Here is a 55,942-nt window from a genome sequence, read left to right as displayed (position 1 = left end):
GTGGTGCGGCGCACCGGAATTGACGTGTCTTGGAACGACGACCGCGATCTGTGGTGGCACGACGTCGTCGACGCCGCGTCCGCCGAGCACACCCCGGAGCCCTTCGGCGCGGAGCAGCCGCTGTTCCTGCTGTACACCTCGGGAACCACCGGCAAGCCCAAGGGCATCGTGCACACCAGCGGCGGCTACCTGACGCACGCCGCCTACACCCACTACTACGTGTTCGACATCAAGCCCGAGACCGACATCTTCTGGTGCACCGCCGACATCGGCTGGGTCACCGGACACACCTACGGCGTGTACGGTCCGCTGGCCAACGGGGCCACCGAAGTCCTCTATGAGGGCACGCCCGATTCGCCCACCCAGCACCGGCATTTCGAGATCATCGAAAAGTACGGTGTGACAATCTATTACACCGCCCCCACGCTGATTCGCACGTTCATGAAGTGGGGGCGCGAGATCCCCGACGCGCACGACCTGTCCAGTCTGCGGCTGCTGGGTTCGGTGGGCGAACCGATCAACCCCGAAGCGTGGCGCTGGTACCGCAAGGTGATCGGCGCCGACCGTCTTCCCATCGTCGACACCTGGTGGCAGACCGAGACAGGCGGCACGATGATCTCTCCGCTGCCCGGAGTCGCTGCGGCCAAACCGGGTTCGGCGATGCGGCCGCTGCCGGGCATCTCGGCCAAAATCGTCGACGACCACGGCGAGCAGCTGGTGCCGGGCGTCCACCACGGCGAGCACGTCACCGGCTACCTGGTGCTGGACCAGCCGTGGCCGTCGATGCTGCGCGGCATCTGGGGCGATCCCGAGCGATACGTGGAGACCTACTGGTCCCGATTCGGCGAGCAGGGCTGGTATTTCGCCGGCGACAGCGCCTATTACGACCGCGATGGCGCCATCTGGGTGGTGGGCCGCATCGACGACGTGATGAATGTGTCAGGACACCGGCTCTCCACCGCCGAGGTGGAGTCGGCGCTGGTCGGGCACGAGTCGGTGGCCGAGGCGGCGGTAGTCGGAGCGACCGACGCGACCACCGGCCAGGCCATCTGCGCGTTCGTCGTGCTGTGTGCCGATTACCAAGTGCACGACGGGATCGTCGACGAGTTGCGCGCCGAGGTGGCCCGGGAGATCTCACCCATCGCCCGCCCGCGCGAGGTCCACGTGGTGCCCGAACTACCGAAGACGCGCAGCGGCAAGATCATGCGCCGGCTGTTACGCGACATCGCCGAAAACCGCGAATTGGGTGACACTTCGACGCTGCTGGATCCCGGCGTCTTCGACGCGATCAAGGCGGCGAAGTAGCCGCTGCCGCTCAGCCCGGCAACGGGCTGAACCCCGCGCCAGGCCGGTGTTTGGTGTTGATGTCGGCCAGGATCGCGTTGAACGACTGGACCACGGCCGGCGTGTGCAGCGGAATGTACTTGATGATGCAGGTCGGCAGGTTGTCGCTGAACGCTCCATGGATCATTCCGACCAACTGATTGTTGACGGTGACCGGGGCGCCCGAGTCGCCCGGTTGGCCACACACCTGCATGACGATGGTGCCCGGCGCCTGACCCTGCCCCCAGGTGACACCGCACGAATTACCGGTGGTGCGGCCCTGTTTGCAGGCGATCTCGCCGAACGCGGGGTCGGGCCCGATGCCGCTGATCAAGAAGCCGTTGAAGTTGGCCACCGGGGTCACCTTGGCCGGATCGAACTTGATCACCGCGTAGTCGAGGTTGTCGTTACCCGCCACCATGGTGCCCAAGACGCCCGCGTTTTCCGCCCCCTCGGCGCTGACCTGCGCTCCCGGGCCGCCGCAGTGCGCGGAGGTGAAGCCGATCAGCTCGCCGGCGGCATCGCCGCCGATGGTGGTCAGGGTGCACATGGTGTCGCCGTTGATGACGATGCCCGCTCCGCCACCGATCGGGATGCGGACGTCGGCGGCGGCGGCGCGGGCACACGAACACAGCGCGGCCACGAGCAGAGTGACCATAGCCACCAAGAAGCATCGGTGCGCCCTCCGCACAGCCTCACTCCTATCGGTAGGCCGGAGATCGGGACCGGCTTGGCCGAGTGTAATCGGCCAAGATGTGATGTTCGCCCCGAAGCAAGCGCGTCGGCCCGGCGACGCCGTCGACCGCCTTCTGGCCGAACCGATCTGGCCACTGGGCGCTCGGCTGGCCTCGTCTCGCTTCTCCTGTCCAGGCGTCACATGGCAACATGAACCGCGACGTACCGAGCAGGGCGACGACGAAAGAGGACGGTCTGTGAGCAAAGCCGATGGCAAGAACGGTGTGCCCAGCACCCTGACCACGATTCCGTTGACCGACCCGCACGCCAAACCCGCCGAACCGTCGATCGGTGATCTCATCAAGGAGGCGACCACCCAGGTCTCCACGCTGGTGCGCGCCGAAGTCGAACTGGCCCGCGCCGAAATTACCCGGGACGTCAAAAAGGGTCTCACCGGCAGCGTCTTCTTCATCGCCGCGCTGGTGGTGCTGTTTTACTCCACCTTCTTTTTCTTCTTCTTCGTCGCCGAACTGCTGGACACCTGGCTGTGGCGCTGGGTGGCGTACCTGATCGTGTTCGGGATCATGGTCGTGGTCGGCGCCGTGCTGGCCCTGCTCGGCTTCCTCAAGGTGCGCCGGATCCGCGGACCCCGCGAGACCATCGAGTCGGTCAAGGAGACGCGCAGCGCGCTCACGCCGGGCCACGACAAGGCCCCCGGTGCCAAACAACTCCCGGATCCCCACGGCAGGCACGCGAAGGCCGGAGACGGCGCTGCCGGCGATCCCTCGGGCTGGTAGATGGCGCCGCCGGATCCGTCGGTAACCCGCATCGAGGGGCCGTGGCGCCACTTCGATGTACACGCCAACGGCATCCGCTTCCACGTCGTCGAGGCCCTGCCCGGCGCGGACGGCCCGCCCGCGACGGCTCGCCCCCTGGTGATGCTGCTGCACGGGTTCGGATCGTTCTGGTGGTCCTGGCGTCATCAACTGCGCGGACTGCGCGGCGCGCGGGTGGTAGCCGTCGACCTGCGGGGCTACGGCGGCAGCGACAAGCCGCCCCGCGGCTACGACGGCTGGACGATGGCCGGCGACACCGCCGGACTCATCCGGGCGCTGGGGCACTCGTCGGCGACCTTGGTGGGCCACGCCGACGGTGGGCTGGCCTGCTGGGCCACCGCCCTGTTGCATCCGCGGCTGGTGTCGGCGATCGCGCTGATCAGTTCACCGCACCCGGCGGCGTTGCGGCGATCCACGTTGACACGACGAGACCAGGCTTATGCGCTTTTGCCGACGCTGCTGCAATACCAAATCCCGGTGTGGCCCGAGCGGGTGTTGACCCGGGACAACGCCGCGGAGATCGAGCGCCTGGTCCGAAATCGTAGCTGCGCCAAATGGGTTGCCTCCGAAGATTTTTCCGAAACCATCGGCCATCTGCGGACGGCGATTCAGATTCCGGCCGCCGCACACAGCGCGCTGGAATATCAGCGCTGGGCCGCGCGCAGCCAGCTGCGCGACGAAGGACGACGCTTCATGAAAGCGATGCGCCAGCAGCTCAGCGTGCCGCTGTTGCACCTGCGTGGCGAGGCGGATCCCTACGTGCTGGCCGATCCAGTCGACCGTACGCAGCGCTACGCGCCGCAGGGACGTTACGTATCTGTCGCGGGCGCAGGGCATTTCGGCCACGAAGAGGCGCCCGAGGAAATCAACCGGTACCTGACGAGATTCCTCGAGCAGGTGCACCTGACCCGAGCGAGGTAACTGCCGCGGCTCAGCCGACGCAGGAGCCGGTGCCCACCACTTGGGTGTCACCGATGCGGGACAGCTGACTGGCCACCTCGTCGGCGGTCAACACGAACCCGGTGTCGGGGTCGTCGACCGCCGCGCCGAAGACCACACCGAGCACGTGACCGTCCAGGTCGATCAACGGCCCACCCGAATTGCCTTGTTCCACACTGGCTCTGATGGTGTAGACGTCGCGGGTGACCGGGGCCGGGTCCCGGTAGATGTCGGGTCCGCTGAGCTTGATCAGCTCACGAATCCTGGCCGGGGTCGCGGTGAAATTCCCGCCTCCGGGATACCCGAGGACCACGACACTGGCACCGGTTTTCGCTTCGCCCTGGGCGAAAGCCAGTGGGGGCGGCGGCAAGTTGGGGACGGCCAGAATCGCGATGTCGACCGCCGGATCGTAGGACACCACGGTGGCGTCCAGCGGATTGCCGCTGGCGTAGATCTGGACGCTGTTGGACCCGGCCACCACGTGCGCATTGGTCATCACCCGGTCGGGTGCGATCACGAATCCGCTGCCCTCCAACACTTTCTGGCAGCTGGGGGCCAGGCTGCGCACCTTGACCACGCTGGGCGCGGTGGCCTGCACCACCGGGTTGCCGGCCAGCTCGGGATCGGGTGAGGCGACGGGAATGACCGGGGTGCGGCTGAACGGCTCCAGCACCGCGGGCAGACCGGAGGTGTTCAGCAACGCGGACAGCCGCTTGGGCACCGTCTTGAGCCAGGGCGGCGCTACGTCGTTGACCTGAGCCAACACTCGCGAACCGCGCACCGCGGCGGCCAGTTCCGGCTGATCCTTGGACTGGGTCAGCGGCGTCGCCAACAACCACGCCGCGGTCAGCACCACGACCAGCTGCACCGCCACCCCGATGACCGAGTCGACCGTCCGGATCAAACGACTGCGGATAGCGCCGCGCACGGCGCGTCCCAGCACCACACCGGCGACCTCGCCGATGACGACCAGCGCGAGGATCAAGAACAGCGCGGCAAACAATTTCGCGCGGGGGGCGGCGATGTGACTGACCAGGTGAGGCGCCAGCAGCACCCCCGCGATCGCGCCCAACAGCACGCCCACGAACGAGAGCAACGAGCCCAACGCCCCCGACCGCCAGCCCGAGATGGCCGCGATGAAGGCGACCGCGAGGACGGCGACATCCAGCCACTGCGACGGCGTCATGGAATTCATCGAGACCGACCCCCGTCGCCGACCAGCGCCATCGCCGCGTCCAACTCCCGCTCGTCGCTGGTGTCCCAGGGCTGGGCCCAGCCGGCCACGTCGAGCAGCGCAGAAATCACCTGGCCAGTGAATCCCCAGACCAGCATCTCGTTGAGCAGAAACGCCGGTCCGGCCCACCGGCGGCCGAGATCGCCGCGGTACACCATCAGCCGGTTCTCCGGGTTGACAAAGGCGCGCAACGGAACTCGCGCCACGATCGCCGTTTCGGCCTCGTTCACAACGGCCACCGGGCCCGGATCCGGCGAGTAGGCCAGCACGGGGACGACGTGGAACTGCGACGGCGCGATGAACATCTTTTCCATCGTGGCCAGGGGGTACAGCCTGTTGACGTCGATGCCGGTTTCCTCGTGGGCCTCGCGCAGGGCGGTGTGCACCGGACCGTCGTCGGTCGGATCGGAGGCGCCGCCGGGGAACGCCGCCTGGCCGGCGTGGTGGCGCAGGGTCGACGCCCGCACGGTGACCAGCAGGTCGGCGTCGTCGGGAAAACCGCCATCGGGCGGACCGGATTCCGGACCGGAGAACAGCACCAGGACAGCGGCTTCGCGGCTCGCACCGCGCAGCGTCGCCACCGCCGACGCGGCCTTGGAGGTGATCATCGCCAGCACGTCGGCCGGCAGGCGGCGCCGGGCCGCATCGGGAACGTCATCGACGTGGTCGACCAGCGGACGCAGCCAGGATGGGCAGGCGTCAGGCCTCAGCGAAACGGCTCCGCGCGCGGGGGCGGGGTCCCCATTCCGCAGGGGCGAACCCCCAGCACTCACGGCCCCTCCAGTCGGTTCAATTTTTCCGCTTATCCCCTGTCGTTGCCGATCGCAGCCGCGATCTCATCGGCAGTGTTGAACGCTCGTGGCAGCGTCTGGGCAACGCTACCGTCCGGCCGGAGGACCACCGTCGCGGGCATCACATTTACCACCCGCAGCGCGGCGGCGACCCGGCGCCGGCCGTCCTGCAGGGTCGGCAGCCGCACACCGAGCTCGGCCAGCCGCAGCAGTGCCGCCGTCTCGTTCTCGTCTTGATGCACCGTCACCACCGTCACGTCCGAACCGGCCCGACGTTGATACTCGGCCATCGCGGGCAGTTCGGCCGCGCACGGCGCGCACCAATATGCCCACAGGTTGAGGACCACCCGGCGCCCGGCCAGCGCGCGGGCAACGTCGACCAGGGAACCGTCGGCGGCGCAGTCGGCCGTCACACCGCGCAGCGCCTCCGGGCCGTCACCGGTTCCGGCGCCCGGGCACGGCGGCAGGTCGGCGCGCTGCCGGGGGCCCGACAACGCGGCGGGTGTGTCGGCGTCGCGGTGTTCCCGGTCGGCCACCGGCTGATCACCGGCGGGGGTCGATGTTGAGGCGGAGTCATCGCGCAGCTGGGCGACCAGCGCCGCGATCAGCGCCACCACCACCGCCAGAATTGCGATGTGCCAGCGGGCCTTCCGGGTCAGCGTCGGCATGCGGTCCCTGTGCGCGGCGGTCCGAAGACCGGCCTACAGCCCGGCCAGGGCGAGCAGGTGCTCGGTTTCCGGGCCCTTCACCAGGGGCGCGGCCAACGCCGCTTCGGTGGGGCCCAGGCCGAAGGAGGGGCAGTCTTTGGCGATCAGGCAGACACCGCATGCCGGTTTGCGCGCATGGCAGACCCGGCGGCCGTGGAAGATCACCCGGTGGCTCAGCATGGTCCACTCACTTCGGTCGATGAGCTCACCGACCGAGTGCTCGATCTTGACCGGATCCTTGTCCGAGGTCCAGCGCCACCTGTGCACCAGCCGGGCGAAATGGGTGTCGACCGTGATGCCCGGGATGCCGAAGGCGTTTCCCAGGATGACGTTGGCCGTCTTGCGTCCGACCCCCGGCAGGGTGACCAGTTCGGCCATGGTCGACGGCACCTCGCCGTCGAACCGTTCCACCAGGGCCTGCCCCAGGCCGATCAGCGAGGAGGCCTTGTTGCGGAAAAAACCGGTCGGCCGGATCAGGTTTTCCAATTCGGCGCGGTCGGCTTGCGCATAATCCAGCGCCGACGGATATCGCTTGAACAGCGCCGGCGTCGTCAGGTTGACGCGTTTATCGGTGCTCTGCGCCGAAAGAATGGTGGCGACCGTCAATTCCAGCGGCGTGGTGAAATCCAGCTCGCAGTGTGCGTCCGGAAATGCCTGTGCCAGCGTTCGATTCATCCGCCGCGCCCGGCGCACCAGGCCCACTCGGGTTTCCCCGGACGCCCGTCCGGCGTCGACGCCGCCGGGCGGGGCCTGAGTCGATTTCGAACGCCCGGACGACTTAGCCGCTGTCACCTACGACAGAGTACTGATTTCGTGATCTCGCCGAGACCCCGTGTTGATTCAAGGCGATGTTTACTCTTCGGTGTGTCGTGGTTGCTGGTGGCCGGTGTTCCGGCGCTGCTGATGCTGGCGGCGCTGGGTCTTGGGCGGCTCGAGTCCGAGCTCGCCCCGGATGCCTTGGCGGCGGCCGATGTCGGCGAGTTCCTCGAGCTTGCCGGCGGCGTGGATGTACACACGCTGGCGTCCGAGGGCATGCCGGAGGCCCTGGAATACCTGCATCGGCGCGAGCTTGCCCAGCTGGCCCAGGCCGCGGCCAACGGCCAGGGCAGCGGACCGCGGCACGCCGCGCCGTCGTTTGCCGTCGGATTCGTCGACCGCGATGAGATGACTTTGCCGACTCGAATACGCGGCCATTCGCCTGTCAATCCGCAGTTTAGGGCACCTCGACACGCCAATCGTGTGTAGCGTTGGCACGTTGGACACAATGGCGTTCCTCTAGACTCGTCACGCGAGCAAGGGGTTAGCCTGCCCGTATCACATTAAATTTTTTGGGAAAGTTGAAGAGGCAACGTGGACGAGATCCTGGCAAGGGCAGGAATCTTCCAGGGGGTTGAACCCGGCGCAGTCACAGCACTGACGAAGCAGCTGCAACCCGTCGACTTCCCCCGTGGACACACGGTCTTCGCTGAGGGAGAACCCGGCGATCGGCTGTACATCATTGTCTCGGGGAAGGTAAAGATCGGTCGCCGCTCGCCGGATGGCCGCGAGAACCTGCTGACGATCATGGGGCCGTCGGACATGTTCGGCGAATTGTCGATCTTCGACCCCGGCCCCCGGACGTCCAGCGCCACCACCATCACCGAGGTGCGTGCGGTGTCGATGGACCGCGACGCGCTGCGCGCGTGGATCGCCGATCGTCCCGAGATTGCCGAACAGTTGTTGCGGGTGCTGGCACGACGCCTGCGCCGCACCAACAACAACCTGGCCGACCTCATCTTCACCGACGTGCCCGGCCGAGTGGCCAAGCAGCTGCTGCAGCTCGCCCAGCGGTTCGGCACCCAAGAGGGCGGCGCCATGCGGGTCACCCACGACCTGACGCAGGAAGAGATCGCGCAGCTGGTCGGGGCTTCCCGGGAGACGGTGAACAAGGCGCTGGCCGACTTCGCCCACCGCGGCTGGATCCGCCTGGAGGGCAAGAGCGTGCTGATCTCGGACTCCGAGCGGCTCGCGCGCCGAGCGAGGTAAGCGCGCGCGAAGCGCGGGCGCAACCGAGCGAGCAATCAGACCGCGAGCGAGGTAAGCGCGCGCGAAGCGCGGGACTACGTTGATGACTCCGCGCGCAGGTGATTCAGCTGCACCTGCACCGACCACTCGGCGGCATCCCAGAGCTTCTCGTCGACATCGACATACACGTGTTCGACGATCCGGCGGGCGCTGGCGTCCTCGCCCAGCTGCCGCAGCGCCGAACGCACCTGATCCAGCCGCTCCCGCCGGTGCTCGAGGTACCCCTGCGCGACGCTCTCCAGATCGGTCAGGTCGGGGCCGTGCCCCGGCAACACCGCCCGTCGGCCCAGGCCACGCAGCCGGCGCAGCGATTCCAGGTAGTCGGTCAGGCTGCCGTCCTCCTTATCGAGGACCGCGGTGCCGCGGCCCAGGACGGTGTCGGCCGTCAACACGGCGTCGTCGAGCAGAAAAGAAAGCGAATCGGCAGTGTGGCCGGGGGTCGCCATGACCTTGATCTTGAGGCCGGCGGCATCGATCACCTCGCCGTCGGTCAGCTCGCCGCCAAGGCCGCGCAGAAACCCGCTGCCCGCCGAACGCACCGTCGCGCCGGTCAGCTCGACCAGCTTGTCGATGCCGTCGGTGTGGTCGCCGTGCCGGTGGCTGATCAGGACCAGGGCGATACGGCCCAGCGCGGCAACCCGGGCGATGTGCTCGTCGTCGTCGGGTCCGGGGTCCACGATGACCAACTCGTCGCTGCGCGGGCAGCGCAGCACCCAGGTGTTGGTGCCCTCGAGCGTCAGCAGGCCGGGGTTATCGGCCAGCAGGACCGACGCGGTCTCGGTGACCGCCCGCAACTTGGCGTACGCGGGATGGGTCAGCGACTCGGCAGCCTGGGTCACGGGCGTCACCCGACCTCGACGATCAGCTCCACTTCCACCGGGGCATCCAGTGGCAGCTCGGAGACGCCGACCGCCGACCGGGCATGCGCGCCCCGCTCGCCGAACACGTCGCCGAGCAACTCGGAGGCCCCGTTGATGACGCTCGGCTGGCCGTTGAAGCCGGGGGCCGAGGCGACGAATCCGACCACTTTGACCACCCGGGTCACCGCATCGATACCCACCAGCGAGTCGATGGCCGCCAGCGCGTTGAGCGCACAGGTCCGCGCCAACGCCTTACCCTCGTCCGGGCTGACGCGGGCCCCGACCTTGCCGGTGGCCAACAGCTTCCCGTCCTGCATGGGGAGCTGGCCCGCGGTGTAGATCAGGTTGCCGGTGCGCACCGCCGGTACATAGGACGCCAGCGGCGCAACCACCTCCGGAAGCGCGAGGCCGAGTTGGCCGAGCCGGTCCGAAGTACTCATCCGACCGATCCCGTTACTTGGGGCGCTTCAGGTACGCGACGTGCTGCTCGCCGGTCGGACCCTGCAGCACCGACACCAGCTCCCAGCCGTCGGCACCCCACTGGTCGAGAATCTGCTTGGTGGCATGCGTCAGCAGCGGAACCGTGACGTACTCCCATGCGGTCGGTTGGCTCATGCCGCGAGCTTATCGGTCGGAGGTGAACCGCTCCGGCCAGCCCAGCGGCCGGTCGGGCTAGCATGCGAAGGTGACCACATCGAGCGGCGGAGCTGCCGTCGGCTGGCCGGCGCGCTTGACCAAGGCGCGGTTACATTTTGTGACCGGCAAGGGCGGCACGGGTAAGTCGACGATCGCGGCCGCGCTGGCGCTGACCCTGGCCGCCGGAGGCCGCAAGGTCTTGCTCGTGGAAGTCGAGGGCCGCCAAGGGATTGCGCAACTCTTCGATGTGCCGCCCCTGCCCTATCAGGAGGTGAAGATCGCGACCGCCGAACGTGGCGGTCAGGTCAACGCGCTGGCCATCGACATCGAGGCCGCTTTCCTGGAATACCTCGACATGTTCTACAACCTGGGCATTGCGGGCCGCGCGATGCGCCGCATCGGGGCGATCGAGTTCGCGACGACGATCGCGCCGGGCCTGCGTGACGTGCTGCTGACCGGCAAGATCAAAGAGACGGTGATCCGCCTCGACAAGAATCGGCTGCCGGTTTATGACGCGATCGTCGTCGACGCCCCGCCGACCGGACGCATCGCGCGCTTCCTGGACGTCACCAAGGCGGTGTCCGATTTGGCCAAGGGCGGCCCGGTGCATTCGCAAGCCGAGGGCGTGGTGAAGTTACTGCACTCCGAGCAGACGGCCATTCACTTGGTCACCCTGCTGGAGGCGCTGCCGGTCCAGGAGACGCTGGAAGCCATCGAGGAGCTGGCGCAAATGCAGCTGCCGATCGGCAGTGTGATCGTGAACCGCAACATCCCCTCCTACCTGCAGCCGGCCGATCTGGCGAAGGCCGCCGAGGGAGACGTCGACGCGGACTCGGTGCGGGCCGGATTGGCACAGGCCGGAATCACCTTGGCCGACCAGGATTTCGCGGGACTGCTGACGGAGACCATCGAGCATGCCACCGTAGTGGCTACGCGCGCCGAGATCGCACAACAGCTCGACGCGTTGAAGGTGGCGCGACTGGAATTGCCGACCATTTCCGACGGGGTCGACCTGGGTAGCCTTTACGAGTTGTCGGAATCGCTTGCACAGCAGGGGGTCCGATGAGTACGACACCTAAACAGCTTGATATGGCGGCCATCCTGGCCGACACAACCAACCGCGTGGTGGTGTGCTGTGGCGCCGGTGGGGTGGGCAAGACCACCACCGCGGCCGCGATCGCACTGCGCGCCGCCGAATACGGGCGGAACGTCTGTGTTTTGACGATCGATCCGGCCAGGCGACTGGCCCAGGCGCTCGGTGTCAGCGACCTCGGTAACACGCCGCAACGCGTCCCCCTGGGGGCGGAGGTTCCCGGCGAGCTGCACGCGATGATGCTCGACATGCGTCGCACCTTCGACGAGATGGTGATGCAGTATTCCGATCCCGGTCGCGCACAAGCGATTTTGGACAACCAGTTCTATCAAACCGTCGCCAGTTCGCTTGCCGGCACGCAGGAGTACATGGCGATGGAGAAGCTCGGCCAGCTGCTGGCCGAGGATCGCTGGGACCTGGTGGTCGTCGACACGCCGCCGTCGCGCAACGCCCTGGACTTCCTGGACGCGCCGAAGCGGCTGGGCAGCTTCATGGACAGCCGGCTCTGGCGGCTGCTGCTCGCCCCGGGCCGAGGCATCGGTCGGTTGGTCACCGGCGCAATGGGTTTGGCGATGAAGGCGATGTCCACCATCCTGGGTTCGCAGATGCTCGGTGACGCCGCCGCGTTCGTCCAGTCGCTGGACGCCACATTCGGCGGCTTCCGCGAGAAGGCCGATCGCACCTACGCGCTGCTGAAAAGGCGTGGGACACAGTTCGTTGTGGTGTCGGCGGCCGAGCCGGACGCGCTGCGCGAGGCCGCCTTCTTCGTCGACCGGCTGTCGCAGGAGGGCATGCCGCTGGCCGGGCTGGTCTTGAACCGCACGCATCCGCCGTTGTGCTCCCTGCCGGCCGAGCGGGCGATCGACGGCAGCGAGATGCTGGACCACGACGGCGATTCCGAAGCCGCGTCGCTAGCCTCGGCGGTCTTGCGGATTCATGCCGACCGGGCGCAGACCGCCAAGCGGGAGATCAGATTGCTGTCCCGGTTCACCGGAGCCAATCCGCACGTGCCGGTCATCGGCGTTCCGTCACTGCCGTTTGACGTTTCGGATTTGGAGGCGCTGCGCGCGCTTGCCGATCAGATCACTTCGGTCGGTGACGATGCGGGCCGGGCAACGGCCCGCTGAGGAACCGGCCCATCTGGTTCGTCGGTGACGATGCGGGCCGGGCAACGGCCCGCTGAGGAACCGGCCCATCTGGTTCGTCGGTGACGATGCGGGCCGGGCAACGGCCCGCTGAGGAACCGGCCCATCTGGCCCAGGCCGTCGTAACAGAATCGTAATGACGAGCGGCGGGCCGTCAGCCCGTCCACCAATTGATGGCGCGGCGCATCAGCGGCCGGCGGAGGGTCAGCCGACGCTGCGGGTCCGCCTCTTGTCGAAGAAGTCCGCCCAGGAAACCACCTCGGGGTGCTGCTTGAGCAGGGCGCGGCGTTGCCGCTCGGTCATGCCGCCCCACACCCCGAACTCGACCTTGTTGTCCAGCGCGTCTGCCCCGCACTCCTGCATCACCGGGCAGTGCCGGCAGATCACTGCCGCCTTACGCTGGGCGGCTCCGCGGACAAACAGTTCGTCGGGATCGGTGGTCCGGCATAGCGCCTTCGAGACCCACGCGATCCGATCTTCGGCATCGACACTGCGGAGTACCCCTTGTGCGGCTGCAATGTTTGTCCTACGCGCCGCCGGCCGTATTGGTGACACGAACTGTTCCCTTCCCTACCGGCCGCCCGTCACGGCCGCCCTCCTTGGGTGCAGATCCAGTCTCGCGATCTACGCCACACTGTGTACTTCGGTGTTACCTGAATCTCACCGTGTGTCTAAGTTAGGTGGTCAGGTGGCAATTGCGCAACAGTCCGATAACGCTTTTTTTGGGACGGGCGTGCCGTCTCGTACCAAACGATCCGCGAAGAAGTGATCTTGCACACTCTGGTGCGGTCTGACCGCTGACGCAAGTGCAAATTCGCGTCCACCGCGCCTGCCCCCGAGATGACCCGATTTTTTGGTGAACTCGCAGCGTGGCGGCGTGACTGGGGGCCGCTACTGTAGTAGCCATGTCTGACCGCCCCCCGGCCGCGCTCACCATCCTCAAGCTCGCGGGGCTCTGTTTGTTGGCCAGCGTCGTCGCCACGGCTCTGCTGTTCCCCTTCGCCGGCGGAGTGGGACTGGTGTCCAATCGGGCCTCGGAAGTGGTGGCCAACGGCTCCGCTCAGCTGCTCGAGGGTGAGGTGCCGGCCGTCTCGACGATGGTCGACGCCAAGGGCAACACCATCGCGTGGCTGTATTCGCAGCGCCGGTTCGAGGTGCCCAGCGACAAAATCGCCAACACGATGAAGCTGGCGATCGTCTCCATCGAGGACAAACGGTTCGCCGAACACAACGGGGTGGACTGGAAAGGCACCCTGACGGGGCTGGCCGGCTACGCCCGCGGCGACGTCGACACCCGCGGCGGTTCGACTATCGAGCAGCAGTACATCAAGAACTACCAGCTGCTGGTCACCGCGAAAACCGACGCCGAGAAGCGCGCGGCGGTGGAGACCACGCCGGCCCGCAAGCTGCGCGAGATCCGCATGGCGCTGACGCTGGACAAGACCTTCACCAAGCCGGAGATTCTGACCCGCTATCTGAACCTGGTCTCGTTCGGCAACGGCTCGTTCGGCGTGCAGGACGCCGCCCAGACCTACTTCGGCATCAACGCCTCCGACCTGAACTGGCAGCAGGCGGCGCTGCTGGCGGGCATGGTGCAGTCGACCAGTGCGCTCAACCCCTACATCAACCCCGATGGGGCGCTGGCGCGGCGAAACCTGGTGCTGGACACCATGATCGAGAACATCCCGCAGGAGGCCGACGCGCTGCGCGCCGCCAAGGCCACGCCGCTGGGCATCCTGCCGCAGCCCAACGAGCTGCCCCGCGGCTGCATCGCGGCGGGCGATCGCGCCTTCTTCTGCGACTACGTGCAGGAATACCTCTCCCGGGCCGGCATCAGCAAGGAACAGGTGGCCCGGGGCGGCTACCTGATCAAGACGACGCTGGACCCGGACGTGCAGATCCCGGTCAAGTCGGCGATCGACAAGTTCGCCAGCCCGACACTGCCCGGCATCTCGAGCGTGATGAGCGTGATCCAGCCCGGCAAGACGTCGCACAAGGTGATGGCCATGGCCAGCAACCGCACCTACGGGCTCGACGTCGACGCCGGTCAAACCATGCGTCCGCAACCTTTCTCACTGGTCGGCGACGGCGCGGGATCCGTGTTCAAGATCTTCACCACGGCCGCGGCCCTGGATATGGGAATGGGCATCAACGCCACCCTTGAGGTGCCCGGCCGGTTCCAGGCCAAGGGCATGGGTAGCGGTGGCGCCAAGGGCTGCCCCAAGGACAACTGGTGCGTGGTCAACGCCGGCAATTACCGCGGGTCGATGAACGTCACCGACGCGCTGGCCACCTCGCCCAACACCGCATTCGCCAAGCTGATCCAGCAGGTCGGGGTGACGCGCACGGTGGACATGGCGATCAAACTGGGGCTTCGGTCCTACGCCGACCCGGGCACCGCGCGCGACTACAACCCGGACAGCAACGAGAGCCTGGCCGACTTCGTCAAGCGGCAGAACATCGGCTCGTTCACGCTGGGCCCGATCGAGGTGAACGCGCTGGAGCTGTCCAACGTCGCGGCCACCCTCGCCTCGGGCGGCACCTGGTGCCCGCCCAACCCGATCGACAAGCTGGTCGACCGCAAGGGCAACGAGGTCGCGGTGACGACCGAGACCTGCGATCAGGTGGTGCCCGAGGGGCTGGCGAACACGCTGGCCAACGCGATGAGCAAGGACGCCCTGGGCGGCGGCACCGCGGCCGGTTCGGCCAGTGCGGCGGGCTGGGACCTGCCGGTGTCCGGCAAGACGGGCACCACCGAGGCGCACCGCTCATCGGGCTTCGTGGGCTTCACCAACCACTACGCGGCGGCCAACTACATCTACGACGACTCCACCACCCCAACCGACCTGTGCTCCTCCCCGCTGCGCCACTGCAGCGAGGGCGACCTGTACGGCGGTAACGAACCGGCCCGCACGTGGTTCACCGCGATGAAGCCGATCGCCACCAACTTCGGGCCGGTGCAGTTGCCGCCCACCGACCCCCGCTACGTCGACGGGGCACCCGGATCCCGGGTGCCCAGCGTCGCGGGCCTGGATATCGACGCGGCACGCCAGCGCATCAAGGAGGCAGGCTTCCAGGTCGCCGACCAGAACAACTTCGTCAACAGCAGCGCAAAGCAGGGTGAGGTGGTCGGCACGACACCCAGCGGCGCAACGATTCCGGGCTCGATCGTCACCATCCAGGTCAGCAACGGCATCCCGCCCGCTCCGCCGCCGCCACCGGAAGGCGCGCCACCTCCGGTCGGCTCGCAGGTCGTCGAGATTCCGGGCCTGCCACCGATCACCATCCCGCTGCTGGCGCCACCGCCTCCGGCACCCGGTCAGCCGCCCCCGTAAGGCGTCGTGACACAAGAGATATGCTGCCCGTCCCCGACCGGCAGTAGGCTGCCAGCATGGCTGATGTTTTGCCCGTGCTGATACGTGCCGGCGCCGCCGCGCTCGGTTCCAGCGTCGCCGGCCTCGGTTATGCCGCGGTCATCGAACGCAACGCGTTCGTCCTGCGCGAGATCACCATGCCCGTGCTGACCCCGGGCTCGACTCCGTTGCGGGTGCTGCATATCAGTGACCTCCACATGACGCCCGGTCAGCGCCGCAAACAGGCGTGGCTGCGCGAACTGGCGGGCTGGGAACCGGATCTGGTGGTCAACACCGGCGACAACCTGGCCCACCCCAAGGCGGTGCCGTCGGTCATCCAGGCCCTGGGCGATTTGCTGTCGCGACCGGGCGTCTTCGTGTTCGGCAGCAACGACTACTTCGGCCCGCGGCTGAAGAACCCGCTGAACTACGTGACCAATCCGTCCCATCGGGTTCGCGGGGAACCGCTGCCCTGGCAGGACCTGCGGGCGGCGTTCACCGAGCGCGGCTGGCTCGACCTCACCCACACCCGGCGCGAGTTCGAGGTGGCCGGTCTGCACGTCGCCGCCGCGGGCGTGGACGACCCGCACATCGACCGCGACCGCTACGAAACCATTGCCGGTCCGGCCAGTCCGGCCGCGAATCTGCGGCTGGGACTGACCCATTCACCCGAACCGCGGGTGCTGGACCGGTTCGCCGCCGACGGCTATCAGCTGGTGATGGCCGGACACACCCACGGCGGTCAGGTGTGCCTGCCGTTCTACGGCGCGCTGGTGACCAACTGCGGTCTCGACCGCTCCCGCGCGAAGGGACCGTCCCGCTGGGGCGCGAACATGCAGTTGCACGTCTCCGCCGGGATGGGCACCTCGCCGTTCGCGCCGGTGCGATTCTGCTGCCGGCCGGAGGCCACCCTGCTGACGTTGATCGCCACCCCGATGGGCGACCGCGACGCGGCCAGCGACCTGAGCCGTTCGCAGCCAACAGCATCCGTGCGTTGACCGACCAGACCCGGATCGCGGTCCGCAGTCGCTCACGCTGCTGGACGGACAACGCAATCCGGCTGATCCAAGCCGACGCCCGGCGCAGCGCCGACACCCACCTGCTGCGCTACCCGCTGCCCTCGGCCTGGGGCACGGAGGCAGACGTCGCGCTCTACCTCAAAGACGAGACGACACACATCACCGGCAGCCTCAAGCACCGGTTGGCCCGGTCGTTGTTCCTCTACGCGCTGTGCAACGGCTGGATCGACGAGGGCACCACGGTGGTCGAGGCGTCGTCGGGTTCGACGGCGGTGTCGGAGGCCTATTTCGCGGCGCTGCTGGGCCTGCCGTTCGTCGCGGTGATGCCCGCGGCGACGAGCACGTCGAAGGTGGCGCTGATCGAAGCCCACGGCGGGCGTTGCCATTTCGTGCAGAGCTCCAGCGAGGTCTACGCCGAGGCCGAGCGGGTCGCGCGGGAGACCGGCGGGCACTACCTGGACCAGTTCACCAACGCCGAACGCGCCACCGACTGGCGGGGAAACAACAACATCGCCGAGTCGATCTTCGAGCAGATGCGCGACGAGCGATATCCCGTCCCGGACTGGATCGTGGTCGGGGCCGGCACCGGCGGAACCAGCGCCACGATCGGCCGCTACATCCGCTACCGGCGGCACGCCACCCGGTTGTGTGTCGTTGACCCGGAGAACTCCGCGTTCTTTCCCGCCTACGCCGGGGACCGCGACGACATCGTGATGGCCGCCTCGTCGCGCATCGAGGGCATCGGCCGGCCGCGGGTGGAGCCGTCGTTCCTGCCCGGCGTGGTCGACCGGATGGTGTCCGTCCCGGACGCGGCGTCGATCGCGGCCGCGCGGCATGCGAGCGCCGTGCTGGGCCGCCGGGTGGGGCCGTCGACGGGCACCAACCTGTGGGGTGCGTTCGGCCTACTCGCCGAGATGGTCGCCGAGGGCCGCAGCGGTTCGGTGGTCACGCTGCTCGCCGATAGCGGCGACCGCTATCGCGACACCTATTTCAGCGACGAGTGGGTGACGGCGCAGGGACTTGACCCGGCGGGACCGGCGGAGGCGCTGGTCGAGTTCGAGCGATCCTGCTCCTGGAAGTGACCTGCCCCACCGCGGTTTGGCCACCCGATGGCCCGGTGCGATAGGCTGTCGAGGCTTCAAGCGGGGTGTGGCGCAGCTTGGTAGCGCGCTTCGTTCGGGACGAAGAGGCCGTGGGTTCGAATCCCGCCACCCCGACCCAGGTTGCGGAAGTTCGCGGCGACGCCGGGCGTCAGCCCTCAAGGGGATGGCGCCGCGAACTCCCTCACTTCATCGTCGCCAGGTTATGCCAGAAGTTCTTCAGGCTGTCCGTCCCGCCGAACAGCGTGGTGAAGTTGGTGGAGTCGACGAGCACGATGTCACCGGACCGGCCGCCGGCCGGCGGCATCCAGATCAGTGCGTTGAACTCGCTGTTGCCCGCCGCGGTAAAGGGATGAGGCCGTTTCGGGTCCACGCGTTGCCTGCCAAGCACGCGCAGCAGGTCGCTTTCGGCAGCGGTGAGCTCGTAGTGCGGCAGGTGCGGGTGAAAGTTCAGCGTTGTGACGTCGTTCAGCAGGCCCAGCGCGTCCAGATCGCGGAAGGCGGTCAGCGGCGCGATCTCGTCGGTCCCCTCGACCAGGGCCGGACGCAACCCCCACGTGTTGTGCACGGGAATGTCGAGCCCCCTCATCAGTGAGCGCAGGTAGGCGGTGAACCGCTGCTGTCGTGGCACCAGCGGATCCCCGTGGTGCAGGTACTCGACCTGGCGCTGCGCCGGGTCGTCGGTGAAGCCGACGTCGTGGTGCGGCGCCAGCAGCAGGCACGTGCCCTCGCGTTTCAGCCAGTCGCGCAGCGCGGCGATCTCTTCGGGCCGCGCCTCGTCTTGGCCGACGAGATGGTCGAGCCCGAACACCATCAGGGTGTCGGCGTCGGCCAATATCCGTTCGTCGATCAACTGCTGGTATCCGGCCTGGTCGATGCGCTGGAACACCGCGACCGGATGGCCGGTGACGTCGGCCGCCAGCCGCTGGAATGCCAGCGTCGAGCGGTGGAACAGCTCCAGGGTGCCGGCGATCCCCTGCAAAAAGTGCGCCTCATCCCAGTCGGGCCCCTCATAGTTTGGCCACGCCGCGCGGCGCACTTCGGTCATGGTCGAAAACCGGTTGTCCAATGCGGCAATATCGCGCTGACATTCCCACGGATAGCTCCACGTCCAGTAGATGCTGATGCGTCGTCCGCCCGTACGCGGTCGCGCCACGTGGGTCTGGTTGTAGGTGCGTGCGGCGGGCAAGGCGCTCATGGTGGCTCCCGGGTTGTCAGTCGAGCGCCGCGAGGTATCGCATGGCGTTGATGCCCGGCAGGAAGAAGTACGCCCCACCGGTCAGCGTCGTGAACGCTGGCAGGCCTTTGAGAACTCGGCGGATCGGCCGCTTCGGTATTTTGAATTCCATTGTGCCGTCTTGTTTTCCGCAGATCGGGTCGTGCTCGTTGCCGAGTTCGTGGAAAGTGCGGTCGTTGATCCAGACGTTCTGCGCGAATTCGAACTGCCGGATCAGGCTCGCGCAGATGATGAATGCGGCGATGCCACGGTCCGCTCCGTCGTCGGGGGCGCCGTCGGGAAGCGCCGGACCGTAGGTGGCTCCGCGGCGGATCATCCTTCGCCGGTTCACGTTGTGCGCGGTGTCCCGCGGGTTGAGCCGCCGGGCATGGGCGCCCAGGGGACACGCGTAGCCGAGCGGATCCATCTCCTTGTAGTTGAAGTCGTTGTTGCGCATCGGGTCCGCGCCCAGCTCCGGATCATCGGCGTCCGGGGCGAGCACCAAGGGAGCGCCGCTGCGCCAGCGGCCCATGAATTTCGCGGCCAGCAGCTCCTCGTCGTCGGGCGTGCGGGCCTGTGAACGGATGTAGTCACGGAACAACGCCACGTGCTCGTGCAGTCGCCGGTACGCGGCATAGGTCCCGTTGCGCGAGAGCACATCCGGCTGGGGCGAATTGGCCACCGGGCCGACCTCGTCCGGATAGCCGAGGATGAACTCGCCGGCCTTCAGCGGAGCGCCCGAGCCGGGCGTGGGTTGCTCGCCTGATCCCTCGATCACCGGCTGCGACAACCGATCCCGAAAACCGAAATGGTCGTGGGCGTAGTTGAACGGGGGCGTCGCATTCAGATCCAGGTACGACAACCGGCGCACGCCGTCACACCGCTGCACCAGGTCGTCGTGGGCCCGGGTGGCGCGGGCGTGTTCGGCGTCGTCACGGGCGAACAGGATCGCGATCGCGTGCAGGTCGTCGCCCGCCAGTCCCCCGACCCAGTTGTCGGGGTGGTTTCGTCCGGTGTCGCCGAGGATGTCGGCCCGGGCGGCCATGCCCTGCCGGAACTCTTCCGGGAAGGTCGCGAGCGCCTCCGCCGGCACACCGAGCGCCCGAAGACCGTTCCAGGTGAAACCCAGGGTGACCCAGCGCCTGGCGTCGTCCATGGTGTCTCGCACCGACGCGGCGGACTGCACCACGTCGATCAGTTCGGACAGCCACGCCCGGCCGGCTGGCGCATCGTCGAACGCAAGGAACTCGTAGCGCCCGGTCAGTGCCGGGGTACGGGTCAGCAGGATGTGCTGGATGTCGTCGAGCTCAAGCATCTGCGCGCTCCGGTGGGCGCGTCACTGCATCTGATCGAGCATGGTGCCGAACGCGGCCTTCAGCCGCAGCGCCTTCTTGATCTCGTCGGCCGTGACATACGGGTACTCCCCGTATTCCAGAAAACTGGGGCACTGATGCTCGCGAACGAACTTGACGAAGGCCTCCGGGTTCTCTCGCCAGTCCTCGGGGAACCCCTCGAGGTTGGTGAAGACGGTGGTGATCCCGGTCTGGCTGAACAACTGCACCGCATCCTCGGTGTATTTGTCGAAGTCGGTGTCGAAGATGCCCTGGTACTGGAAGTGCAGCCCAGACCCGACGTCGAAGAGCTGCCAGCGCAGATAGTGCAGCCGCAGCGGTGCCAGCACCTCCGGGTTTGCCTTCACCGCTTCCTCGATCTGTTTGCCGTAGGTGCGAACGGCTTCCTCGCGGCCTTCCTTGACCTTGGCGATGATGGAAAAGCCGTAGCAGGCCGGCGTATGCGGATACAGCGGCCCGTACCGGCCGCGTTCGAGCTGGAAGTAGCCTTCCTTGGGGATGGCCAGGGCCGCGGGTTTGCTCCACACGTCTTCGGTTGCCACCATCGTCGCTCCAAAGTCAGCCGCTGAGCCGGACGCTACCACCTGACCCCGCCCACGCAAGCCGGATCGAGCGCTGCCGCTCACCCCCGCCGTCGGAACAGTTGTGCCGGAGGCGGTATCGGCCGCCACCCTCCGAAACCCGGCCGTTATAGTGGCTCTCACCGTAATGCTGAGCAAACAGCATTGACATTCGTCGCCGTCACAACCTCTAAGTGATCGCCTTGCGAGACCGCAGGCTTCTGAACGGTACGGGTTGATGCCTGCCACCGGTCTCGAAGCATGAGGGCGACACTCAGTGACCAATCTTGACGATCTCAGCCTGATCACCGACGTTTTGCGGGCCATCTACTCGGCGGACGCCGACGACTTTCCCCGGGTGCTGGATGACCTGACCAGCGCGGCCGCGCGCTGGGTGCCCGGCGCTGAGGAGGCCGGAATCACCGTCACCAGCCGGCAGAACGAGATCAGCACGCCGTCGGTCACCCACGACAGCGCCCGGTTGCTCGACGAGTTTCAGCAGCGCCACCTCGAAGGACCCTGCGTCCATGCCGCGTGGACCCGAAAGGTCGTCGCCATCGACGACCTCGAAGCCGACGCGCGCTGGCCGAAGTATCGGGCCGACGCGCTCGCGCACACACCGATTCGCAGCGTGCTGTCGCTGCCCATGTTCGCCGACGAGCTGAGCATGGGTGCGCTGAACTTCTACGCCAGACGCCCGCAGTCCTTCTCCGAAGACTCCCGCCGGATTGCCGCCATCTTCGCCACGCTGGGCGCCCTGGCGTGGAGCAACGCCGTGCGCACCCAGCAGTTCCGGGAAGCCCTGAGCACCCGCGACATGATCGGACAGGCCAAAGGCATTCTCATCGAACGCTACGACCTCGACGACCAGACGGCCTTCAACACCTTGACCAAACTGTCGCAAAGCACGAACACCCCGCTGCGCGACATCGCGCGTCGGGTCATCGAGGACGCTACCAGGCGGTGACGACACCGGGCCGAGCCGAACACGCTGCGGCCCAATACATCTCGCTATGCTTCCCGTTCCAGTTGCCTGGCCTGCGGTGCGACACCATGCGTGCGCCGCGGCCCCCGCACCGCGACGGGCTGAACCCGCGTCCAGCTCTGCAACTGGGAACGGCCCACCAGGCGGCAATGGTGGGTACCGGCCAATTGGCGGGCCGCCTTGGTGAAGGTCTGGTTGGTCACGACGAGCGTTCGGTTACAGCCGTGATGCCGCGCCCCGGCCACCACCTGCTGGACCGCGGCCACACCGACGGCCTTCGCGAGCCTCTTGCATTGGACGGCCATGCGCGCGCCGTCCTTCTTGGCGATCAGATCCACGCCGTAGTCGCCGCTGCCGGCGGTCGGGGTGACGCTATAGCCCGCGACGCGAAGCTGCGCCGCAACAAATTCCTCGAACTCCACCCCCGACATCCTGTCGATGACCCGCAGCCCGGATTTCGCCAATCGGATGTCGCGTCGACGGTGCGCGTCGGCCTGGTAGCGGTCCCGCTGTACTGACAGCCACCACAACAATGCCACCGCGACGGCCAGCCCACCGAGTCCGGCGAGGCATCCCGCCGGCAGGCTGCCGGTCGCCCGCTGCGTGAAATACCAAGGGAGCGCTAAGCCCAGCAGGAGGAGCGACCCGAGTATCTTCTCCATTTGTCCGATGAACCTAATGGATGCCACTGACAAACCAGCGCAATCCAGCGCGGGTTCACGACGGCACCGGCGCACGCCAGGCGCATCGCCCGGCCCGAGGTTGGCTGGGCCGAACCGGTATCAGGCGCAGTCGGCGCACACCGGAAGGCCGGAGCTGGAGGACCGCATCCGGCTGCGGTGCTGCACCAGAAAGCAGCTCGAGCAGGTGAACTCGTCGGCCCGCTGGGGAATCACCGTCACCGACAGCTCCTCCCCGGACAGATCGGCGCCCGGCAGCTCGAAGAAGTGCACATCGTTGGGATCCTCGTCGACCACGGCGATGGCAGGACCCTGCAGGGTCGGCGCCAGCTCGCGAAGCGAGGATTTCTCCTGGCTGTCGGCCTCGGATACACGGCGTGCGTCGTAGTCAGTGGTGGTCGCCATCGGTGTTCCTTCCCTGCTGTGGAACGGGTTGACGCACTTTCCTGTACCCACCCGTGGCGCAGGCAGTACCCCGTTCAGGGCGGCGCTACACCGGCGTGGCCGGAAAAAGTTGCGGGAACCGGGAAATGGCCGGCGGTAATGCCCCCGCCCGGTACCTACTCGCGGCAGCCCGCGCGCCCCGGCAGCCGGAAGGGTGTTTGCTGGTGGCGCCGGTTCAGCTGGTTGGCGGTGGCGCGGGCTGGTCGGAATGCGCGGCGTGCCAGCGCACTTCGGCATCGCGGACCTTGCGATGGGCGCGCAACAGCCAGGCGACACTGACGGCGCCCACAACGACGGCCACGATCAGGGCGATAGCGCCGGGCAGCAGATGACCGGCGGCCACCGCGAACAACCCCACGGTCAGGGCGAGCATTGCGACGCCCGAACCGGCCAGGCCCGGGGCGTTGGCGCCGTTCTTGAGGGATTCGCCGGCGTGCTGCCGAGTGGTGCGGGCGTGGTCAACTGGGGCGTTACTGCGGTATTCCAACGTCATTCCTCGTCGAGAACTATTGTGTGCCAGCGATCATCGTGGAAAAACAACTACGGTCGCCTCCCCTGACGGGCGCAGGGAACTCCGATGCCGCGGATCACTACCGCGGGTACCCGCGGCCTCGCCGACAAAACGACACCACGAACTGTGTCAGCCAGGTCAGACATGGGTATGCCGCGCAGATGACTTCACGACCGCACGTGGGCGCGCGCCCTCGTACCGATGCCGGGAGCCTGCCCTGACAGCGGGTGGCGGCACTCCTGCCGTCTTGTTCGACGTCGACGGAACCCTGGTGGATTCCAATTACCTGCACGTCCATGCCTGGCAGCGCGCGTTCAACGCCGAAGGCCTGGTGGTGCCATCCTGGCAAATCCATCGCTGCATCGGCATGGACGGTTCCCGGCTGGTGCGCAAGCTCTCCGATGACGCCCCGGCCGACGTGCGGGAGCGGCTCAGCGACAGGCACAGCGAGTACTACCGGGAGGTCACACCGCTGCTGCAACCTTTGCCTGGTGCCCGCGGGCTGCTGCACCGGGTCGCCGAGCTGGGCTTACAGGTGGTGCTGGCCAGTTCGGCTCCCGAAGACGAACTGGAGATCCTGCGCAAGGTGCTCGACTGCGACGACGTCATATCCGAGACGACGTCGTCCCGCGACGTCGACACCGCCAAGCCCGAACCCGGCATCGTGCAGGTGGCTCTGGACCGCGCCGGAGTGGACGCCGAACACGCCGTGTTCGTCGGCGACGCCGTGTGGGACGCGGAAGCCGCGGCCGGCGCGGGATTGCCCTGCATCGGGCTGTGCAGCGGTGGCATCGCCCGTGCGGAGCTGCGGGAGGCGGGCGCCGACCCCGTCTTTGCCGACCCACGGGACCTGCTCGAGCACCTGGACTCCACCCGAATCGCGGCGCTCGCGGACCGCTGACGACGAGTTTCGCGTCACTCGCCGTGCGTCCGCAGTACGAGCGGCAGCATCCACCAAAAGAAGGTGAACAGCGGCAGCGCACACGCCCCGGCGATGAGGCCCACGTTCCGCCCGGCCACCGCGGCGAAAATGATCGTGGTCAGGCCGATCAGCGCCAGCCCGAGCAGGCCCAGCCCGGCGAAGGCGCACCGGTGTGCGGCCGATACGAGGACTTGTAGCCGATGCCGCCTAAACAGGATCCGGTGCATGGCGACCGGGGCGATCAGCAAGACCGTCGCGCCCACCGCGCACACCACGGTGGCCAGATAGACGACGCGCATGTGCGGCCCCAACACGTCGAAGCGCTGTTGGAACGGCAGGGTCAGCAGGAACCCGGTCAGCAGCTGCACCCCGGTCTGGACCACCCGCAATTCCTGCAGCAGGCTGTTCCAATTGCGGTCCAGCCGTTGAACTTCGGTTTCGCCTCGGGCGTGGCGATCCCAGCGCTGGTCGTCTTGCGGATGGTCGACGTCCATGGTCCTGATCATCGCACCTGGACTGCCGGTGGACACCGCTTCGGACGCACGCGCCGCCGAGAAAGCCATTCGTTATTCGAATCCAGTGAATTCAATGGGCGGCGGCGTTCTTCGAAGAGTTCGGGATTGCCGCATGCGCGCCAAACATGTTGTCGCATAAGCGATGGGCACCAGGGCGCGGCCGTACGGTGCCGCAGGGTCGATCGCTAGCCGCTGAGCTTGCCGTCCCGCACCCCGTTCAACGCATCGTCGAGCGTCGGGTACAGCGGGAAGGTCTTGTCCAGACCGGTCAGGTGGATCGGCCGGCGGGTGGCCGGACCGCGTGCGACCACGCCGAAGCCGGTCTGGTTGCCCAGTTTCTCGTAGGTCGCCGCCAGGATCTTCAACCCCACCGAACCGAGAAACTCCACCGCGGAGAGATCTATGACCAGTGCAGTCGGGCCATCCGCGACGACCGCGCTGATGGCCTGTTCCAGGGCGGGAGCCGTGACCAAATCGATTTCGCCGCTGACACTGACCACGGACACCCCGTCGTGGTCCTCAACCAACGTGGTAATCGAATCAGGAGCTGACAATGGCAATCCTTTGTCCTGGGCCGTGGCGTGGTTCAACCCTAGCCTGCCGTTACGAACTGCGAGAAGAATATGCCCTCTACAGGTGCCCCGCGACAACCCAGGCTAGTCTCGCAAAGGGAACTGCAGACCGCAGGGCGCGACGTGGCACTCGGGAGGCCAGATGTCAGATTCGCCGTCGGATTTCAACAGTACCGGCACCGCAGCCCAGACCGTCGCCGTTTCCAGTGAGGGGCTCCTTCCCCAGCTAGTTCAGCATCTGCGGCAGAATAGAACCGTTCTGCGCGAGGAATGGGCCCGCCGCATCACCGAAGCCGAGCTGCTCACCGCGATGACCCCGGAGGAGCTGTTCTCCGAGGCCACGGCCGTCTATGACAACTACGTCGAGGTGCTCGAGACCGGTAGCGTGGAGGCGCTGCAGGCCTACGCGCGTGACCTGTCCGAACGCATCATTCCCCGAGGCGTCGAGACCGACGAGGTGCTTGGCATCGTCTTGCTGCTGCGTGACGTGCTGGCCCGCTCCCTGTTCGAGAAGTACCAGACCGAGTTCGAGATGCTCAACCGCGTCCTGGACGCCTACGAACCGGCGGCCAACCGCATCGCCAATACCGTAGGCGTCAGCTTCGTGCAGGAACGCGAGCGCATCATCCGCCAGCAGCAGGAGGCCATCCGCGAGCTGTCGACGCCGGTGCTGCAGGTGCGTGAGCAGCTTCTGATCCTGCCGATCATCGGCGTGTTGGACAGCCAGCGCGCCCGCCAGGTCACCGAACAGCTGCTGCGGGCCATCCGCGCAAACCGCGCCAAAGTGGTGGTCATCGACATCACCGGTGTGCCGACCATCGACTCGACCGTGGCCAATCACCTGGTGCAGACGGTCGACGCGTCGGGGTTGATGGGCGCCAGCGTGATCATCACCGGGCTGTCCTCCGAAATTGCGCTGACGCTGGTCACGATCGGGCTGGACCTGTCGAAGATGAACGCCGTCGGCGACCTGCAGGGCGGCATCGAGGAAGCCGAACGCCTGCTGGGTTACGAGGTAACGCGCACCGGCGAGCAGACCGGCTAACCACCATCGACACGAGCACCTCATGCCAGTACCGATCCTGAAGCAGGGCTCGATTCTCATCGCGTCGGTACAGGCCGCTCTCACCGACTCCGACGCCGAACGGCTGCGTTACGACCTGATGGAACGGGTCAGCCAGTTCCGCGCGCAGGGCATCATCGTCGACGTCACCGCCATCGATGTGATGGATTCCTTCGCCGCCCGCTCGCTGCGCACGATCGCGCACATGACCCGGCTGCGCGGCGCGGACACCGTGATCGTCGGATTGCAGCCGGAGGTGGCCTTCGCGATGGTCCAGCTTGGTCTGGCGTTCGACGACATGAACACCGCACTGGACCTTGAAGAGGGCATCGCGCTTCTGAATCGTCAAGGCGGAGTTGGGAAGTCAACGATCGGACTCGACGGTGGCGGCTGATATCGTCGTCGCCATCGACAACTCAGACGACATAGTCGAAGCGCGCAAAGCCGGCCACCAACTCGCACTTGACCTGGGATTCTCCCTCACGGATGTCACAATGATCGCCACCGCGATCTCCGAGGTCGCACGGAACATCACCAGCTACGCCGGCCGCGGCGCGGTTCGGGTCGCGATCGCCGACCGGGAAGGCCGTAAGGCCCTGGTGGTCCGCGCCGAGGACCAGGGTCCCGGCATCGCCGACATCGAACGGGCGATGGAAGACGGTTACACCACCGGGCGCGGGCTGGGCTTGGGGTTGCCGGGTGCCCGCCGCCTGATGGACAGGCTGGTCGTCGAGTCCACTCTCGGTCAGGGCACCGTCATCGAAATGTGGAAATGGGTCCCGCCCCGTGCATAAGAACGGTCGGTTCGGACCTATCGAGTGGGCAAGGGCGGGACGGCCTTTGCCCAGCGAGTACACCTCCGGTGACAGGGGTATCGCCGTCGATATCGACGGTCGGGCCGCGCTGTTCGGGGTGGTCGACGGCCTCGGTCACGGGCCGGCCGCGGCCGAGGCCGCGCTGCGCGCCGTCGATGCGGTCACGCGCGCCAGTTCCGAGCGGCTCGAGGTGTTGATCCAGCTCTGCCATCGTGTGCTGGTCGGCACCCGGGGGGTCGCAATTACGTTGGCGCGAGTGGATTTTGAGACCAACACGCTCACCTGGACCGGCGTCGGCAACGTCACCGCAGATCTGCTGACCAAGGTACCAACCGGCGTCCAGATCCGGTCCAGCGCCCGGCTGACCGGAGGCATCGTCGGCTACCGCATACCGGAAATCAAGCCGGCGCAAGTTGTTTCGATCCGACCCGGTGATCTGATCGTGATGAGTACCGACGGAATTGTCGAAGATTACCTGGACCACATCGACTTCTCCGCCACCGCTGTGGCGATCGCCGAAGGACTCCTGGGTAAGGACGCGAAGGAGACCGACGATGCGATGGTGCTGGCGGCGCGGCACAGGGGTGTAACGACTTGAACGACAACGACTTTTACGATCAGTACGAGGCCGCTTTACGCGGCTACCTGGATTCCCACGACGAGGCCAGCCTGTCGATCGGCAATGAGCTGGGCCGCAGGGCGCTGCAGGAACAAATCAGCCTCCTCGAGATCGTCGAGCACCACGTCCGGCTGGTGTTCGAGATTTCGCAGGATGTGCGCATCGACGCGCCGATCGCGCTGGAGTTCCTACTGCAGCTGCTGGTGCCACTTGACGTCGCGACGCGCGGCTTCATCGACGGCAACAGACGCTACGCGGAACAGCGCGCCCGCGCCGAGGGACTGGCCGACCGCGACAAATTCCGTACCGCACTGGTGAATTCGCTGCAGGAAGGCTTTTTCGTCGCCGATCACGAGGGTTCGGTGGTCGAGGTGAACGATGCCTTTGTCGAGATCCTCGGATTCTCCAGCGAGGGTCTGCCGTACAAGTGGCCGCACCCCTGGCTGGTCGACACGAAGACGGCGGCCGACCAGATATCGGTGGTGCTGACCCACGGCAGGGCCGACTACGAAACACCGATTCGCCACGCCGACGGGCACCTGGCATGGGTGAAGGTGAGCATCAACGAGGTCAAGGAAAGCGGCAGCGATCGAGACGCCTACGTCGGAACCATCCGCGACGTCACCGCCGAGCGTGCCTTCGCGGCCCGGGAAAGCGCGGTGCTGCGGCTGGCTACCGCCGTCGCGGTGGCCAAGAGCGTGGACGAGCTGCTGTCCATCACGCTCGACGAGTGCAGCGCGGCGATCGATATGCAACGGGTGATCGCGGTGTCGTGGCCCAGCGGCGACGGCGACCCGACGGTCCAAATGGCGGGCGAACCCTCGGCCTCGTCATGGCGGGAGCTGGACCCGTGGTTGCGCAACACCTTCCAAGACGCCCGCCACCAACTGCCGCTGACGGCGAAAACGGTTGAGGTACCTGGCAATCCGGGGAAGGCTCAGGGAATGGTCGCGGTGCTCTCCGGCACCGGGGACCTGGCGTTGTGGCTGGAACTGCGCACGCCTCGCTGGGTCAGTGGGGAGGATCGGCTGCTGGTCACCGTGTTGATCGGCCACCTGAGTCTGGCGATGCAGCATGTGCGCCAGTTCGAGAGCGCACGCGAGACCTCGCTGACGTTGCAGCGCGCCATGCTGCCACCGGTACAGCCGCCGCCGGGCTTCGCCGTCCGCTACGAACCCGCGGTGCCGCCCTTGGAGATCGGCGGTGACTGGTATGACGTGCTACCGATCGGTGAGCACCACATCGGCATAGTCGTCGGGGACTGCGTGGGCCGCGGCCTGCCGGCGGCAGCGATCATGGGGCAGCTGCGCAGCTCCGCGCGGGCACTGCTTATCAATGGCGCCGAGCCCGCGGTGCTGCTCGACCAACTCGACTCGGCCGCATCGCTCATTCCGAACGCGTACTGCACGACGGTCTTCCTGGCTATTCTGAACACCGAAACCGGTGTGCTGCAGTACAGCAACGCCGGCCACATGCCTGCCGTACTGGCCGGCCCGCAGCCCGGCGTCACGACCCTTTTGACGGATGCCGCATCGGTGCCACTGGCGGTCCGGCGCAACCATCCGCGCCCGCAAACCACCCAGGTGCTGCCGCCCGGCTCGACGCTGATGTTGTTCACCGACGGGCTGGTCGAACGTAAACGCGAGTCGATTGACGACGGAATCGCCCGTGCGGCAGATGTTCTGGCGCAGACCATGACGTTACCGCTGGATACCGTCGCCGACGTGGTGCTTCGCGAACTGGCCCCGGCGGGGTGGTATGACGACGACGTCGCGATGGTGATCTACCGGCATCAGCAGACGCCCTTGCGGATTGAAACCAGCGCCACCGCTGACCAACTGGTACTCATCCGGCATCGGCTGGCGGACTGGCTGCACGCCGCCGGTGTACCGGAGGACCGAGTCGCCGACATCGTGCTGGTCATCAACGAGGCGTGCACCAACTGCGTCGAACACGCTTACCGTGGATTCGCCGCCGGACGCATGTTGCTCGACGTCACGCTCACCGACCAGGAAGTGCGCACCAGGATCACCGATTACGGATCGTGGAAGACGCCGGCGAGCTTCCCGGGCAACGGCGGCCGCGGCTTGCCGCTGATGAAGCTGCTCAGCGACTCGATGGAGCTCGACACCACCGCCACCGGCACCACGGCCGACATCACCTTCCGGCTGCCCGCAACGGCCGGCTGAGGCGCGTTGACGGCCATCTGCAGTGCCGGGGTGCCGTTTGCCCGTCCCGCACAGCGGGTAGACATCGGCGTGACCCGCGCATCGACCTTGACCGAACCTGTCCTGCCCGCGGCGCACGGGCCGCTGTCGACGGCCGTACGTTGCGCGCTGGCCGGTCCACTTTCGGTTGACCACCTGACCCGCATCGGCGCCTCCGTGCGCGATTCCGATCCTTACGGACTGGATCTGCAACTGGCCCTGTCCATGTGCTACGAGCTGCACTATCGCGGCCTTGCCGGCGTCGACCCCGCATGGGAATGGAATCCCGCACTGCTGGGGCTGCGCGCCGAATTGGAACGGGTGTTTCTGGCCGGGGTGCGCCGCGACGTCGGGCACATCGACCCCGACCAGACGGCGGCGGCCGAAATGGAAGCGCTCACCGTGGAAGCCGTCGACGGCACCGGCCCGTCGTACTACCTGCGTGACACCGGAACGTGGCAGCAGATGTGCGAATACTTCGTGCATCGCTCCCTGTACCACCTCAAAGAGGGTGATCCGCACGCCTTTGCCATCCCACGCCTGACGGGTGCGGCCAAAGCGGCCTTCGTGGCAATCGAATTCGACGAGTACGGCGCCGGGCGGGGCCCGCGGCTGCACCAGCAGCTGTTCGCCGATCTGCTGGCGGCGGCCGGCCTGGATGCGACGTATTGGGGTTACATCGACGCGGTGCCCGGCGAGGCCCTGGCGGTGGTCAACCTCATGTCGCTGTTCGGGCTGCACCGGTCGTTGCGCGGCGCGGCGATCGGGCATTTCGCCTCGACGGAGATCACCTCACCGCCGGGGTCAAAACGCATGGTCAAGGCCCTGCGGCGGCTGCAGGCACCGGCGGCCTGCATCGAGTTCTACAGCGAGCACGTCGAGGCGGACGCGGTGCACGAACACGTCGTGCGCAACGATGTGGTGGGCGATCTCGTCGCCCGGGATCCGCGACTGGAGCGCGATATCGTTTTCGGCATCCGTGCCCACGCCGCGGTCGAAGACCGCTTGGCGGAACGGATTATGACGGCGTGGCAGCAGAATCGGACGTCGTTGCGGAGCCCGCTGGAGCAGACGAGCGTTCCGACGCCTTGAGGCGCCGGCACCGGCGGTGGCTGGTGTCACACAGCGGGTAGCGCTCGCTTCGGCGGCAGGTGCAGATCGCCACCATGAAGCGGTCCGACTCGACGACCTCGCCGCTGGGCATCTCGATCCGCACCGGCCCCGACACCAGCACCGGCCCGTTGGGTACCACCTGCACCCGGGTTGCGGTCATCGCTTCTCCGCACGGATCACGATCAGCTCCTCTTCGCGCCGTCCGCGCGGGATCAGGCCGACCTCCTCGAGCCACTTCGCCCGCGAGTTCATTACCGGGCCGAACGGTATCCATTTGGACGCAATCACTTTCGCGTCCATGCCAGCCCACTTCAGCGAGTCCAGCGACTGTTGAACGCCGGCGAGAGCCGAATGCACCAACAGCAGGGAACCACCGTCGCGCAGCAGCTTTGGCGCCGACTCGCACAGCGGATCGAGGATCATCCGGCCGTCGACGCCGGCGTTCCACGCCCACGACGGTCCGGCCGTCGGGCAGATCTCTTCCATCTCGGCACCGGGCGGTGTGGGCACATAGGGCGGGTTTGACACCACGACGTCAAACGGTGCGCAATCCGCTGCCGCGATCCACGATGCTTCGCGGACGTCGACCTCGACGCCGGCGACCGTCGCGTTCTCCCGGGCGCAACGCACCGCCTGCGGGCAGATGTCGAAGGCCGTAGCGGCGGCGCATCCCATCGCGGCGGCCGCGATCGCGACGAACCCGCTGCCCGTGCACAGATCGAGGACGCGTCGTCCCGGGATCAGGCCGGTGTCATGCATCACGTCTACCAGTAGTCTGGAGTCCTCTTGCGGCTGATACACGTTGAGAGCGGGCGTGACAGCGGGCTCGGGATACGTGGTTGTCACTGTTGGCCTTTCGAGAACCCTACATGGATGCCGCTCAACGCGGCTTGCGGGATAATGCCCGCAAACCGCCGCATTCAAACGGACCAGCCGAAAAGTGTTTGCGGCTAACCGGTCGTCGCGTGCGCGAATTGCTTGACGATGGTCGCGCAGAACGCCTTGAGATCCGACGGCGAGCGGCTGGAGATCAGATTGCCGTCGACGACGACCTCCTCGTCGACGACGTGGGCGCCGGCGTTGCGCAGATCGGTGCGGATACTGGGGTAGGACGTCAGCGTCCGGCCCGCTGCCACACCGGCTTCGACCAGCGTCCAGGGGCCATGACAAATGGCCGCTACCGGCTTGCCCGATTTGACGAAATCGCGCACGAAGGACACCGCGGAACTGTCGAGGCGCAGCTTGTCCGGGTTCACGGTGCCGCCCGGCAGCACCAGACCGTCGAACTCGCCCACCGACGCCTCGGATACCTTCCGATCGACGGCGAAAGTCCCGGCCGGTTCGAGATCGTGGTTGCGCGCCTGGATTTCGCCGTCCTTCAGGGACAGCAACTGCACCTGGGCGCCGGCTTCTTGCAGCGCCGAACGCGGCTGCTCGAGCTCCACCTTTTCCACGCCGTCCGCGGCGAGAATCGCTATTGTCTTGCCCTGCAATTCGTTTGACATCTACGCATCCCTTCTTCGGTCACCGATTTCGGTCGGATCAAAGAGCTCTCAGCTGCGGGGCGTCCCGTCGAGCCCCGGTGGTTCGCAACGCCGTGTAGAGGTCGAGTCCGGCGATGCCGGAAAGGAGTGCGGCCGAGATGACGCCCTGACGCCGCCGTCCCGGGCCGCGTGCGATGACGCCGGCGATCAGCAACGCCATGTCCAAGACGTCGCCGGCCACCCGGGTCCACACCAGCTTGGCCGGCCCAGCCAGCAGCGCCGCGCCGTGGCCGCATTCGCGCCCGCCGAGTGCACGGATCACCCGCCGAGATCGGCTGGTGTCGTCCACTCCTGCGAGGGCAGCAACCTTTCCCGGCGCTACCAGTTCGCTCACCCCCAGGCCGAAACTGGCACCGCTGAGCGCCTTGACGAGTGTGGTTGTGGTGTCACCGGATTGATCGCTGATCGTTCACTCCCCCGCTTTGCCGGATTGCGGATACCTGCGAGCCGGCTGCGCGGCAGCGTTTGCTGGGGTCAACACTCGCCGGGACACCCATTCACGTCCCAGCTCTACCGGGGTCCCGACGAGCGTTGACAGGCTGCACGCAACTGCGACCCGGATACCCGGGTGACAAGCGGTCAAACCCGCGATCAGTTTGCTGCCTTGCGCAGGGCCGCCAGCAAAGGCTCAGCGGCTTCGGCGAGGAACCTTTCCTGGGTCTCCCCGCCGATCTGCACGAGCGCTATATCGGTGAACCCGGCTTCCCAGTAGGGCCGCACGGCCTCGACGATCGCGTCGAGGTCAGGACCGCAGGGAATGGTCTCGGCGACGTCTTCGGGCCGTACGTACTGGGTGGCCCCGGCGAAGCCGGCCGGCGTCGGCAGGTCGGCGTTGACCTTCCAGCCGCCGGCAAACCAGCGGAACTGGTCGTGCGCACGTTGGACCGCGGTGTCGCGGTCGGGATCCCAGGACACCGGTATCTGGCCGACCACCCGTCCGCCGCCGGCGAGATTGGCGGCTTGGCGGGCGCCGTGCCAGGCGTCGACGAGTTCCTGCTCGGGTTCCGTCGCGATGAGGTGATCGGCCAGCTTGGCGAACTTGTCGACGGCCTTGGTGCCGCCGATGGCCACCCCGATGCCGACCGGAACGTCGGGCACGTCCCACAGTCGTGCCGAATCAACCTGGAAATATTCGCCGGTGAAGTCCACCAAGTGCCCACCGAACAGCTCGCGGATTATCTTGATCGCCTCGCGCAGCATGTCTTGGCGGCGCGAGACGGTCGGCCATCCTTTGCCGACGACATGTTCGTTCAGGTTCTCACCGCTACCCAGACCCAGGGTGAACCGGCCGTCGGACAGGATCTGCACGGTGGCGGCCTGCTGAGCGACGATCGCGGGGTGATACCGCATCGTCGGGCAGGTCACGTAGGTGTAGAGGTCGACCCGTTCGGTGGCCTGTGCCACCGCGCCCAGCACCGCCCACGCGTTCGGCGCATGCCCTTGTGAGGTGAGCCACGGCGAGAAGTGGTCGCTGCACACGTGAAAGTCGAAACCGCGTTCCTCGGCCGAAACCGCATACCGGACAAGGTCTTTGGGTCCACTCTGCTCGGTCATCAAAGTGTAGCCAAAATTCGTCATGCCTGACGGGTACCCGGCCGTCCAAGGCGCAAACGACAGGAGTGCATTCAGTCCGCGGTGGTGATCGAGTCCCCGGTGACGCCGGCCGCCCGGCGGGCGGCCAGCCTGCGCTTCTGCGGCTCGATCGTGTAACGGGGATCGCGGGTCGATTCCTGGCCGGCCTCGAAGAACCCGAACCTCAGCATCGCCGACGCGGTCAGCAAGGCCAGACCGGACAACACCGCCACGCCGCGGTGGCGCCCGCTCAGTAGCGCGCCCAAACCGCCTGCGGCCGCAAGCCATTCGCTGGCCGCCAGTAACCGGCCGGGTGTGCCGTGGTGCAGCGGTTCCCGCGTCACCGGGTCCATCCGATGCTCGGTGACCCGGGCGGAGATCAGGTCGCCGATCGCGCCGATGACCGCCAGCTTGCGGGCGGGCCCGGCCTCGTCGACTCCGGTGGTGATCATGGCCAACCCCGATGCGGCCAGGCCCGCCGAGCTGACGAACACGAACGGCAGGTCTCGATACGCCGCGTTCCACGTCGGGGTCGCGGTGTCGGTGAGCAGCACCGCGGTGTAGACGGCCAGCGGCGCCGCGAAGACGGCGGCTTCCAGTCCGGCCGGCCCCTCTACGGCGCGCAGGACGGGCCGCAACGGGCCCAACGGGATTCGCTCGCCGGTCATCCGGTCGACCTCGGCGGCCGCGGCCACCCCGATGCCGGCGGAAAAGAAGCTCAGAATCCACGAACCGATGCTCATCGGCGAGGTCAGCTTGACCGTCCGCAACATGTTGACGAAACGCTCGGGCCGGCCCAAATCCTTCACCAGGGCAACGGCACCCAGGCCCACCGCGATCAGAGCGGACAGCCGGGTGTTACGGCGCAACGTGTTTCGGCCGGTGAGTTGGGCACCGGCCGCCAACAGACCGGACCCACCGGCGACACCGCCGAGGAACAAATACGCCGCCACCTCGTGTCCCCACGGCGCGGGCTTGACCACCGGACGCCCGTAGTACGAGGTGAATTCGGCGTCGGGGACCATCGGCATCTCGCGGGAGCCGTCGCCGCCGCCGCGCCGGCCCGCGCGTTTGCCCTTCCGGCGCCTGCCGCCGTTGGGTTCCGGCGGTCGGAAGCTGTCGAATTCGGAGGTACTCATCGGCTACTCCAGAAAGCAAACGCGGCCGCGCCCACCATGCCGGCCGCGGCCATGCTCGCGCGCTTGAACATGGTCTTCAGGTCGGCCGTGCATACCCGCGGGTCGGGCGGCAGGCCGTAGACCTCCGGTTCGTCGAGCAACAGGAACACCGACCCCGTCCCACCGACGCCATCGTGCTCGTTGGCGCCGTAAAGCCTTGCCTCGGTACGCCCCTCGGCGTGCAACTGGGCGACCCGCTCGCGCGCTTCGGTCACCAGCTCGTCGTGATTGCCGAATTTGATCGACGTCGTCGGGCAGGTCTTGGCGCATGCCGGCACCTGGTCCTCGACCAGGCGGTCGTAGCACAGCGTGCACTTCTGGGCCACACCGGTGACGAATTCCTCTTTCGGCCGGCCGGGCCGTTCCACCGGCGTCGCGTATGTGCCGTCGCTGCGCCGTTCGACCACCCCGAACGGGCATCCCGCCACGCACGTCCCGCAGCCGTTGCAGACGTCGTCCTGCACCACCACGGTGCCGAACTCGGTGCGGAACAGCGCCCCGGTCGGGCAGACGTCCAGGCAGCCCGCGTGCGTGCAGTGCTTGCACACGTCCGACGACATCAGCCAGCGGAACTCCGGGGTATGTAGCGGTTGCGAAACAGGCTCTTTTTCAACGGGTTTCGCAGCGCCGGGGATGGCCGGCATACCGAGATCGATCAGCGCGCGGCCGGATTCGCGTGCCTCTTCGATGCGGTCACGACCCTGTTCGATGAAGGCCACGTGCCGCCAGGTACTGGCGCCCAGTGCCCCGGTGTTGTCGTACGACGACCCCAGCAGCTCGAGGTCGCCGTCGCGCGGGTTGCGGTTCCACTCCTTGCAGGCGACCTCGCAGGCCTTGCAGCCGATGCAGATCGAGGTGTCGGTGAAAAAACCCTTGCGCGGCTTGCGATCCGCCCAACCGGCATCGGCGGCCGGGTCAGTCGGTCCGATCAGCTGACCCATCGGCCCTCCTCGTGTCCTGCGGTCCGACGATGTCCCAGACCGCATCGTCGATGCGTACATTGTCGGTCTCGGTGGTGGCGCCGGAGCGGGACTGGTATTCCGCGATCAGGCGCAGCAGTTCCTCGCCCTGGGGACGGCGGCCCGGGCGGATGTCACACGACCCGGCCTTGGACTCCTGGATCTGCACGTTGGGATCGAGCGTCACGCCCAGCAGGTCGTTGGCCGCGTCCCCGCTGACCACCGCGTCGCTGCCGACGCCCCAGTGGTAGGGCAGGCCGATCTGATGCACGGTGTGGCCGTTGATGATCAGGGGGCTGACCCGTCGGGTGACCAGCACCCGGGCTTCGATCGCGGCGCGCGGCGAGATCAGGGTGGCCCACCCGTACGGCTCGAGGCCGCGTTCGGCGGCCAGTTCCGGGGACACCTCGCAGAACATCTCCGGCTGCAGCTCCGACAGGTAAGGCAGCCACCGGCTCATACCACCGGCGGTGTGGTGCTCGGTGAGCCGGTAGGTCGTGAAGACATACGGGTAGACCTCGGCGCCGGGATCACCGGCGCTCGGTGCGCCGAGATTGTCCTTGCGCGGGAAGGTGATTCGCGCCGGGTTGCGCTGCTGCGGGTAGAGCGCGTTGGTGACCGGCGACTCCTGCGGCTCGTAATGCGTGGGCAGCGGTCCGTCGACCAAGCCGGTGGGCGCGAACAGCCAGCCCTTGCCGTCGGCCTGCATGATGAACGGGTCGTCCCCGGCCAGCGCGTCGGGCCCGCCGAGGTCGGGGTCGGGCCGGCTGCCGGGCGCCCGGTCGGCCACGAAGTCCGGTACGTCATAGCCCACCCAGCGCTTTTCGTCCGAGTCCCACCAGACGTATTTCTTGCGTTCGCTCCACGGCTTGCCCTCGGGGTCGGCCGACGCCCGGTTGTAGAGCACCCGCCGGTCCGCCGGCCACGCCCAGCCCCATTCGAGTTGCGCCGGCGACTCGCCCCCGTGCGGCACCCGGCGGGCGGCCTGGTTGATGGCGTTGGCATACACCCCGGTGTAGATCCAGCAGCCGGCGGCGGTCGACCCGTCGGCGCGCAGCTCGGTGTAGGACGTCAATGGACCACCGTCGCCGACCCGATACCCGTTGACCTCGGCCAGCACCGCCTCGCCGTCGGGCTCGCCGTGCTCGTCGGTCGGGTAGTTCCATGTGAGGTCCAGCAGCGGGCGGTCGCGCTCGTCGGTCGAGCCGGCCAGCCGTTGCCGGATCCGCTTGCCCAGCTCGAAGAAGAACTGCAGTTCGCTCTGGCACTGGCCGGGCGGCTCGACGGCCTTGTGCCGCCATTGCACAAGTCGCTGGGTCTGGGTGAACGATCCCGCCTTCTCGACATGTGTCGCGGCGGGCAGGAAGAACACCTCGGTCTCGATGTCCTCGGTCTTGAGTTCGCCCGAGGCGATCTCCGGGCCGTCCTTCCACCAGGTGGCCGATTCGATGAGGTTGAGGTCACGGACCACCAGCCACTTGAGGTGCGACATGCCCAGGCGCTGCAGCCGGCCGTGGGCCGAGCCGACCGCGGGGTTCTGCCCGAGCAGGAAGTAGCCCTCCACCTCGTCGTCCAGCATGCCCATCACCGTCTGATGGGTGCCATGGGGGCCGGACAGCCGCGGCAGGTAGTCGTAGGCCCAGTCGTTGTCCGCGGTGGCCGCATCCCCCCACCACGCCTTGAGCAGGCTGATGGTGTAGGCATCGGCGTTGGCCCAGAAGCCTTTCTGCTTCTTGGATGCGACCTTGTCGAGGTAGTCGGCGAGGGTGTCGTGCATGCCCGCCTTGGCCATCGGCAGGTACCCGGGGAGCAGGTTGAACAGCGTGGGGATGTCGGTGGAGCCCTGGATGGTGGCGTGGCCGCGCAGCGCCATGATGCCGCTGCCGGGTCTGCCGACGTTGCCCATCAGCAGTTGCAGAATCGTTGCGGTGCGGATGAATTGGGAGCCCAGGGTGTGCTGGGTCCAGCCGACGGCATAGGCGAAGCAGGTGGTGCGCTCGCGCCCGGAGTTCTCCACGATGGATTGGGCCAGGTAGTCGAAATCCTCGCGGCTGATGCCGCAGACATCCTTGACCATCTCCGGGGTGTAGCGGGCGTAGTGGCGTTTGAGGATCTGGAAGACCGTCCGGGGGTGTTGCAGGGTTTCGTCGCGCTTCACCTTGGCGTGCGCCAGCGGCGGGCCGCCGCTGCCGTGTTCGTCTCCGGCTGCGCTTGCGGCGGCGGTGGCGCCGTGCGTGTGGCCCCCGCCTGGGGATTCGAGCTGGCCGTTCTCGTCGTAGGCCCAGCTCGACGTGTCGTACTGGCCGGTTTCGGGGTCGAACCCGGAGAACAGGCCGCCGAGATCCTCGGTGTCCCTGAACTTTTCGTTGATCAGGGTGGCTGCGTTGGTGTACGCGACGACGTACTCCTTGAACCACAGGTCATTGGACAGAATGTGGTTGATCAGGGCGCCGAGCAGTACCACGTCCGAACCCGCGCGGATCGGGATGTGCCGGTCGGAGACCGCCGAGGTACGGGTGAAGCGCGGGTCGACGTGGATCACCCGCGCGCCGCGGGCCCTGGCCTCTTCCACCCACTGGAAGCCGACCGGATGGCACTCGGCCATGTTCGAGCCCTGGATGACAATGCAGTCCGCATTGGCCATGTCTTGCAGTGATTGGGTGGCGCCGCCGCGCCCGAAGGAGGCTCCCAGACCGGGAACCGTGGCGCTGTGTCAAATACGAGCTTGGTTCTCGATCTGAATGGCGCCTGCGGCGGTGAAGAGTTTCTTGATGAGATAGTTCTCTTCGTTGTCCAGCGTGGCACCGCCGAGCGCGGCGATCCCCATGGTGCGCCGCAGCAGGTTGCCCTTCTTGTCGATGTCCTGCCAGCTGTTTCGGCGTGATTCCACGAAACGGTCCGCAATCATGTCGATCGCGGTGTCCAGCTCCAGCGGTTGCCATTCGGTCGCCCGGGGCGGCCGGTACAGCACCTGCAATTGCCGGCCGGGTGAATTCACCAGCTGCTCACTGGCAGAACCTTTGGGGCACAGCCGTCCTCGCGAGATCGGCGAATCGGGGTCACCCTCGATCGCGACGACCCGCTCGTCCTTGACGTACACCCGCTGCCCACAGCCGACGGCGCAGTAGGGGCAGATGCTCTGCACGACGCGGTCGGCCGTGGTGGTGCGCGGCGTGACGGCGCGGGTGTGCTTGGAGGTCACCGCCGAGCCGCGACCGAGCTTGTCTGTCGAGCGCAACTGGCGCAGGACGGGCCATTCCAGAAACACTTTGCGTAGGGCCATGTCTTCACCCTAATGGCGATCGCAAGCGCGGCGTAGCCGGGCGCTGCGGGTCGCCATGCCATGTCTCCAGTGGCGATCGCAAGCGCGGCGTAGCCGGGCGCTGCGGGTCGCCATGCCATGCCTCCTGGGCGATCGCAAGCGCGGCGCAGCCGGGCGCTGCGGGTCGCCCCGTGCATCCCTCTGGCGATCGCAAGGCTCAGCGCACGACAATGGTGTGCTCGCCGCGCGGCACCAGCTCGCCGATGACGGGCGCTCCCGGAATCTCCCCGGCGATCAGCAGCCCGCCGGAGGTCTGCGCGTCGGCGAGCAACAGGGCGTCATCGTCGCCCACGGCGGACAGGTCGATATGCGGCGCCACCCAGTCGAGGTTTCGCCGGGTGCCGCCGGACAGGTAGCCGGCCGCCAGCGCGTCGCGCGCGCCGTCCAGGTACGGCACCGCCGCCGAGTCGATCACCGCCGTCACGCCACTGGCCCGGGCCAGCTTGTGCAGATGCCCGAGCAGCCCGAAACCGGTGACGTCCGTGGCACATTCGACGCCGGCCGCCAGCGCCGCGGCGGCGGCGTCGGCGTTGAGGGTGGTCATCACGGCGACCGCCTCCTCGAAGCGCTCCCCGGTGACCTTGTGCCTGTTGTTCAGCACGCCGACCCCGAGCGGCTTGGTCAGTGACAGCGGCGTTCCCGGCTTACCGGAGTCGTTGCGCAGCAAGCGGTTCGGGTCGGCGACGCCGGTGACGGCCAGTCCGTACTTGGGTTCGGGGTCATCGACACTGTGCCCGCCGGCCAGGTGGCAGCCGGCCGCGCCACACACGTCCAGTCCGCCGCGCAGCGTCTCGGCGGCCAGCTCGAACGGCAACACCTCGCGCGGCCAGCCCAGCAGGTTCACCGCGACCACCGGACGCCCGCCCATCGCGTAGACGTCGGACAGCGCGTTGGTGGCCGCGATGCGGCCCCAGTCGTAGGCGTCGTCGACCACCGGGGTGAAGAAGTCCGTCGTCGCGATCAGCGCCGTACCGTTCTGGATGCGGACCACCGCCGCGTCGTCGCCGTTGTCCAGGCCCACCAGCAGCTCCCCGACCGCGTCGCGCGGCGGGTTGGAGCCCAGCCCCCGCACCACCTCCTCCAGCTCCCCCGGCGGGATTTTGCATGCGCAGCCGCCACCGTGGGCGTATTGAGTCAGTCGGTACGTCACGGCGTCCATGGTGCCCGCGCCGCGTGGGCTGCCACAATTGGCGCCATGGCTGAGGGAGGCGTGTCCGGTCTGGTGACCGGCGCGGTCTTCAAAACCGTCGAACGGCAGTCGCTGTCGTTGGCGGGTTCAATTCCCGTCCGCCTCCGCCATGTTCTTGCGGGCCCGGCATGAGCGATCCGCGCCGACGGGTGCCCGGCACCGACACGCTGCTCGCCGACCCGCGACTGGCCGCGGCGCAGCGGGTGCTGGGTCGCAGCCTGGTGAAGTCGGTGATCACCGCGGCCCAGCAGCGGGCGCGGGCCGGAGAAATCACCCCCGAGCAGGTCGCCGAGCACGCCGTCGCCGCCCTTCCCGCCACCGCATCGAGCCTGCGGCCAGTCATCAACGCCACCGGTGTGGTGGTGCACACCAATCTGGGCCGCGCCCCGCTGTCGCTAGCCGCGCTGGATGCGGTGGTCGCCGCCGGCGGCACCACCGATGTCGAGTTCGATTTGGCGACGGGCCGGCGCGCGCGCCGCGGCCGGGGCGCGCTGGCTGCGCTGGCGGGCGCGGTGCCCACCGCCGGCGGCGTGCACGTCGTCAACAACAACGCGGCCGCGCTGCTGTTGACCGCCATGACGCTGGCCCCCGGCAAGGAGATCGTGCTCAGCCGCGGCGAACTCGTCGAAATCGGTGATGGGTTTCGCATCCCCGAACTACTGGAATCCACCGGATCGCGGCTGCGTGAGGTCGGCACCACCAACCGCACCGGCCTGCGCGATTACACCGAGGCGCTGGGGCCGCAGACCGGCTTCGTGCTGAAGGTGCATCCGTCCAACTTCCAGGTCAGCGGGTTCACCTCGGCGGTCGACGTCGCCGCCCTGGCGCCGGAAGTGCGCGGGCTCGGCGTCCCGCTGGTGGTCGACATCGGGTCCGGCCTGTTGTCGCCGCATCCGGTGCTGCCCGTCGAGCCGGACGCGACGTCGATGCTGGCCGACGGCGCCGACCTGGTCACCGCGAGCGGGGACAAACTGCTGGGTGGGCCGCAGGCCGGGTTGCTGTTCGGCCACGCCGAGCTGATCGAGCGGATCCGCCGCCATCCGGCGGCGCGCGCCCTGCGGGTGGACAAGCTGACGCTGGCCGCGCTGGAGGCGACCCTGCTGGGGCCGCCCCCGCCGGTGGCGCAGGCGCTGGGCGCCGACGTCGAGCGGCTGCGCGCCCGGGCCGAGTCGCTGGCCGCCGCGCTGCCCGGGGCCGTGGTGGTGGACTGCGTCGCGGCCGTCGGCGGCGGCGGGGCGCCCGGCGTCGAACTGCCCAGCGCCGCGGTGAGCCTGCCCGAGTCCTACGCCGCCGCGCTGCGCCTCGGCAGCCCGCCCGTGGTGGGCCGGCTGGAGGGCGGCCGGTGCCTGCTGGACCTGCGCACGGTGCCGCCCGAGGACGACGAGCTGCTGGCCGCGGCGGTACGGGCGTGTTCGTCCTAGCCACCGCGGGGCACGTCGATCACGGCAAATCGACTCTGCTGCAACGGATTACCGGCATGTGGCCGGATCGGCTGGCCGAAGAACAGCGCCGCGGCCTGACCATCGATCTGGGCTTCGCGTGGACCGAGCTGGACGGACGTCAGCTCGCGTTCGTCGACGTGCCGGGCCACGAACGGTTCGTGGCCAACATGCTGGCCGGTGTGGGTGCGGTGCCCGCGGTGGTGTTCGTGGTGGCCGCCACCGAGGGCTGGATGCCGCAGTCGGAGGAACATCTGGCGGCGCTCGACGCGCTCGGCGTCCGCCACGGGCTGCTGGTGATCAGCAAGGCCGACCTCGCCGATCCGGGCCCGGCCGTCGCGCAGGCGTCGGAACGGCTTGCCGCCACGTCCCTCGCCGACATCCCGGTCGCGATCGGAACCGACCTCGACCGGGTGCGAGCCGAACTTGTCGCGCTGACCGATCGGCTGCCCGCGCCGGACCCCGACGCCGACGTGCGGCTCTGGGTCGACCGCAGCTTCACCGTCCGGGGTGCGGGCACCGTGGTCACCGGCACGCTGGCCGCCGGCACGGTGCGGGTGGGCGACGAGCTCGAGCACGCCGGGCGGCGGGTCAGCGTCCGCGGGCTGCAGTCGTTGGGGCGCGTCGCGGACGCGGTGGGCCCGGTGTCCCGGGTGGCGCTGAATCTGCGCGGCGTTGACCGGCACGACATTGCCCGCGGCGACACCGTGCGCACGCCGGGGGCGTGGCTGGACACCGCGGAGATCGACGTCGCCCTGCGAACGGCCGACACGCTGCACCGCCAGCTCGTGCTGCACATCGGGTCGGCGGCCGTGCCGGTGCAGGTGCGCCGCCTGGGGGCCGCCGCCGCGCGGCTGCGGCTGGCCAGGCCGCTGCCGCTGCGGGTGGGAGACATCGGGTTGCTCCGCGACCCCGGCCAGCACCGGATCGCGGCGGGAATCGAGGTGCTCGACGTCCGCCCGCCCGCATTGCGCCGGCGCGGCGCGGCGCGGGCGCGCGCCGACGAGCTGGCGACCGGCGAGGCCCGAGCGCCCGACTTCGCGCGCGCGGCGGACCTGCGCGCCATGGGTGTGCGCCCGCGCGGGCAGCCGGTCGGCGACTGGGTGGTGGACCCGCAATGGTGGGCGGTGCGGCGCGGGGACGCCGCAGCGGCGGTGCGGCGCTGGGCGGGCGATCACGACGTCGCCGCGGGCATGCCGCTGGAGACGCTGCGTCAGCAGGTCGGCCTGCCCGCCGCCGAACTGATGCCCAAGCTGCTGGAGGGCACGGGTCTGGAGGTGGTCGACGGGTTGGTCCGCCCGCCCGGTGCGGGGCTGCCGCCCCGCGTCGACAAGGCCGTGCGCGAGGTCGAGGAGTGGCTGGCCGCCGAGCCGTTCCGGGCGCCCGAGGCCGACGAGCTGACCGAGCTGAAGCTGGGCCCGCGTGAGTTGGCCGCTGCGGTGCGGGCCGGGCGGCTGACCCGGATCGCCGACGGGGTGGTGCTGGGACCCGACGCCCTGGACCGCGCCGCCGGCCTGCTGGCGGCGCTGCCGCAGCCGTTCACCGTCAGCGAGGCGCGCCGCGCGCTGGGCACCACCCGGCGGGTCGCGGTGCCGTTGCTGGAGCAGCTCGATGCCCGGCGTGTCACGCGCCGCGGCGACGACGGCACCCGGGTGGTTACAGCCGCTCTTTGACGGCGGCCGACAGGCGGGCACCGTCGGCCTTGCCCGCGGCGATCGCGGTGGCGGCCTTCATCACCAGGCCCATCTGCTTCATTCCCGGCCGCTCGCCGATTTCCTCGGCGACCTGCGCGATCGCGGTGTCGGCCACGTCGGCCACCTCGGCCTCGGTGAGCGGGGTGGGCAGGTATTCGTCGATGATCCGGCCCTCGGCGTGCTCGTTGGCGGCGAGCTCTCCGCGCCCGTTCTGGGTGTAGATCTCCGCGGATTCGCTCCGCTTGCGGGATTCTTTGGCCAGCACCTTGATGACTTCCTCGTCGGTGAGGTCTCTGGCCTCCTTACCGGAAACCTCCTCGGTCTGGATCGCCGCCAACAGCATGCGCAGCGTGGCAGTTCGCAACTTGTCCTGGGCCTTCATCGCCGCCGTCAGGTCCGTCCGGAGCCGGGATTTGAGTTCCGCCATGACTGAGACGCTACGCGCCGGGCGGGGGGTCAACGTTGTGCAATGCCCCGGTCGCCGACAGGATGGAGCCCATGACGAACGACGGGCCCGGCTGCAGGGCTGGTTTGACGGGCCGCTGCACTCGGTGAGCGCGCCGCCGCCTGGTTATCCGGCTGGTCCGCCACCGGCATACGGTCCACAACCTCAATACGGTCCACCCGCGGCGTATGGCCCGCCACCGGCCTACGGCCCAGCACCGGCCTACGGCCCGCCGCCCGGCTATGGTCCCCCGCCCGGTTACCGGCCCCCGGCGGGCTACGCGCCGCCACCCGGTTATGGGCCGCCATCCGGATATGGCCCGGGGCCTGGCTACGGGGCGCCGTCCTTCGGCGCTTCGCCGGGCTATGCCGCCGTCAAACCCGGGATCATCCCGCTACGGCCGCTGACCCTCGGCGACATCTTCAACGGCGCCGTCGGCTACGTCCGGGCGAACCCGAAAGCGACGCTCGGCCTGACCGCCATCGTCGTGGTGATCATGCAGATCCTCACCAAGGTCGCGTTCTTCGGCCCGCTGGCCGCGGCCGACAAGCTCGCCAGCGATCGGCCCGGCGAGCTGAGCTCCGGGGTACTGGGCGCCTGGTCGCTGTCGATCGGCGGCGGCATCCTGGTCGGCTGGCTGGGGGGCATGCTGCTCTCCGGGATGCTCACCGTGATCGTCGGGCGGGCGGTGTTCGGATCACCCATCACCATCGGGGAAACGTGGGCCAAGATCCGCGGGCGACTGCCGGCCCTACTCGGGCTGGCGCTACTGGAGGCCGTCGTGGTGGCGGCCCTTGCCGGGTTGGTCGCGGTGATCATCGGGGTGCTGGCCGCGATCGGTAGCGCCGCGGCGGCCGTGGTGTTGGGCATCCCGCTGCTGCTGGCCGTCCTCGCGCTGCTGGTGTTCCTGTACACGGTGGTGTTGTTCGCCCCGGTGCTGATCGTGCTGGAGCGGCTGCCGGTCACGGATGCGATCACCCGGTCGTTCAAGCTGGTGCGCAACGGCTTCTGGCGCGTGCTGGGTATCCGGGTGCTCGCGTTCCTCGTGACCTCCGTCGTGGCCAACGCCGTCGCGGTGCCGTTCAGCATCGCCGGCCAGTTCTTGCAGATCACCTCCTCCGGCACGGCGTTCCTGGTGAGCACCGCCATTCTCTCGGTGGGCGCCGCGATCGGCGAGATCATCACCGCACCCTTCAACGCGGGCGTCATCGTCCTGCTCTACACCGACCGCCGGATGCGCGCCGAGGCGTTCGACCTGGTGCTGCAGAGCGGAGCCGCCCAGGGGCCGTACGCTGCCGCGTCCACCGACAACCTCTGGCTGACCCGGCCCCTGTAGGGGCCGAGCGAGGACTCACTGCGGATGCCTTCCATCGACATCGACCGCGATGCCGCGCACCGGGCCGCGCAGGACGAGCTCAACAAACCGATCTATGCCAAGGGCTCCGCGCGGGAACAGTTCGTCGACTGGCTCAACGACCTGATCTACCGGCTGTTGCAGAAGACTTCCTCACTACCGGGCGGCTGGCTCACGGCGACAGTGCTTTTCATCCTGCTCGCCACCGCGGTGATCGTCGGCATCTACCTCGTGCGGCGCACCATGCGCGCCCGCCGCGGCGGTGACTACTCGTTGTTCGAAGCCGCCCAGCTGACCGCCGCTCAGCATCGCGCGACCGCCGAAAACCTTGCGGCCGAGGGCGATTGGGCGGCGGCGATTCGTCACCGGCTGCGCGCCGTCGCCCGCCAGCTCGAAGAGACCGGGGTGCTGACACCGGCCCCCGGCCGGACGGCCAACGAGCTGGCCCGCGATGCCGGGGTCGCGTTGCCGCATCTGGCCGACGAATTAACGCAAGCCGCAACGGCTTTCAACGACGTCACCTACGGCGAACAACCCGGAACCCAGGCCGCCTACCAGATGATCGCCGAACTGGACGACCATCTGCGGTCCCGCTGGCCCGGCGGCCCGATCGAGGCCGGGCGGCCCACCGGGCACGAGTCATGGGCGCAGGTGCGCTGATGGCAACGATTGCCGAGGCCGGTCCCGACAGCACGCCGAAGCGCAGGCGCTCCTGGCGCTGGGTGTTCGTCACCTTGGTGGTGCTCGCCGTCATCGCCGGCGTCGGCGCGTACCTGAGCGCACCCCGACCCGGTGCCCGGATGGACCCGGCGTCGACCGGTTCCGACGGTGGCCACGCGCTGGTGGAGTTGCTGCGCGGCGCCGGGGTCGACGTGGTGGTGGCCAACGACATCGCCGACGTGGAAGAGGCGGCGCGGCCCGACGCGGTGATCCTGGTCGCCCAGAGCCAATACCTCACCGACACGGTGCTGGACCGGTTGGCCGACGTCCGTTCGGACCTGCTGTTGGTGGAACCGACCACGCGGACCCGCGGGGCGTTTCTGCCCGGTGTACGGGTCTCCGGGGCCAACGGATTTGACCTCGACCCGAATTGCACCCTGCGCGAAGCCGTTCGCGCCGGACCCGTCCGGTTCGGGGCGAGCAACACCTACGAGTCCAAAGACGGCCGCGCCATGACCCGCTGCTACGACGGCGCGCTGATCCGCTTTCGCAACGACGGACGCACCATCACGGCCGTCGGCAGCGCCGAATTCATGACCAACGGCAGCCTGTTACAGGCGGGGAACGCCGCCCTGGCGATGAACCTCGCGGGCGACCGGCCCCGCCTCATCTGGTATGCGCCACACCATGTCGAGGGCGAATCATTCTCCAAGGCAACGCTTTTCCAGCTGATTCCGCCCAACGTGATCTGGATCGTCGGGCAACTGGCACTGGTGGTGCTGCTGGTTGCCGTGTGGCAGGGCCGTCGGCCCGGACCACTGGTGGCCGAGGAGCTACCCGTGGTGGTGCGAGCGTCGGAGACCGTCGAGGGCCGCGGCCGGCTGTACCGGTCCCGACGGGCACGCGATCGCGCGGCCGCCGCGTTGCGCAACGCCACCGTGGCGCGGCTGTTGCCGCGGCTCGGCCTGGGTGCGGGCGCCACGCCGGCGGCGGTGGTGACGACGGCGGCCCAGCGCACCGGATCCGATCCGGCGTTCGTCTCCTACCATCTGTTCGGCCCGCCCCCGGCGACCGACAACGACCTGTTACAACTTGCCCGTGCGCTCGACGAAATCGAAAGGCAGGTCGCACACCCGTGACCCAATCCACTACCGCTCAGTCGCCCACCGCCGAGTCGGCCCGTGAGGCGCTGCTGGCATTGCGCGGCGAGCTCGCCAAGGCCGTCGTCGGACAGGAGGGCGTGGTCAGCGGCCTGGTGATCGCCCTGCTGTGCCGCGGCCATGTGCTGCTGGAAGGCGTTCCGGGAGTGGCGAAGACTCTACTGGTCCGGGCGCTGGCCGCGGCGCTGCAGTTGGAGTTCAAGCGGGTGCAGTTCACCCCCGACCTGATGCCCGGCGACGTGACGGGTTCGCTGGTGTACGACGCGCGCACCGCCGCGTTCGTGTTCCGTCCCGGCCCGGTCTTCACCAACCTGCTGCTGGCCGACGAGATCAACCGCACCCCACCCAAGACCCAGGCCGCGCTGCTCGAGGCGATGGAAGAGCGTCAGGTCAGCATCGACGGCGAGCCGCAGCCGCTGCCCGACCCCTTCATCGTGGCCGCAACCCAGAATCCGGTCGAATACGAGGGCACCTATCAGTTGCCCGAGGCCCAGCTGGACCGCTTCTTGCTCAAACTGAACGTGGGGCTGCCGCCGCGGGACGCCGAAATCGCCATCCTGCACCGGCACGCCCACGGCTTCGATCCGCGCGATCTGTCGGCGATCAAGCCGGTGGCCGGGCCCTCCGACCTGGCGGCCGGCCGCGACGCCGTGCACAACGTGCTGGTTGCCGACGAGGTGCTGGGCTACATCGTCGACATCGTCGGGGCCACCCGGTCCTCCCCCGCGCTGCAACTGGGTGTGTCGCCCCGCGGCGCGACCGCCCTGCTGGCCACCGCGCGCTCCTGGTCCTGGCTGTCCGGGCGCAACTACGTCACGCCCGACGACGTGAAGGCCATGGCCCGCCCGACGCTGCGGCACCGGGTGATGCTGCGGCCCGAGGCCGAACTCGAAGGGGCCACACCCGACGGTGTGCTCGACGGGATTCTCGCGTCGGTTCCGGTGCCCCGCTAGTGGTCCTGACCGGTCGCACCGGGCTGGTCGCGCTGATCTGCGTCCTGCCCATCGCGCTGTCGCCTTGGCCGGCAACGACTTTCGTCGTCCTGCTGCTAGCGCTGGCGCTCGCGGTGATGCTCGACGTCGGGCTGGCGGCCAGCACCACCCAGCTGCGCTACGTGCGTTCCCCGGATCGCTCGGCCCGGCTCGGACAGCAAGTGGAGTGCGGGCTGTCAATCCACAACGACGGTGCGCGCCGGTTTCGCGGCCAGCTCCGCGACGCCTGGCCGCCCAGCGCCCAGGCGCAGCCGCGCACCCATCCCGTCGACATCCCCGCCGGGCAAGACCAGCACGTCCAGTCTCGGCTACAGCCGGTTCGCCGCGGCGACCAGCGAGCGACGGTGGTGACCGCCCGATCGATCGGCCCGCTGGGCCTGGCGGGACGGCAGGGTTCGCGACCGGTGCCGGGGCAGCTGCGGGTGCTGCCCCCATTTCTGGCCCGCAAGCACCTGCCGTCGCGGCTGGCCAAACTACGCGAGATCGACGGCCTGCTACCCACGCTGGTGCGCGGTCAGGGAACCGAATTCGATTCGCTGCGAGAGTATGTCGTCGGTGACGACGTGCGCTCGATCGATTGGCGCGCCACCGCGCGTCGCGCCGACGTGGTGGTGCGCACCTGGCGGCCCGAACGCGACCGGCGGGTGCTGATCGTGCTCGACACCGGCCGGACGGCCGCGGGGCGGGTCGGCGTCGATCCGGCCGCAGCGGATTGCCCGCCTCCTCCTCACCCCGCTGCGCGGGCCGCATCGTCAGCGGGCGCATCCGATCCCGCGGGCTGGCCGCGGCTAGACTGGTCGATGGACGCCGCGCTGCTCTTGGCGGCCCTGGCGTCGCGGGCCGGGGACCATGTCGACTTCCTCGCCCACGACCAGGTCAGCCGGGCCGGTGTGTTCGGCGCCTCGCGCACCGAACTGCTTGCCCAGCTGGTCGACGCGATGGCACCGCTGCAACCGACGCTTGTCGAATCCGATTGGCGGGCAACGGCTTCTGCCATTGCCCGGCGCGCCCGCCAGCGGTCGCTGGTGGTGCTGCTGACCGACCTCAACGCCGCCGCGCTGGACGAGGGTCTGCTGCCCGTGCTGCCGCAGCTGTCGGCCAAACACCACCTGCTGCTGGCCGCGGTCTCCGATCCGCGCGTCGACCAAATGGCCGCCGGGCGTTCGGATGCCGCGGCGGTGTACGACGCGGCGGCCGCCGAACGATCCCGCAACGAACGCGGCGCGATCGCTAACCGGTTGCGCCGCAGCGGAGTGGAAGTCGTCGACGCCCCGCCCGCCGAACTCGCGCCCGCCCTTGCCGATCACTATCTGGCGATGAAGGCGACCGGGCGTCTGTAGCACTCGGCGACGGGCGCTCAGCGGGTCGGAACGTAGTCCGGCGCCTCTGCCATGTCACCGCTCTCCCCGGCCTTCACCCCGCGGCGGCCGAAGTAGACGATGTAGGACAAGAACGCCGCCTCGGCGATGACGCCGATGCCGACCCGCACGAACGTCGGCAACGGTGACGGTGTCACCAGCGCTTCGATCAGCCCCGAGACCAGCAGCACCGCAACGAGACCCACGACGACCGAGACGACGGCGCGGCCCTGTTCGGCGAGCACCTGGCCCCGGGGCCGGTCGCCGGGCGAGATCACCGACCAGCCCAGCCGCATTCCCGTTGCGCCCGAGAGGAATACCGCCGTGAGCTCCAGCAGCCCGTGCGGGACAAGCAAACCCAAGAGCAGGGCGCCCTTGCCGGCCGGGAACATCAGGCCGGCGATGATGCCCAGGTTGGCGGCATTCTGGAACAGCACGAAGGGAATCGGTATGCCCAACAACACGGACAGTGCGATGCATTGCGCAGAAACCCAGGAATTGTTCACCCAGATTTGCAGCGCGAACGCCGCAGCTGGATGTTCGCTGTAGTACGACTCCACATCGTGGTTGACCAATTGCTGGATGTCGCCGGGTGTTCCGAGTGCGGACTGAACATCGGGACTGCCGGCGACCCACAGCGCGACGATTACCACCACGGCGAAGAACGCCGCCGCGGTGGCCAGCCACCACCGCCAGGTTCGGTAGGCCACCACCGGGAACGACACCGTCCAGAACCGGGTGAACGCACTGCTCAGCGGCGCATGGGCAGCGGTCACGGCGGAACGGGCCCGCGCCACCAGGCTGGAGAGCCGGCCGATCAGCACGGAATCCGACGACGCCGAGCGCAGCATCGACAGGTGGGTGGCGACCCGCTGGTAGAGCTCGACGAGTTCGTCGATCTCCGCACCGGACAGCGACCGGCGCCTCCCGATCAATCGGTCCAGGCGGTCCCAGGTAGGGCGATGGGCCAGCACGAATGCATCGACATCCACCCTCGGCAGCCTAATCGCAGCGCCGGCGCGGCAAAGGGGGGACGGCCAGCTGCCCCCAGCCTGTACCGTTCGAAGTTATGTCGGAGGTGGTGACCGGGGACGCCGTGGTGCTCGACGTGCAGATCGCTCAGCTGCCGGTGCGGACGGTGAGCGCGCTGATCGACATCGTGGTTATGGTCATCGGCTACCTGCTCGGCCTGATGTTGTGGGCCGCCACCCTGACTCAGTTCGATACCGCACTGACCAACGCGATCCTGCTGATATTCACGGTGCTGGTGATTGTGGGCTATCCCCTGGTTATGGAAACGGCAACGCGGGGACGCTCGGTGGGCAAGATCGCGATGGGTCTGCGTGTGGTGTCCGACGACGGCGGCCCAGAACGCTTCCGCCAGGCGCTGTTTCGTGCTCTCGCAGCGCTGGTGGAAATCTGGATGCTGTTCGGCAGCCCGGCCGTCATCTGCAGCATCCTGTCTCCCAAGGCCAAACGGATCGGCGACATCTTCGCCGGCACGGTGGTGGTCAACGAACGCGGGCCCCGACTGGGCCCCCCGCCCATGATGCCGCCCTCCTTGGCGTGGTGGGCATCCTCGCTGCAGTTGTCCGGGCTGTCGGCCAGTCAAGCCGAGGTGGCGCGCCAATTCCTGTCCAGGGCAACGCAGCTCGATCGCCAGTTGCGGATGCAGATGGCATACCGCATCGCTAGTGACGTGGTGGCCCGCATCGCGCCGCCCCCGCCGCCCGGCGCCCCGCCGGAACTGGTGCTGGCCGCGGTCCTCGCCGAGCGACACCGCCGTGAACTGGCCCGGCTGCGCCCCGCCATGCCCGCCACGGGGCCGGTGGGGCCGGTGGGGCCGGCGCCGTGGCCACCGCCCGGCAGTCCATACCCGGGGCCCCGCGGCTGGCCCGGCCCGCCGCCCGGTACGGCACCGCAGCCGCCGCAGCAATCGGCCGGATGGCCGGACCCACAATCGGCCCGGCCCGGTTCGAGAGACCCCGGCACGCCGGAGGGCTTCTCACTGCCTCACTAACCGGCCACACTCGCCGCCATCAGGGCGACGTCGGCGATCAGCAGCACCCATCCGGCCAACGGAACCGCGATGCCGCCGCGGTGTTTGGCGGTGAAGAACGAAATGATGATGACGACGACGGCGACCGCTGGTGCGCCGTAGAACGCGACACCGAAATCGATCCCGCCGTGGCCCAGGTTGGGACAGTTGCGATCGCTGCAGCCGTCGGTGCTCATCACGGCACCGAGCGCGAACAGCATCACGATCGCGGCGGCGGGCACCATCGCCAGCGCCAGCCCCCAATTGACCCATCGCCAGGTGTTGCGACGCCGGGCACCGTTGGGTCGCCCGAATGCGGCCGCGCCAGCGCCGCCGCTATCGACCTTCAGGTTGTCGTCAGCGTCCATCTCGGTAGTGCCTACCCGCGGCTCGGCGCATGCAAACCGGGGCGCCGACCGCAGCCAAGACCGCTGACGTTCAGTTTCCGCAGGTCAGGCGATTTACGCCGAGCCACTCCAACATGTCCCGTTGCATCACGTTAGTTCCCGATATATCGTGATGCTTCGTAGCGCACGACCGGTGCGCGACCACGAACGTAAGGACATAGCAATGAGCAACCCATTCACTCCCCCCGAAGGACCCTTCGCCGGCCGGCCCGGTTTCGGATTCGGCGTGGGCCCCGGCCCCATGGACCGGCGCGCCCTGCACGAGGCCCGGCGCCAGGCCCGGCGGGACTTTCGCGAGCATCTACGCGAGCACGCCGGCGGCCACGACGGCCCGCTCGGCTTCGGACCCGGTTTCGGCCCGGGCTTCGGTCCAGGCTTTGGCCCGGGCTTCGGCTTCGGGCCCGGTGGCCGGCGCGGCGGATGGCGCCGCGGCGGCCCGGGCCGTGGCAAGCGCGGCGACGTGCGAGCGGCCATCCTGACGCTGCTGGCCGAGCGGCCGATGCACGGCTACGAAATGATCCAGCAGATCGCCGAGCGCAGTAACGGACTGTGGAAGCCGAGCCCTGGTTCGGTGTACCCGACCCTGCAACTGCTCGACGACGAAGGCCTGATTACCGCGAGCGAAACCGAGGGCAGCAAAAAACTTTTCGAGCTGACCGAACAGGGCCGCGCGGCGGCCGAAAAGATCGAGACCCCGCCGTGGGACGAGATCACCGAAGGCGCCGACCCGGGTCACATGAATCTGCGGGCGGCCGTAGGCCAGTTGTTCGGCGCGGTGGGGCAGTCCGCCCACGCCGCGTCCGCCGAGCAGCAGCAGCGCATCGTTGACATCCTCAACAATGCGCGCCGCGAGATCTACGGCATTCTTGGCGAAGACTAGCCGCCCACGCGGGCCCTGGATCGGGTGACGTCACGTGATGTCGACCCAATCCAGGGTCCGCTGCACGGCTTTGCGCCAGCCCGCGTAACCCGCGGCGCGCTGCTCGTCGTCCCACTGCGGCGTCCAGCGCTTACCCTCCTGCCAGTTGGCGCGCAGGTCGGCCGGATCGGCCCAGAACCCCACCGCCAGACCGGCCGCGTAGGCGGCGCCCAGCGCGGTGGTCTCGGCGACCACCGGGCGCACCACGTCCACGCCCAGCACATCGGCCTGAATCTGCATGCACAGATGATTACCGGTGATGCCGCCGTCGACCTTCAAAACCTCAAGGCGCACACCGGAATCCGCTGCCATGGCGTCCACCACGTCGCGGCTTTGGTAGCAGATCGCCTCCAGCGTCGCGCGCGCCAGATGCGCATTCGTGTTGAACCGCGACAGGCCGACGATCGCGCCGCGCGCATCGGATCGCCAGTAGGGCGCAAACAAGCCGGAAAACGCGGGAACGAAATAGACCCCGCCGTTGTCGTCGACCTGGCGCGCCAGCGATTCGCTTTGGGCGGCACCGCTGATGATGCCCAGCTGATCGCGCAGCCACTGCACCGCCGCGCCGGTCACTGCGATCGAACCCTCAAGCGCGTACACGGGTTTGGCGTCGCCGAACTGATAGCAGACGGTGGTCAGCAGTCCGTTGTCGGACCGCACGATCGTCTCGCCGGTGTTGAGCAGCAGGAAATTCCCGGTGCCATAGGTGTTTTTGGCCTCCCCCTCGGACAGGCACACCTGGCCCACCATCGCGGCGTGCTGATCACCGAGCATCCCGGTGATCGCTACCTCGCCGCCCAGCGGCCCGGTCTCCGACGTCACACCGTAGGGCCGCGGCGACGACGACGGCCCGATCTGGGGCAGCATCGCCCGCGGGATGGAGAACAACGACAACAGCTCGTCGTCCCAGTCCAGGGTCTCCAGGTTCATCAGCATGGTCCGGCTGGCGTTGGTCACATCGGTGGCGTGGACGCCGCCCCGGGGCCCTCCAGTGAGGTTCCACAGCACCCAGGTGTCCGGGGTGCCGAACAACGCGTCGCCGCTTTCGGCCGCCTCGCGCACCCCGTCGACGTTCTCCAGAATCCATTGCAGCTTGGCACCGGAGAAGTAGGTGGCCGGGGGCAGACCGGCCTTACGGCGGATCACGTCGCCGCGACCGTCACGCTCCAGCGCCGACGCGATCCGGTCGGTGCGGGTGTCTTGCCACACGATCGCGTTGTAATAGGGGCGACCGGTCTTGCGGTTCCACACCAGCGTCGTTTCGCGCTGATTCGTTATACCCAGTGCGGCAATGTCGTTCGGGCTCAGATTGGCCCGGTTCAACACCGAGGTCAGCACGGAGGAGGTGCGCTCCCAGATCTCGACCGGGTCGTGCTCCACCCAACCGGCCCGGGGCAGGATCTGTTCATGCTCGAGTTGATGGCGAGCCACTTCGGCACCCTGGTGATCGAAGATCATGCAGCGGGTGCTGGTGGTCCCCTGGTCGATGGCGGCGACGAATTCGGCGAACCCGGCCAACTGCTCTCCTCCACCCGTGAGCTCGGACACGTTTGCGGCAAAAGTCCATCATGGTCTACCCGCCCGGCCGCCGAGGCCCGAACTGCGATTCGTGAGAGCTTGCGTTACCGGCGGTAACCCTGTTGCATCTGCGTTGTGGGCGAAGAGGTCAAGCGCACCACGTACGACAGCGCACATCGGCGGGAATACCGGCGCAAGGTACAACTGTGCCTGGACGTCCTCGAGACGATGCTCGCCCAGTCGTGCTTCGATGCCGAGCAGTCGCTGACCGGCATGGAGATCGAGTGCAACCTCGTCGACGCGGGCTACCAGCCGGCCATGTCCAATCGCCACGTGCTCGACGCCATCGGCGATCCGGCGTATCAGACCGAATTGGGCGCCTACAACATCGAATTCAACGTCCCGCCGCACGCGCTGCCCGGACACACCGCGCTGGACCTCGAGGCCGAGGTGCGGGCCAGCCTCAACGAGGCCGAGACCAAGGCCGGCGCCGCCGGCGGCGCGCACATCGTCATGATCGGTATCCTGCCCACGCTGATGCCCCAACACCTCGACCACGGGTGGATGAGCGAGTCGACGCGATACGCCGCCCTGAACGACTCGATCTTCACCGCCCGCGGCGAGGACATTCCGATCGACATCTCCGGCCCCGAACCCTTGAGCTGGCACACGGCCACCATCGCGCCCGAATCCGCCTGCACCAGCATGCAATTGCATCTGCAGCTGGCGCCGGAGACGTTCGCCGCGAACTGGAACGCGGCGCAGATAGTGGCCGGCCCGCAGTTGGCGCTGGGCGCCAACTCGCCGTTCTTCTTCGGGCACCTGCTGTGGGCGGAAACCCGTAT

General features: G+C 68.1%; 58 protein-coding genes and 2 tRNA genes (2 of these 60 cut by a window edge). 30 read left to right on the top strand and 30 right to left on the bottom strand.

Translation table 11 applies throughout. The features are described 5' to 3' along the window. Positions 1-1,305 carry the 3' portion of an acetate--CoA ligase gene (gene acs, locus ACIUM1_RS16970; protein WP_406813793.1) on the top strand. The gene continues 648 nt to the left of window position 1, outside the view, so the window shows 1,305 of its 1,953 coding nt (coding positions 649-1,953); its start codon lies off the left edge, out of view; it ends in the stop codon at positions 1,303-1,305. 10 nt (positions 1,306-1,315) lie between these two features. Here acs and ACIUM1_RS16965 read toward each other — a convergent pair whose 3' ends face one another. Continuing rightward, positions 1,316-2,014 carry a S1 family peptidase gene (locus ACIUM1_RS16965; protein ID WP_406813792.1) on the bottom strand — a complete coding sequence of 233 codons (699 nt, stop codon included), beginning with the start codon at positions 2,012-2,014 and terminating at the stop codon, positions 1,316-1,318. 241 nt (positions 2,015-2,255) lie between these two features. Here ACIUM1_RS16965 and ACIUM1_RS16960 point away from each other — a divergent pair, with 241 nt between their 5' ends. Both ACIUM1_RS16960 and ACIUM1_RS16955 read left to right on the top strand, forming a co-directional pair. Beyond that, a complete protein-coding gene (locus ACIUM1_RS16960) occupies positions 2,256-2,795 on the top strand; it encodes a phage holin family protein (RefSeq protein WP_406813791.1) in 540 nt (179 codons plus the stop codon). Then, positions 2,796-3,755 carry an alpha/beta fold hydrolase gene (locus ACIUM1_RS16955; RefSeq protein ID WP_406813790.1) on the top strand — a complete coding sequence of 320 codons (960 nt, stop codon included), beginning with the start codon at positions 2,796-2,798 and terminating at the stop codon, positions 3,753-3,755. A gap of 10 nt (positions 3,756-3,765) precedes the next feature. Here ACIUM1_RS16955 and marP read toward each other — a convergent pair whose 3' ends face one another. From marP to nth, 4 genes are read right to left on the bottom strand one after another with little or no spacing between them, the layout of a single operon-like run. Beyond that, positions 3,766-4,959, bottom strand: coding sequence for an acid resistance serine protease MarP (gene marP / locus ACIUM1_RS16950; protein WP_406817720.1), 1,194 nt, complete (start codon positions 4,957-4,959; stop codon positions 3,766-3,768). A gap of 5 nt (positions 4,960-4,964) precedes the next feature. Then, positions 4,965-5,780, bottom strand: coding sequence for an NUDIX hydrolase (locus tag ACIUM1_RS16945; protein ID WP_406813789.1), 816 nt, complete (start codon positions 5,778-5,780; stop codon positions 4,965-4,967). A gap of 29 nt (positions 5,781-5,809) precedes the next feature. Next, a complete protein-coding gene (locus ACIUM1_RS16940; RefSeq protein WP_406813788.1) occupies positions 5,810-6,466 on the bottom strand; it encodes a TlpA family protein disulfide reductase in 657 nt (218 codons plus the stop codon). Between the two features lie 33 nt (positions 6,467-6,499). Next, the gene (gene nth / locus ACIUM1_RS16935; RefSeq protein ID WP_406817719.1) at positions 6,500-7,180 is read right to left on the bottom strand and encodes an endonuclease III; all 681 of its coding nucleotides are present in this window, start codon (positions 7,178-7,180) and stop codon (positions 6,500-6,502) included. A gap of 189 nt (positions 7,181-7,369) precedes the next feature. Here nth and ACIUM1_RS16930 point away from each other — a divergent pair, with 189 nt between their 5' ends. Continuing rightward, complete coding sequence (locus ACIUM1_RS16930; RefSeq protein ID WP_406813787.1) at positions 7,370-7,750, top strand: hypothetical protein; 381 nt, start codon at positions 7,370-7,372, stop codon at positions 7,748-7,750. A 105-nt stretch (positions 7,751-7,855) separates the two neighbouring features. After that, positions 7,856-8,530, top strand: a complete 675-nt coding sequence (gene crp, locus ACIUM1_RS16925; protein ID WP_036465140.1) for a cAMP-activated global transcriptional regulator CRP — start codon at positions 7,856-7,858, stop codon at positions 8,528-8,530. 74 nt (positions 8,531-8,604) lie between these two features. On the opposite strand, the gene ACIUM1_RS16920 is transcribed toward crp, so the two are convergent. From ACIUM1_RS16920 to ACIUM1_RS16910, 3 genes are read right to left on the bottom strand one after another with little or no spacing between them, the layout of a single operon-like run. Further along, positions 8,605-9,408 (bottom strand): MBL fold metallo-hydrolase, encoded by an 804-nt coding sequence (locus ACIUM1_RS16920; protein WP_406813786.1) that lies wholly within the window; start codon positions 9,406-9,408, stop codon positions 8,605-8,607. A 5-nt stretch (positions 9,409-9,413) separates the two neighbouring features. Next, positions 9,414-9,869, bottom strand: a complete 456-nt coding sequence (locus ACIUM1_RS16915; RefSeq protein ID WP_406813785.1) for a RidA family protein — start codon at positions 9,867-9,869, stop codon at positions 9,414-9,416. 13 nt (positions 9,870-9,882) lie between these two features. Beyond that, on the bottom strand, positions 9,883-10,044 hold the full coding sequence (locus tag ACIUM1_RS16910) for a DUF4177 domain-containing protein (RefSeq protein ID WP_007772224.1): 162 nt from the start codon (positions 10,042-10,044) through the stop codon (positions 9,883-9,885). A gap of 70 nt (positions 10,045-10,114) precedes the next feature. Between ACIUM1_RS16910 and ACIUM1_RS16905 the strand changes: the two genes are divergently transcribed. Together ACIUM1_RS16905 and ACIUM1_RS16900 are read left to right on the top strand one after the other, a co-directional pair. Next, on the top strand, positions 10,115-11,131 hold the full coding sequence (locus tag ACIUM1_RS16905; RefSeq protein WP_406813784.1) for an ArsA-related P-loop ATPase: 1,017 nt from the start codon (positions 10,115-10,117) through the stop codon (positions 11,129-11,131). Continuing rightward, positions 11,128-12,285 carry an ArsA family ATPase gene (locus tag ACIUM1_RS16900; RefSeq protein ID WP_406813783.1) on the top strand — a complete coding sequence of 386 codons (1,158 nt, stop codon included), beginning with the start codon at positions 11,128-11,130 and terminating at the stop codon, positions 12,283-12,285. The genes ACIUM1_RS16905 and ACIUM1_RS16900 overlap by 4 nt, the downstream gene beginning before the upstream one ends. A 222-nt stretch (positions 12,286-12,507) precedes the next feature. Here ACIUM1_RS16900 and ACIUM1_RS16895 read toward each other — a convergent pair whose 3' ends face one another. Then, a complete protein-coding gene (locus ACIUM1_RS16895) occupies positions 12,508-12,858 on the bottom strand; it encodes a WhiB family transcriptional regulator (RefSeq protein ID WP_406813782.1) in 351 nt (116 codons plus the stop codon). A 350-nt stretch (positions 12,859-13,208) separates the two neighbouring features. Between ACIUM1_RS16895 and ponA2 the strand changes: the two genes are divergently transcribed. The 4 genes from ponA2 (at position 13,209) to ACIUM1_RS16875 (ending at position 17,892) form a co-directional block, all read left to right on the top strand. Then, a complete protein-coding gene (gene ponA2 / locus ACIUM1_RS16890; protein WP_406813781.1) occupies positions 13,209-15,638 on the top strand; it encodes a transglycosylase/D,D-transpeptidase PonA2 in 2,430 nt (809 codons plus the stop codon). A gap of 56 nt (positions 15,639-15,694) precedes the next feature. After that, entirely contained in the window at positions 15,695-16,654 is a 960-nt protein-coding gene (locus ACIUM1_RS16885) for a metallophosphoesterase (protein WP_406813780.1), read from the top strand. Further along, entirely contained in the window at positions 16,651-17,757 is a 1,107-nt protein-coding gene (locus ACIUM1_RS16880) for a PLP-dependent cysteine synthase family protein (protein WP_406813779.1), read from the top strand. The genes ACIUM1_RS16885 and ACIUM1_RS16880 overlap by 4 nt, the downstream gene beginning before the upstream one ends. 61 nt (positions 17,758-17,818) lie before the next feature. Beyond that, positions 17,819-17,892, top strand: a tRNA-Pro gene (locus tag ACIUM1_RS16875). A 67-nt stretch (positions 17,893-17,959) separates the two neighbouring features. On the opposite strand, the gene ACIUM1_RS16870 is transcribed toward ACIUM1_RS16875, so the two are convergent. From ACIUM1_RS16870 to ACIUM1_RS16860, 3 genes are read right to left on the bottom strand one after another with little or no spacing between them, the layout of a single operon-like run. Next, positions 17,960-18,973, bottom strand: coding sequence for a hypothetical protein (locus tag ACIUM1_RS16870; RefSeq protein ID WP_406813778.1), 1,014 nt, complete (start codon positions 18,971-18,973; stop codon positions 17,960-17,962). Positions 18,974-18,989: 16 nt separating this feature from the next. Then, on the bottom strand, positions 18,990-20,306 hold the full coding sequence (locus ACIUM1_RS16865; protein WP_406813777.1) for a Dyp-type peroxidase: 1,317 nt from the start codon (positions 20,304-20,306) through the stop codon (positions 18,990-18,992). A gap of 21 nt (positions 20,307-20,327) precedes the next feature. Further along, positions 20,328-20,888 (bottom strand): hypothetical protein, encoded by a 561-nt coding sequence (locus ACIUM1_RS16860; RefSeq protein WP_406813776.1) that lies wholly within the window; start codon positions 20,886-20,888, stop codon positions 20,328-20,330. A gap of 292 nt (positions 20,889-21,180) precedes the next feature. On the opposite strand from ACIUM1_RS16860, the gene ACIUM1_RS16855 reads away from it, so the two are divergent. Further along, positions 21,181-21,870, top strand: a complete 690-nt coding sequence (locus ACIUM1_RS16855; protein WP_406813775.1) for a GAF and ANTAR domain-containing protein — start codon at positions 21,181-21,183, stop codon at positions 21,868-21,870. 44 nt (positions 21,871-21,914) lie between these two features. Here ACIUM1_RS16855 and ACIUM1_RS16850 read toward each other — a convergent pair whose 3' ends face one another. From ACIUM1_RS16850 to ACIUM1_RS16840, 3 genes are all read right to left on the bottom strand, one after another. After that, the gene (locus ACIUM1_RS16850) at positions 21,915-22,550 is read right to left on the bottom strand and encodes a restriction endonuclease (RefSeq protein ID WP_406813774.1); all 636 of its coding nucleotides are present in this window, start codon (positions 22,548-22,550) and stop codon (positions 21,915-21,917) included. Between the two features lie 120 nt (positions 22,551-22,670). Next, entirely contained in the window at positions 22,671-22,973 is a 303-nt protein-coding gene (locus ACIUM1_RS16845; RefSeq protein ID WP_406813773.1) for a DUF4193 domain-containing protein, read from the bottom strand. A 214-nt stretch (positions 22,974-23,187) separates the two neighbouring features. Next, on the bottom strand, positions 23,188-23,505 hold the full coding sequence (locus ACIUM1_RS16840; RefSeq protein WP_406813772.1) for a hypothetical protein: 318 nt from the start codon (positions 23,503-23,505) through the stop codon (positions 23,188-23,190). 235 nt (positions 23,506-23,740) lie between these two features. On the opposite strand from ACIUM1_RS16840, the gene ACIUM1_RS16835 reads away from it, so the two are divergent. Next, entirely contained in the window at positions 23,741-24,424 is a 684-nt protein-coding gene (locus ACIUM1_RS16835; protein WP_406817718.1) for an HAD family hydrolase, read from the top strand. Positions 24,425-24,438: 14 nt separating this feature from the next. Here the strand turns inward: ACIUM1_RS16835 and ACIUM1_RS16830 are convergent, their stop codons facing one another. Both ACIUM1_RS16830 and ACIUM1_RS16825 read right to left on the bottom strand, forming a co-directional pair. Beyond that, on the bottom strand, positions 24,439-24,939 hold the full coding sequence (locus ACIUM1_RS16830; RefSeq protein WP_406817717.1) for a DUF6328 family protein: 501 nt from the start codon (positions 24,937-24,939) through the stop codon (positions 24,439-24,441). Between the two features lie 206 nt (positions 24,940-25,145). Beyond that, on the bottom strand, positions 25,146-25,514 hold the full coding sequence (locus ACIUM1_RS16825) for an STAS domain-containing protein (protein ID WP_406813771.1): 369 nt from the start codon (positions 25,512-25,514) through the stop codon (positions 25,146-25,148). Positions 25,515-25,674: 160 nt separating this feature from the next. Here ACIUM1_RS16825 and ACIUM1_RS16820 point away from each other — a divergent pair, with 160 nt between their 5' ends. The 6 genes from ACIUM1_RS16820 to ACIUM1_RS16795 all read left to right on the top strand — a co-directional run bounded on the left by ACIUM1_RS16820 (position 25,675) and on the right by ACIUM1_RS16795 (position 31,328). Beyond that, positions 25,675-26,577, top strand: a complete 903-nt coding sequence (locus ACIUM1_RS16820; RefSeq protein WP_406813770.1) for an STAS domain-containing protein — start codon at positions 25,675-25,677, stop codon at positions 26,575-26,577. Between the two features lie 22 nt (positions 26,578-26,599). After that, positions 26,600-26,989, top strand: coding sequence for an STAS domain-containing protein (locus tag ACIUM1_RS16815; RefSeq protein WP_406813769.1), 390 nt, complete (start codon positions 26,600-26,602; stop codon positions 26,987-26,989). Next, positions 26,979-27,389: an ATP-binding protein gene (locus ACIUM1_RS16810; protein ID WP_406813768.1), complete on the top strand. Its 411-nt coding sequence runs from the start codon at positions 26,979-26,981 to the stop codon at positions 27,387-27,389. Before ACIUM1_RS16815 ends, ACIUM1_RS16810 begins: the two co-directional genes overlap by 11 nt. A gap of 46 nt (positions 27,390-27,435) precedes the next feature. Next, complete coding sequence (locus ACIUM1_RS16805) at positions 27,436-28,008, top strand: SpoIIE family protein phosphatase (protein WP_406813767.1); 573 nt, start codon at positions 27,436-27,438, stop codon at positions 28,006-28,008. Further along, positions 28,005-30,218 (top strand): SpoIIE family protein phosphatase, encoded by a 2,214-nt coding sequence (locus ACIUM1_RS16800; protein WP_406813766.1) that lies wholly within the window; start codon positions 28,005-28,007, stop codon positions 30,216-30,218. The genes ACIUM1_RS16805 and ACIUM1_RS16800 overlap by 4 nt, the downstream gene beginning before the upstream one ends. A gap of 69 nt (positions 30,219-30,287) precedes the next feature. After that, on the top strand, positions 30,288-31,328 hold the full coding sequence (locus ACIUM1_RS16795) for an iron-containing redox enzyme family protein (RefSeq protein WP_406817716.1): 1,041 nt from the start codon (positions 30,288-30,290) through the stop codon (positions 31,326-31,328). On the opposite strand, the gene ACIUM1_RS16790 is transcribed toward ACIUM1_RS16795, so the two are convergent. The 9 genes from ACIUM1_RS16790 to selD all read right to left on the bottom strand — a co-directional run bounded on the left by ACIUM1_RS16790 (position 31,255) and on the right by selD (position 41,083). After that, complete coding sequence (locus ACIUM1_RS16790) at positions 31,255-31,509, bottom strand: CDGSH iron-sulfur domain-containing protein (RefSeq protein WP_406813765.1); 255 nt, start codon at positions 31,507-31,509, stop codon at positions 31,255-31,257. The two genes, ACIUM1_RS16795 and ACIUM1_RS16790, sit on opposite strands and share 74 nt — an antisense overlap. Next, a complete protein-coding gene (locus tag ACIUM1_RS16785; RefSeq protein WP_406813764.1) occupies positions 31,506-32,195 on the bottom strand; it encodes a HemK2/MTQ2 family protein methyltransferase in 690 nt (229 codons plus the stop codon). Before ACIUM1_RS16785 ends, ACIUM1_RS16790 begins: the two co-directional genes overlap by 4 nt. Before the next feature lie 104 nt (positions 32,196-32,299). Further along, the gene (locus ACIUM1_RS16780) at positions 32,300-32,854 is read right to left on the bottom strand and encodes a type 1 glutamine amidotransferase domain-containing protein (protein ID WP_406813763.1); all 555 of its coding nucleotides are present in this window, start codon (positions 32,852-32,854) and stop codon (positions 32,300-32,302) included. A gap of 37 nt (positions 32,855-32,891) precedes the next feature. Further along, a complete protein-coding gene (locus ACIUM1_RS16775; RefSeq protein WP_406813762.1) occupies positions 32,892-33,227 on the bottom strand; it encodes a malate dehydrogenase in 336 nt (111 codons plus the stop codon). Between the two features lie 257 nt (positions 33,228-33,484). Beyond that, positions 33,485-34,471, bottom strand: coding sequence for an LLM class F420-dependent oxidoreductase (locus ACIUM1_RS16770; RefSeq protein ID WP_406813761.1), 987 nt, complete (start codon positions 34,469-34,471; stop codon positions 33,485-33,487). A gap of 47 nt (positions 34,472-34,518) precedes the next feature. Then, complete coding sequence (gene nrfD / locus ACIUM1_RS16765; RefSeq protein ID WP_406813760.1) at positions 34,519-35,604, bottom strand: NrfD/PsrC family molybdoenzyme membrane anchor subunit; 1,086 nt, start codon at positions 35,602-35,604, stop codon at positions 34,519-34,521. Beyond that, positions 35,601-36,584 (bottom strand): 4Fe-4S dicluster domain-containing protein, encoded by a 984-nt coding sequence (locus ACIUM1_RS16760; protein ID WP_406813759.1) that lies wholly within the window; start codon positions 36,582-36,584, stop codon positions 35,601-35,603. The genes nrfD and ACIUM1_RS16760 overlap by 4 nt, the downstream gene beginning before the upstream one ends. Continuing rightward, positions 36,559-39,885 (bottom strand): formate dehydrogenase, encoded by a 3,327-nt coding sequence (gene fdh, locus ACIUM1_RS16755; protein ID WP_406813758.1) that lies wholly within the window; start codon positions 39,883-39,885, stop codon positions 36,559-36,561. The genes ACIUM1_RS16760 and fdh overlap by 26 nt, the downstream gene beginning before the upstream one ends. A gap of 196 nt (positions 39,886-40,081) precedes the next feature. After that, entirely contained in the window at positions 40,082-41,083 is a 1,002-nt protein-coding gene (gene selD, locus ACIUM1_RS16750; protein WP_406813757.1) for a selenide, water dikinase SelD, read from the bottom strand. 45 nt (positions 41,084-41,128) lie between these two features. On the opposite strand from selD, the gene ACIUM1_RS16745 reads away from it, so the two are divergent. The 3 genes from ACIUM1_RS16745 (at position 41,129) to ACIUM1_RS16735 (ending at position 44,225) form a co-directional block, all read left to right on the top strand. Beyond that, positions 41,129-41,223 (top strand) — tRNA-Sec (locus ACIUM1_RS16745). Between the two features lie 18 nt (positions 41,224-41,241). Beyond that, on the top strand, positions 41,242-42,534 hold the full coding sequence (gene selA, locus ACIUM1_RS16740) for an L-seryl-tRNA(Sec) selenium transferase (RefSeq protein ID WP_406813756.1): 1,293 nt from the start codon (positions 41,242-41,244) through the stop codon (positions 42,532-42,534). After that, positions 42,522-44,225: a SelB C-terminal domain-containing protein gene (locus ACIUM1_RS16735; protein WP_406813755.1), complete on the top strand. Its 1,704-nt coding sequence runs from the start codon at positions 42,522-42,524 to the stop codon at positions 44,223-44,225. Before selA ends, ACIUM1_RS16735 begins: the two co-directional genes overlap by 13 nt. On the opposite strand, the gene ACIUM1_RS16730 is transcribed toward ACIUM1_RS16735, so the two are convergent. Continuing rightward, on the bottom strand, positions 44,209-44,673 hold the full coding sequence (locus tag ACIUM1_RS16730) for a GatB/YqeY domain-containing protein (protein ID WP_406813754.1): 465 nt from the start codon (positions 44,671-44,673) through the stop codon (positions 44,209-44,211). The two genes, ACIUM1_RS16735 and ACIUM1_RS16730, sit on opposite strands and share 17 nt — an antisense overlap. Between ACIUM1_RS16730 and ACIUM1_RS16725 the strand changes: the two genes are divergently transcribed. From ACIUM1_RS16725 to ACIUM1_RS16705, 5 genes are read left to right on the top strand one after another with little or no spacing between them, the layout of a single operon-like run. Continuing rightward, positions 44,672-46,027, top strand: a complete 1,356-nt coding sequence (locus ACIUM1_RS16725; RefSeq protein WP_406813753.1) for a hypothetical protein — start codon at positions 44,672-44,674, stop codon at positions 46,025-46,027. The two genes, ACIUM1_RS16730 and ACIUM1_RS16725, sit on opposite strands and share 2 nt — an antisense overlap. 24 nt (positions 46,028-46,051) lie before the next feature. Next, positions 46,052-46,705 (top strand): DUF4129 domain-containing protein, encoded by a 654-nt coding sequence (locus tag ACIUM1_RS16720; RefSeq protein WP_406813752.1) that lies wholly within the window; start codon positions 46,052-46,054, stop codon positions 46,703-46,705. Continuing rightward, on the top strand, positions 46,687-47,844 hold the full coding sequence (locus ACIUM1_RS16715) for a DUF4350 domain-containing protein (RefSeq protein WP_406813751.1): 1,158 nt from the start codon (positions 46,687-46,689) through the stop codon (positions 47,842-47,844). Before ACIUM1_RS16720 ends, ACIUM1_RS16715 begins: the two co-directional genes overlap by 19 nt. Further along, complete coding sequence (locus ACIUM1_RS16710) at positions 47,841-48,818, top strand: AAA family ATPase (RefSeq protein ID WP_406813750.1); 978 nt, start codon at positions 47,841-47,843, stop codon at positions 48,816-48,818. Before ACIUM1_RS16715 ends, ACIUM1_RS16710 begins: the two co-directional genes overlap by 4 nt. Further along, positions 48,818-50,197: a DUF58 domain-containing protein gene (locus tag ACIUM1_RS16705; protein ID WP_406813749.1), complete on the top strand. Its 1,380-nt coding sequence runs from the start codon at positions 48,818-48,820 to the stop codon at positions 50,195-50,197. Before ACIUM1_RS16710 ends, ACIUM1_RS16705 begins: the two co-directional genes overlap by 1 nt. A 17-nt stretch (positions 50,198-50,214) precedes the next feature. On the opposite strand, the gene ACIUM1_RS16700 is transcribed toward ACIUM1_RS16705, so the two are convergent. Next, complete coding sequence (locus tag ACIUM1_RS16700; RefSeq protein ID WP_406813748.1) at positions 50,215-51,207, bottom strand: stage II sporulation protein M; 993 nt, start codon at positions 51,205-51,207, stop codon at positions 50,215-50,217. Positions 51,208-51,284: 77 nt separating this feature from the next. Here ACIUM1_RS16700 and ACIUM1_RS16695 point away from each other — a divergent pair, with 77 nt between their 5' ends. Next, positions 51,285-52,235, top strand: coding sequence for an RDD family protein (locus ACIUM1_RS16695; RefSeq protein ID WP_406813747.1), 951 nt, complete (start codon positions 51,285-51,287; stop codon positions 52,233-52,235). Here ACIUM1_RS16695 and ACIUM1_RS16690 read toward each other — a convergent pair. Then, positions 52,232-52,621, bottom strand: a complete 390-nt coding sequence (locus ACIUM1_RS16690; RefSeq protein WP_406813746.1) for a hypothetical protein — start codon at positions 52,619-52,621, stop codon at positions 52,232-52,234. The genes ACIUM1_RS16695 and ACIUM1_RS16690 overlap by 4 nt on opposite strands. 202 nt (positions 52,622-52,823) lie before the next feature. Between ACIUM1_RS16690 and ACIUM1_RS16685 the strand changes: the two genes are divergently transcribed. Next, entirely contained in the window at positions 52,824-53,540 is a 717-nt protein-coding gene (locus ACIUM1_RS16685) for a PadR family transcriptional regulator (RefSeq protein WP_406813745.1), read from the top strand. Positions 53,541-53,570: 30 nt separating this feature from the next. Here the strand turns inward: ACIUM1_RS16685 and glpK are convergent, their stop codons facing one another. Continuing rightward, positions 53,571-55,097 (bottom strand): glycerol kinase GlpK, encoded by a 1,527-nt coding sequence (gene glpK / locus ACIUM1_RS16680; protein WP_406813744.1) that lies wholly within the window; start codon positions 55,095-55,097, stop codon positions 53,571-53,573. 135 nt (positions 55,098-55,232) lie between these two features. On the opposite strand from glpK, the gene ACIUM1_RS16675 reads away from it, so the two are divergent. Beyond that, on the top strand, positions 55,233-55,942 hold the beginning of the coding sequence (locus tag ACIUM1_RS16675; protein ID WP_406813743.1) for a glutamate--cysteine ligase. 766 nt of this gene lie beyond the right edge of the window; the window shows 710 of its 1,476 coding nt (coding positions 1-710); its start codon is at positions 55,233-55,235; its stop codon lies beyond the right edge, outside the window.

The organism is Mycobacterium sp. M23085, assembly GCF_045343915.1.
Classification (GTDB): Bacteria; Actinomycetota; Actinomycetes; order Mycobacteriales; family Mycobacteriaceae; genus Mycobacterium.
Note: the sequence above shows the minus strand (reverse complement) of the source record. Positions and strands in the feature narration are given on the sequence as shown.

Coding starts and splice junctions, on each gene's coding strand:
- nth (WP_406817719.1), bottom strand. CDS start 7,180: ATGAATCGAACGCTGGCACAGGCATTTCCGGACGCACACTGCGAGCTG.
- ACIUM1_RS16865 (WP_406813777.1), bottom strand. CDS start 20,306: ATGCTTGAGCTCGACGACATCCAGCACATCCTGCTGACCCGTACCCCG.
- ACIUM1_RS16870 (WP_406813778.1), bottom strand. CDS start 18,973: ATGAGCGCCTTGCCCGCCGCACGCACCTACAACCAGACCCACGTGGCG.
- ACIUM1_RS16830 (WP_406817717.1), bottom strand. CDS start 24,939: ATGGACGTCGACCATCCGCAAGACGACCAGCGCTGGGATCGCCACGCC.
- ACIUM1_RS16885 (WP_406813780.1), top strand. CDS start 15,695: ATGGCTGATGTTTTGCCCGTGCTGATACGTGCCGGCGCCGCCGCGCTC.
- ACIUM1_RS16820 (WP_406813770.1), top strand. CDS start 25,675: ATGTCAGATTCGCCGTCGGATTTCAACAGTACCGGCACCGCAGCCCAG.
- ACIUM1_RS16715 (WP_406813751.1), top strand. CDS start 46,687: ATGGGCGCAGGTGCGCTGATGGCAACGATTGCCGAGGCCGGTCCCGAC.
- ACIUM1_RS16760 (WP_406813759.1), bottom strand. CDS start 36,584: ATGGGTCAGCTGATCGGACCGACTGACCCGGCCGCCGATGCCGGTTGG.
- ACIUM1_RS16695 (WP_406813747.1), top strand. CDS start 51,285: ATGTCGGAGGTGGTGACCGGGGACGCCGTGGTGCTCGACGTGCAGATC.
- ACIUM1_RS16845 (WP_406813773.1), bottom strand. CDS start 22,973: ATGGCGACCACCACTGACTACGACGCACGCCGTGTATCCGAGGCCGAC.
- ACIUM1_RS16790 (WP_406813765.1), bottom strand. CDS start 31,509: ATGACCGCAACCCGGGTGCAGGTGGTACCCAACGGGCCGGTGCTGGTG.
- ACIUM1_RS16850 (WP_406813774.1), bottom strand. CDS start 22,550: ATGGAGAAGATACTCGGGTCGCTCCTCCTGCTGGGCTTAGCGCTCCCT.
- ACIUM1_RS16685 (WP_406813745.1), top strand. CDS start 52,824: ATGAGCAACCCATTCACTCCCCCCGAAGGACCCTTCGCCGGCCGGCCC.
- ACIUM1_RS16840 (WP_406813772.1), bottom strand. CDS start 23,505: ATGACGTTGGAATACCGCAGTAACGCCCCAGTTGACCACGCCCGCACC.
- selA (WP_406813756.1), top strand. CDS start 41,242: ATGAGCGATCCGCGCCGACGGGTGCCCGGCACCGACACGCTGCTCGCC.
- ACIUM1_RS16725 (WP_406813753.1), top strand. CDS start 44,672: ATGACTGAGACGCTACGCGCCGGGCGGGGGGTCAACGTTGTGCAATGC.
- ACIUM1_RS16815 (WP_406813769.1), top strand. CDS start 26,600: ATGCCAGTACCGATCCTGAAGCAGGGCTCGATTCTCATCGCGTCGGTA.
- ACIUM1_RS16690 (WP_406813746.1), bottom strand. CDS start 52,621: ATGGACGCTGACGACAACCTGAAGGTCGATAGCGGCGGCGCTGGCGCG.
- ACIUM1_RS16720 (WP_406813752.1), top strand. CDS start 46,052: ATGCCTTCCATCGACATCGACCGCGATGCCGCGCACCGGGCCGCGCAG.
- ACIUM1_RS16940 (WP_406813788.1), bottom strand. CDS start 6,466: ATGCCGACGCTGACCCGGAAGGCCCGCTGGCACATCGCAATTCTGGCG.
- ACIUM1_RS16915 (WP_406813785.1), bottom strand. CDS start 9,869: ATGAGTACTTCGGACCGGCTCGGCCAACTCGGCCTCGCGCTTCCGGAG.
- nrfD (WP_406813760.1), bottom strand. CDS start 35,604: ATGAGTACCTCCGAATTCGACAGCTTCCGACCGCCGGAACCCAACGGC.
- ACIUM1_RS16730 (WP_406813754.1), bottom strand. CDS start 44,673: ATGGCGGAACTCAAATCCCGGCTCCGGACGGACCTGACGGCGGCGATG.
- ACIUM1_RS16910 (WP_007772224.1), bottom strand. CDS start 10,044: ATGAGCCAACCGACCGCATGGGAGTACGTCACGGTTCCGCTGCTGACG.
- marP (WP_406817720.1), bottom strand. CDS start 4,959: ATGACGCCGTCGCAGTGGCTGGATGTCGCCGTCCTCGCGGTCGCCTTC.
- ACIUM1_RS16780 (WP_406813763.1), bottom strand. CDS start 32,854: ATGTCAAACGAATTGCAGGGCAAGACAATAGCGATTCTCGCCGCGGAC.
- ACIUM1_RS16860 (WP_406813776.1), bottom strand. CDS start 20,888: ATGGTGGCAACCGAAGACGTGTGGAGCAAACCCGCGGCCCTGGCCATC.
- ACIUM1_RS16770 (WP_406813761.1), bottom strand. CDS start 34,471: ATGACGAATTTTGGCTACACTTTGATGACCGAGCAGAGTGGACCCAAA.
- ACIUM1_RS16955 (WP_406813790.1), top strand. CDS start 2,796: ATGGCGCCGCCGGATCCGTCGGTAACCCGCATCGAGGGGCCGTGGCGC.
- selD (WP_406813757.1), bottom strand. CDS start 41,083: ATGGACGCCGTGACGTACCGACTGACTCAATACGCCCACGGTGGCGGC.
- ACIUM1_RS16900 (WP_406813783.1), top strand. CDS start 11,128: ATGAGTACGACACCTAAACAGCTTGATATGGCGGCCATCCTGGCCGAC.
- ponA2 (WP_406813781.1), top strand. CDS start 13,209: ATGTCTGACCGCCCCCCGGCCGCGCTCACCATCCTCAAGCTCGCGGGG.